The organism is Rhizobium sp. 05N430 (assembly GCF_056396985.1).
On the sequence record NZ_JBFTMO010000002.1, the window covers coordinates 514634 to 570999 of the forward strand.

The 56366-nt window shown below is 61.7% G+C and carries 56 protein-coding genes (2 of these 56 running past the window's edge); 24 read left to right on the plus strand and 32 right to left on the minus strand.

Features of this window, described 5'->3' with window-relative positions; genetic code table 11:
• A protein-coding gene (locus tag AC1DJO_RS06155; protein ID WP_112388529.1) for an ABC transporter substrate-binding protein crosses the window boundary here: on the minus strand, positions 1 to 17 show its 5' portion. It extends 1114 nt beyond the left edge of the window; only the first 17 of its 1131 coding nucleotides appear in the window; it begins with the start codon at positions 15 to 17; its stop codon lies off the left edge, out of view.
• A gap of 112 nt (positions 18 to 129) precedes the next feature.
• On the opposite strand from AC1DJO_RS06155, the gene AC1DJO_RS06160 reads away from it, so the two are divergent.
• Positions 130 to 933 carry a class I SAM-dependent methyltransferase gene (locus tag AC1DJO_RS06160; protein ID WP_112389011.1) on the plus strand — a complete coding sequence of 268 codons (804 nt, stop codon included), beginning with the start codon at positions 130 to 132 and terminating at the stop codon, positions 931 to 933.
• A 12-nt stretch (positions 934 to 945) separates the two neighbouring features.
• Here the strand turns inward: AC1DJO_RS06160 and AC1DJO_RS06165 are convergent, their stop codons facing one another.
• On the minus strand, positions 946 to 1725 hold the full coding sequence (locus AC1DJO_RS06165; RefSeq protein WP_112388528.1) for a pyrroline-5-carboxylate reductase: 780 nt from the start codon (positions 1723 to 1725) through the stop codon (positions 946 to 948).
• 129 nt (positions 1726 to 1854) lie between these two features.
• On the minus strand, positions 1855 to 2100 hold the full coding sequence (locus AC1DJO_RS06170; protein ID WP_477969513.1) for a response regulator transcription factor: 246 nt from the start codon (positions 2098 to 2100) through the stop codon (positions 1855 to 1857).
• A gap of 99 nt (positions 2101 to 2199) precedes the next feature.
• Between AC1DJO_RS06170 and AC1DJO_RS06175 the strand changes: the two genes are divergently transcribed.
• Positions 2200 to 2577: a response regulator gene (locus tag AC1DJO_RS06175; RefSeq protein ID WP_112388527.1), complete on the plus strand. Its 378-nt coding sequence runs from the start codon at positions 2200 to 2202 to the stop codon at positions 2575 to 2577.
• Positions 2578 to 2624: 47 nt separating this feature from the next.
• Here AC1DJO_RS06175 and AC1DJO_RS06180 read toward each other — a convergent pair whose 3' ends face one another.
• Positions 2625 to 3509, minus strand: coding sequence for an SDR family oxidoreductase (locus AC1DJO_RS06180; protein WP_112388526.1), 885 nt, complete (start codon positions 3507 to 3509; stop codon positions 2625 to 2627).
• Positions 3510 to 3611: 102 nt separating this feature from the next.
• Between AC1DJO_RS06180 and AC1DJO_RS06185 the strand changes: the two genes are divergently transcribed.
• The 8 genes from AC1DJO_RS06185 to AC1DJO_RS06220 all read left to right on the plus strand — a co-directional run bounded on the left by AC1DJO_RS06185 (position 3612) and on the right by AC1DJO_RS06220 (position 12236).
• A complete protein-coding gene (locus AC1DJO_RS06185; protein ID WP_162698696.1) occupies positions 3612 to 4436 on the plus strand; it encodes a helix-turn-helix transcriptional regulator in 825 nt (274 codons plus the stop codon).
• A gap of 250 nt (positions 4437 to 4686) precedes the next feature.
• Complete coding sequence (locus tag AC1DJO_RS06190) at positions 4687 to 6327, plus strand: TIGR04028 family ABC transporter substrate-binding protein (RefSeq protein ID WP_112388524.1); 1641 nt, start codon at positions 4687 to 4689, stop codon at positions 6325 to 6327.
• 50 nt (positions 6328 to 6377) lie between these two features.
• Positions 6378 to 7322 (plus strand): ABC transporter permease, encoded by a 945-nt coding sequence (locus AC1DJO_RS06195; protein ID WP_112388523.1) that lies wholly within the window; start codon positions 6378 to 6380, stop codon positions 7320 to 7322.
• On the plus strand, positions 7319 to 8221 hold the full coding sequence (locus tag AC1DJO_RS06200) for an ABC transporter permease (RefSeq protein WP_112388522.1): 903 nt from the start codon (positions 7319 to 7321) through the stop codon (positions 8219 to 8221). Before AC1DJO_RS06195 ends, AC1DJO_RS06200 begins: the two co-directional genes overlap by 4 nt.
• Positions 8218 to 9915, plus strand: coding sequence for a dipeptide ABC transporter ATP-binding protein (locus tag AC1DJO_RS06205; protein WP_112388521.1), 1698 nt, complete (start codon positions 8218 to 8220; stop codon positions 9913 to 9915). The genes AC1DJO_RS06200 and AC1DJO_RS06205 overlap by 4 nt, the downstream gene beginning before the upstream one ends.
• Positions 9912 to 10958 carry a putative FMN-dependent luciferase-like monooxygenase gene (locus AC1DJO_RS06210; protein ID WP_112388520.1) on the plus strand — a complete coding sequence of 349 codons (1047 nt, stop codon included), beginning with the start codon at positions 9912 to 9914 and terminating at the stop codon, positions 10956 to 10958. The genes AC1DJO_RS06205 and AC1DJO_RS06210 overlap by 4 nt, the downstream gene beginning before the upstream one ends.
• A gap of 25 nt (positions 10959 to 10983) precedes the next feature.
• On the plus strand, positions 10984 to 11616 hold the full coding sequence (locus tag AC1DJO_RS06215) for a CMD domain protein (RefSeq protein WP_112388519.1): 633 nt from the start codon (positions 10984 to 10986) through the stop codon (positions 11614 to 11616).
• 11 nt (positions 11617 to 11627) lie between these two features.
• Positions 11628 to 12236 (plus strand): alkylhydroperoxidase domain protein, encoded by a 609-nt coding sequence (locus AC1DJO_RS06220; RefSeq protein ID WP_112388518.1) that lies wholly within the window; start codon positions 11628 to 11630, stop codon positions 12234 to 12236.
• Between the two features lie 37 nt (positions 12237 to 12273).
• Here AC1DJO_RS06220 and AC1DJO_RS06225 read toward each other — a convergent pair whose 3' ends face one another.
• The 8 genes from AC1DJO_RS06225 to AC1DJO_RS06260 all read right to left on the minus strand — a co-directional run bounded on the left by AC1DJO_RS06225 (position 12274) and on the right by AC1DJO_RS06260 (position 18635).
• Entirely contained in the window at positions 12274 to 12948 is a 675-nt protein-coding gene (locus AC1DJO_RS06225) for a dimethylsulfonioproprionate lyase family protein (RefSeq protein WP_112388517.1), read from the minus strand.
• A 175-nt stretch (positions 12949 to 13123) separates the two neighbouring features.
• Positions 13124 to 13456, minus strand: coding sequence for a cupredoxin domain-containing protein (locus tag AC1DJO_RS06230; RefSeq protein WP_310290963.1), 333 nt, complete (start codon positions 13454 to 13456; stop codon positions 13124 to 13126).
• On the minus strand, positions 13453 to 13974 hold the full coding sequence (locus AC1DJO_RS06235) for a DUF4142 domain-containing protein (protein ID WP_112388516.1): 522 nt from the start codon (positions 13972 to 13974) through the stop codon (positions 13453 to 13455). The genes AC1DJO_RS06230 and AC1DJO_RS06235 overlap by 4 nt, the downstream gene beginning before the upstream one ends.
• A gap of 84 nt (positions 13975 to 14058) precedes the next feature.
• A complete protein-coding gene (locus AC1DJO_RS06240; protein ID WP_112388515.1) occupies positions 14059 to 14748 on the minus strand; it encodes an RNA polymerase sigma factor in 690 nt (229 codons plus the stop codon).
• Positions 14749 to 14863: 115 nt separating this feature from the next.
• A complete protein-coding gene (locus AC1DJO_RS06245; protein ID WP_112388514.1) occupies positions 14864 to 15760 on the minus strand; it encodes an N-acetylglucosamine kinase in 897 nt (298 codons plus the stop codon).
• A gap of 2 nt (positions 15761 to 15762) precedes the next feature.
• Positions 15763 to 16761, minus strand: a complete 999-nt coding sequence (locus tag AC1DJO_RS06250) for an SIS domain-containing protein (protein ID WP_112388513.1) — start codon at positions 16759 to 16761, stop codon at positions 15763 to 15765.
• 75 nt (positions 16762 to 16836) lie between these two features.
• Positions 16837 to 17604, minus strand: coding sequence for a GntR family transcriptional regulator (locus tag AC1DJO_RS06255; protein WP_112388512.1), 768 nt, complete (start codon positions 17602 to 17604; stop codon positions 16837 to 16839).
• Complete coding sequence (locus tag AC1DJO_RS06260; protein ID WP_477969516.1) at positions 17604 to 18635, minus strand: Gfo/Idh/MocA family protein; 1032 nt, start codon at positions 18633 to 18635, stop codon at positions 17604 to 17606. Before AC1DJO_RS06260 ends, AC1DJO_RS06255 begins: the two co-directional genes overlap by 1 nt.
• A 198-nt stretch (positions 18636 to 18833) precedes the next feature.
• On the opposite strand from AC1DJO_RS06260, the gene AC1DJO_RS06265 reads away from it, so the two are divergent.
• From AC1DJO_RS06265 to AC1DJO_RS06275, 3 genes are all read left to right on the plus strand, one after another.
• Positions 18834 to 20099, plus strand: a complete 1266-nt coding sequence (locus tag AC1DJO_RS06265) for an ABC transporter substrate-binding protein (protein WP_162698695.1) — start codon at positions 18834 to 18836, stop codon at positions 20097 to 20099.
• Between the two features lie 85 nt (positions 20100 to 20184).
• Positions 20185 to 21072, plus strand: a complete 888-nt coding sequence (locus AC1DJO_RS06270; protein ID WP_112388509.1) for a carbohydrate ABC transporter permease — start codon at positions 20185 to 20187, stop codon at positions 21070 to 21072.
• A 12-nt stretch (positions 21073 to 21084) separates the two neighbouring features.
• Positions 21085 to 21957 (plus strand): carbohydrate ABC transporter permease, encoded by an 873-nt coding sequence (locus AC1DJO_RS06275; protein ID WP_310290981.1) that lies wholly within the window; start codon positions 21085 to 21087, stop codon positions 21955 to 21957.
• Positions 21958 to 22016: 59 nt separating this feature from the next.
• Here AC1DJO_RS06275 and AC1DJO_RS06280 read toward each other — a convergent pair whose 3' ends face one another.
• The 3 genes from AC1DJO_RS06280 to AC1DJO_RS06290 all read right to left on the minus strand — a co-directional run bounded on the left by AC1DJO_RS06280 (position 22017) and on the right by AC1DJO_RS06290 (position 24528).
• On the minus strand, positions 22017 to 22766 hold the full coding sequence (locus AC1DJO_RS06280; RefSeq protein WP_112388508.1) for an SDR family NAD(P)-dependent oxidoreductase: 750 nt from the start codon (positions 22764 to 22766) through the stop codon (positions 22017 to 22019).
• Between the two features lie 118 nt (positions 22767 to 22884).
• On the minus strand, positions 22885 to 23520 hold the full coding sequence (locus AC1DJO_RS06285; protein WP_310290984.1) for a TetR family transcriptional regulator C-terminal domain-containing protein: 636 nt from the start codon (positions 23518 to 23520) through the stop codon (positions 22885 to 22887).
• A 90-nt stretch (positions 23521 to 23610) separates the two neighbouring features.
• Positions 23611 to 24528, minus strand: a complete 918-nt coding sequence (locus AC1DJO_RS06290) for a LysR family transcriptional regulator (RefSeq protein ID WP_112389006.1) — start codon at positions 24526 to 24528, stop codon at positions 23611 to 23613.
• 128 nt (positions 24529 to 24656) lie between these two features.
• Here AC1DJO_RS06290 and AC1DJO_RS06295 point away from each other — a divergent pair, with 128 nt between their 5' ends.
• The 9 genes from AC1DJO_RS06295 to AC1DJO_RS06335 all read left to right on the plus strand — a co-directional run bounded on the left by AC1DJO_RS06295 (position 24657) and on the right by AC1DJO_RS06335 (position 33716).
• Entirely contained in the window at positions 24657 to 25295 is a 639-nt protein-coding gene (locus AC1DJO_RS06295) for a glutathione S-transferase family protein (RefSeq protein ID WP_112388507.1), read from the plus strand.
• Positions 25296 to 25607: 312 nt separating this feature from the next.
• Entirely contained in the window at positions 25608 to 26345 is a 738-nt protein-coding gene (locus tag AC1DJO_RS06300; RefSeq protein ID WP_112388506.1) for an SDR family NAD(P)-dependent oxidoreductase, read from the plus strand.
• A 335-nt stretch (positions 26346 to 26680) separates the two neighbouring features.
• Positions 26681 to 27403, plus strand: a complete 723-nt coding sequence (locus tag AC1DJO_RS06305) for a FadR/GntR family transcriptional regulator (RefSeq protein WP_112388505.1) — start codon at positions 26681 to 26683, stop codon at positions 27401 to 27403.
• A complete protein-coding gene (locus AC1DJO_RS06310) occupies positions 27400 to 28566 on the plus strand; it encodes a PLP-dependent transferase (RefSeq protein ID WP_112388504.1) in 1167 nt (388 codons plus the stop codon). Before AC1DJO_RS06305 ends, AC1DJO_RS06310 begins: the two co-directional genes overlap by 4 nt.
• Positions 28567 to 28610: 44 nt before the next feature.
• Positions 28611 to 29870 (plus strand): ABC transporter substrate-binding protein, encoded by a 1260-nt coding sequence (locus tag AC1DJO_RS06315; protein WP_112388503.1) that lies wholly within the window; start codon positions 28611 to 28613, stop codon positions 29868 to 29870.
• A 207-nt stretch (positions 29871 to 30077) separates the two neighbouring features.
• On the plus strand, positions 30078 to 31010 hold the full coding sequence (locus AC1DJO_RS06320) for a carbohydrate ABC transporter permease (protein WP_112388502.1): 933 nt from the start codon (positions 30078 to 30080) through the stop codon (positions 31008 to 31010).
• Positions 31011 to 31014: 4 nt separating this feature from the next.
• A complete protein-coding gene (locus AC1DJO_RS06325; protein ID WP_112388501.1) occupies positions 31015 to 31845 on the plus strand; it encodes a carbohydrate ABC transporter permease in 831 nt (276 codons plus the stop codon).
• Between the two features lie 4 nt (positions 31846 to 31849).
• Positions 31850 to 32908, plus strand: coding sequence for an ABC transporter ATP-binding protein (locus AC1DJO_RS06330; RefSeq protein WP_112388500.1), 1059 nt, complete (start codon positions 31850 to 31852; stop codon positions 32906 to 32908).
• Between the two features lie 76 nt (positions 32909 to 32984).
• Positions 32985 to 33716 (plus strand): metallophosphoesterase, encoded by a 732-nt coding sequence (locus tag AC1DJO_RS06335; protein WP_112388499.1) that lies wholly within the window; start codon positions 32985 to 32987, stop codon positions 33714 to 33716.
• Here the strand turns inward: AC1DJO_RS06335 and AC1DJO_RS06340 are convergent.
• Entirely contained in the window at positions 33713 to 35335 is a 1623-nt protein-coding gene (locus AC1DJO_RS06340) for an ABC-F family ATP-binding cassette domain-containing protein (RefSeq protein WP_112388498.1), read from the minus strand. The genes AC1DJO_RS06335 and AC1DJO_RS06340 overlap by 4 nt on opposite strands.
• Positions 35336 to 35418: 83 nt before the next feature.
• Entirely contained in the window at positions 35419 to 37023 is a 1605-nt protein-coding gene (locus AC1DJO_RS06345; RefSeq protein ID WP_112388497.1) for an inorganic phosphate transporter, read from the minus strand.
• A 163-nt stretch (positions 37024 to 37186) separates the two neighbouring features.
• Here AC1DJO_RS06345 and ppk2 point away from each other — a divergent pair, with 163 nt between their 5' ends.
• Positions 37187 to 38101 carry a polyphosphate kinase 2 gene (gene ppk2 / locus AC1DJO_RS06350; protein WP_112388496.1) on the plus strand — a complete coding sequence of 305 codons (915 nt, stop codon included), beginning with the start codon at positions 37187 to 37189 and terminating at the stop codon, positions 38099 to 38101.
• Between the two features lie 126 nt (positions 38102 to 38227).
• Here the strand turns inward: ppk2 and AC1DJO_RS06355 are convergent, their stop codons facing one another.
• The 12 genes from AC1DJO_RS06355 to AC1DJO_RS06410 form a co-directional block, all read right to left on the minus strand.
• A complete protein-coding gene (locus AC1DJO_RS06355) occupies positions 38228 to 39271 on the minus strand; it encodes a sulfate/molybdate ABC transporter ATP-binding protein (RefSeq protein ID WP_112388495.1) in 1044 nt (347 codons plus the stop codon).
• A gap of 10 nt (positions 39272 to 39281) precedes the next feature.
• Positions 39282 to 40154 (minus strand): sulfate ABC transporter permease subunit CysW, encoded by an 873-nt coding sequence (gene cysW / locus AC1DJO_RS06360; protein WP_112388494.1) that lies wholly within the window; start codon positions 40152 to 40154, stop codon positions 39282 to 39284.
• Positions 40144 to 41001, minus strand: a complete 858-nt coding sequence (gene cysT, locus AC1DJO_RS06365; RefSeq protein WP_112388493.1) for a sulfate ABC transporter permease subunit CysT — start codon at positions 40999 to 41001, stop codon at positions 40144 to 40146. Before cysT ends, cysW begins: the two co-directional genes overlap by 11 nt.
• Positions 41002 to 41009: 8 nt before the next feature.
• Entirely contained in the window at positions 41010 to 42035 is a 1026-nt protein-coding gene (locus tag AC1DJO_RS06370) for a sulfate ABC transporter substrate-binding protein (protein WP_112388492.1), read from the minus strand.
• A gap of 199 nt (positions 42036 to 42234) precedes the next feature.
• Entirely contained in the window at positions 42235 to 42690 is a 456-nt protein-coding gene (locus tag AC1DJO_RS06375; RefSeq protein ID WP_112388491.1) for a PTS sugar transporter subunit IIA, read from the minus strand.
• Positions 42691 to 42728: 38 nt separating this feature from the next.
• Positions 42729 to 43421 carry a response regulator transcription factor gene (locus AC1DJO_RS06380; protein WP_477969518.1) on the minus strand — a complete coding sequence of 231 codons (693 nt, stop codon included), beginning with the start codon at positions 43419 to 43421 and terminating at the stop codon, positions 42729 to 42731.
• On the minus strand, positions 43418 to 46126 hold the full coding sequence (locus tag AC1DJO_RS06385; protein WP_112388489.1) for a sensor histidine kinase: 2709 nt from the start codon (positions 46124 to 46126) through the stop codon (positions 43418 to 43420). The genes AC1DJO_RS06380 and AC1DJO_RS06385 overlap by 4 nt, the downstream gene beginning before the upstream one ends.
• Before the next feature lie 178 nt (positions 46127 to 46304).
• Entirely contained in the window at positions 46305 to 46874 is a 570-nt protein-coding gene (gene kdpC, locus AC1DJO_RS06390; RefSeq protein ID WP_112388488.1) for a potassium-transporting ATPase subunit KdpC, read from the minus strand.
• A gap of 12 nt (positions 46875 to 46886) precedes the next feature.
• A complete protein-coding gene (gene kdpB / locus AC1DJO_RS06395) occupies positions 46887 to 48974 on the minus strand; it encodes a potassium-transporting ATPase subunit KdpB (RefSeq protein WP_112388487.1) in 2088 nt (695 codons plus the stop codon).
• A 45-nt stretch (positions 48975 to 49019) separates the two neighbouring features.
• Complete coding sequence (locus AC1DJO_RS06400; protein ID WP_310291017.1) at positions 49020 to 49175, minus strand: hypothetical protein; 156 nt, start codon at positions 49173 to 49175, stop codon at positions 49020 to 49022.
• 10 nt (positions 49176 to 49185) lie between these two features.
• Positions 49186 to 50889, minus strand: coding sequence for a potassium-transporting ATPase subunit KdpA (gene kdpA, locus AC1DJO_RS06405; protein WP_112388486.1), 1704 nt, complete (start codon positions 50887 to 50889; stop codon positions 49186 to 49188).
• Between the two features lie 33 nt (positions 50890 to 50922).
• Positions 50923 to 51012, minus strand: a complete 90-nt coding sequence (locus AC1DJO_RS06410) for a K(+)-transporting ATPase subunit F (protein WP_016556800.1) — start codon at positions 51010 to 51012, stop codon at positions 50923 to 50925.
• 421 nt (positions 51013 to 51433) lie between these two features.
• Here AC1DJO_RS06410 and AC1DJO_RS06415 point away from each other — a divergent pair, with 421 nt between their 5' ends.
• Positions 51434 to 52474: an NAD(P)-dependent alcohol dehydrogenase gene (locus AC1DJO_RS06415; RefSeq protein WP_112388485.1), complete on the plus strand. Its 1041-nt coding sequence runs from the start codon at positions 51434 to 51436 to the stop codon at positions 52472 to 52474.
• A 385-nt stretch (positions 52475 to 52859) separates the two neighbouring features.
• On the opposite strand, the gene apnL is transcribed toward AC1DJO_RS06415, so the two are convergent.
• The 3 genes in view from apnL to AC1DJO_RS06430 are tightly spaced (at most 1 nt apart) and all read right to left on the minus strand, a layout consistent with a single transcriptional unit that may run on beyond the window.
• The gene (apnL, locus tag AC1DJO_RS06420; protein WP_112388484.1) at positions 52860 to 54716 is read right to left on the minus strand and encodes a D-apionate lactonase; all 1857 of its coding nucleotides are present in this window, start codon (positions 54714 to 54716) and stop codon (positions 52860 to 52862) included.
• Positions 54713 to 55747, minus strand: coding sequence for a Gfo/Idh/MocA family protein (locus AC1DJO_RS06425; protein WP_112388483.1), 1035 nt, complete (start codon positions 55745 to 55747; stop codon positions 54713 to 54715). Before AC1DJO_RS06425 ends, apnL begins: the two co-directional genes overlap by 4 nt.
• Position 55748: 1 nt before the next feature.
• On the minus strand, positions 55749 to 56366 hold the 3' portion of the coding sequence (locus AC1DJO_RS06430; RefSeq protein WP_112444108.1) for an ABC transporter permease. It continues 447 nt past the right edge of the window; the window shows 618 of its 1065 coding nt (coding positions 448-1065); its start codon lies beyond the right edge, outside the window; the stop codon is at positions 55749 to 55751.

The following is a 56366-nucleotide window of genomic DNA, read 5'->3' on the forward strand; positions in this document are numbered from 1 at the left end:
TTGAATTGAATGTGCATTGAGTGGTCCCCCGTGAAAATCTAGGGGGCTCTATTATTTTATGATTGCAATAGTCAAGTTTTATCTTTTAGAGCAATTCAAGACTGAGAACGGATGAGCGGCAGAACCGGAATGAGCGCAGTGAACGGCACCAACTATCACCTGAAGGAGGAGATCAAGGCCTACTGGTCGGCGCGGGCCGCCACCTTCGATGCCTCTCCAGGGCATGAGATTTTTTCCGAGGACGAGCGCCGCGCCTGGCGCGATCTGATCGCCAAGCATCTCGGTCCCGGCGATGGCCGCGGCGCGCTCGACCTTGCCAGCGGTACCGCGGTGATCTCGCATCTGATGGACGACGCCGGTTACAAGGTAACGGGTCTCGACTGGTCGGAAGCCATGCTGGAGCGGGCGCGCGCCAAGGCCCGGCAGCGCGGCCGCGACATCCGTTTTCGCATCGCCGATGCCGAGCACACGATGGAGCCGGATGCCGCCTATGATGTGGTCATCACGCGCCATCTCGTCTGGACGCTGATCGATCCGGAGAGCTGTTTTCGCGAGTGGCTGCGGGTGCTGAAGCCCGGCGGCCGCCTGCTGATCGTCGATGGCGATTTCGTCAATACGGGACGGGCCGAACGCCTGCTCAAGAAGCTAGCAGGCATATTGGAGAAGGTGGGGCTCTTGCGGACCGACCCGAAGCACGCGCCGCCGGAGCTGACCGGAAAGCACGAAGAGATTCTCCGGCAGGTCTATTTCTCAGGCGGTGCGAGAGCCGATGAGGTCGCGGCCTTGCTCGCGGCCGCCGGCTTTCAGCGTATCGAGATCGACCGGGATCTGCGGCAGGTACACAAGGCGCAGGCCGCCAACTGGAATATCCTGAAAGCGGCCGCACGCGGGCTGCAGCATCGCTATGCCATCTGCTGCGAAAAGCCTTTCTGAGCAGACGTCCGGTTACCGGCCCTCGATACGGGCAAAGACCCGGTCGAGTGCTGCAGTCAAAGCGGTCTTGCCGCCATCGGCGTCGAAGTCGCGGAGAACCTGTTCATTCAATCCACCTCTGGTGGCAAATTCTTCGCTCAAGGCGTTGAAATCGCCGGCATGCGGGCCGTTGGCGCGCCGCGCCAGGCTCTCGAACAGCGGCGCGAGGTAGGCGCGGGCCTTCGTCCGCTCCAGTCCGTTGGTTTCCAGCCATCCGGTGGTGAATTCCATGATGCCGAAATAGGTCGACATCAACGCGCTTGCCGCAGCGAGGAGATCATATTCCTTGCGGGATTCGCACTGGACGGCCTTGCCAAGCGCGTCGAACATGGCAGCGACGGCGGGGTCCGGAGGATAGATGGCGGTCACGCCCTGGCGCTCGGCAACGAAGGGCAGGGGAATGGCCTGCACCAGATGGATATCGGTGCCGATCCATTTCAGCAGGACTTCGCGCTCGGTGGCGGCGATGATGCTGACCACCGACTGCCCCGGCTTGAACGTCAGTTCGCCGATGACGGCTTCGGCAACCTGCGGGCGGATCGCGAGGACCACGAGGTCGCTGCGATCGACGGCGGTCTGATTATCGGGCGCAACGCTGACGGCCGCGAACTCGCTGAACAGCCTTGCGGCAATCTCTGCATTCCGGGGCGAGAGATGGACTTCGGTGGGATAGGCGGGTTCGCTGAGCAGACCTCTGACCATCGCCTCCGTGATCGCGCCGGTACCGACGAAGCCTATGCTTTTCGCTTTCATGTCACACTCCGCAGCCTTTGATAGCGAGATCATAGGGGCAGCGCTTTGATCGCAAAAGGGCCGATGGCGGCCCTGTCCGAGAATAGTCCTCATTTTTCAGATATTTGTGTGAGTGACGTCGAGGCCTCGTCAGTCGATGACGCCCTGCCGCAAAGCGGCGGCCACCAGCGCAGTGTCCTTGTAGACCGCGAAATTCGTCTTCAGCGCCTCGATATGGGTGCGGACGGTGTGCACCGAACATCCGAGGATGAGGGCGATTTCCTGCGCCGTCTTTCCCGCGCACATCAGCGTGAGAATTTCCTTTTCCCGTTTGGTAACCTGAGCCGTCATCCCCTTTACATGGGATTTCGTCTCCCGGATTGCAGCCTTCTGCATCGAAATCCTGATGCATTCGCGATCGGTGAAAAACATCGTGATCCCGCTTGAAAACGTCTTTGGCAGAGCAATTTCTTCGTGACGCGAGGAGATAGATTCATGAACGTCTTGATTGTCGAAGATGAAGGGTTCATCGCCCTGGAACTGGAAAGAATTGCCGTCGAGGCTGGTCATCGCGCGCTTGGCCCGGCCTCGACGATCGAGCAGGCATTGGCTTTCGCGCCTCGGGCTGATGCCGCACTTGTCGATGTCGGGCTGTCGGACGGGACAAGCGGAACGCAACTCGCCCGGCGGCTGATCGACCGTTTCGGGATCAGCGTGATCTTCGTGACCGGCTCTCCGCAGGCGGTCTCGCAGGGTTTCGATGGCGCCTTCGCGGTGGTCGGCAAGCCGTTTACCGACGAGCGGATCCAGTCGGCGTTGCAAGCAGCGGACGATTGGCGGCGCGGGCATGTGATCCGCGCGGCGGCATTGTGATAGAACTGCGGGCGGGCGCCATCAATAGCGTCCGCCCGCTTGTAACATTAGTACTGCATCGCGTTGAGATCGGAGATTAGCGACGGTCCGGTCGGACGCCATCCGAGCACGGCCTGCGTCTTGGCGCTCGATGCCGGGAAGTCGATCGTGGTGAAGATCGACAGCCATCCGAAATGCGCTGCGGCTTCCTCACGGGAGATCGATCTGACCGGCAGCTTGAGGCCCCGGCCGATCGCCTCGGCGATCTCGCGTGCCTCTACGCCCTCTTCGGCGACGGCGTTGTAGCGCGCGCCACTTTCGGCTCGCTCGATCGCCAGACGGTAGAGACGGGCGACATCCGACAGATGCCCGGCCGGCCAGCGATTGCGTCCTTCGCCGACATAGGCCGCGAGGCCCTTCTGGCGGGTGATTTCGATCAGCGGCGTGATGAGCCCCTGCTTGAACGTGTCGTGCACCTGTGGAAGCCGGACGACGGAAAGATTGATGCCTTCATCCAGCAGCGTCTGCCCTGCAAGCTCGGACGCGACACGCGGGTTGGGGTGGCTGGTGTTGAACACGTCCTCGCTTCCCAATTCACCGAACTCGGCATTGCCCATGCCGGTGCCCGAGGTGATGATCAGCGGCCTGTCCGACCCGGCAAGTGCCGCACCCAACGCGGCGATCGCCCGGGCATCCTTCTGGCAATTTTCGGCGAACCGCGAGAAATCGTGGTCGAAGGCGGTGTGGATCACGCCATCTGCTTCCAGCGCGCCCTTGCGAAGGCTTTCGGGATCCTCGAGCGTCCCGCGATAGACCTTAGCGCCTGCGGCTTCGAGCGCGCGCGCGCCTTCGTCCGATCGAGTCATGCCGATGACCTCGTGGCCCGCGCCAATGAGTTCCGGCACCAGCGCCGAGCCGATAAAGCCGGTTGCTCCAGTCAAAAAAATGCGCACAGCAATGTCTCCTTGCGTGTTTTACTCCGAAGAGAATATCGGCTAGAGTTCATCCTGTTAAAGTAGTGACTTTATCCTATTATAATAGCTAACAGGATCACCATGCCGATCAACACGCCGGGCACGCTTGCAGCCTTCCTGAAAGACCGCCGTGTGAAACTCGATCCGTCCGCTTTCGGCCTGTCGGGCCGGCGGCGGACGCCCGGCTTGCGCCGTGAAGAAGTGGCGCAGCGGGCCAATATCAGCCCGACCTGGTACACCTGGCTGGAGCAGGGCCGCGGCGGGGCGCCGTCTGCGGATGTTCTCAACCGGATCGCCAACGGGCTGATGCTGACAGAGCCGGAGCGCGAGCACCTCTTCATGCTCGGGCTGGGGCGGCCTCCCGAAGTGCGCTACAGGCCGGCGGAAGGCGTGACCCCGCGGCTGCAACGTCTGCTGGATTCGCTTGAGGCAAGTCCTGCGCTGATCAAGACCGCGATGTGGGATGTGGTCGCATGGAACCGCGCTGCCGCCGTCGTGCTGACCGACTACGGCACGATTGCGCCGGAGAAACGCAATATCCTCAGACTGATATTCTCCAACCCGGCGATCCGCGCCAAGCAGCATGATTGGGAAACGCTTGCCCGCTTCGTGGTTGCCGCTTTCCGGGCGGATGTCGCGCGGGCCGGCGCCGGGTCTGAAGTCAGCAAGCTGGTCGAGGAACTGAGTGCCGTCAGCCCGGATTTCGAACGGCTCTGGCAGGAAAACGACGTCCGCGTGCATGGCGATGGCGTCAAGCGCCTAAAACATCCGAAATTGGGAACGATCGATCTCGAATATTCCGCCTTTGCCGTCGATGGCAGGCCGGATCTGGGGCTGGTGATTTACAATCCGGTCGATCCTGCGACCGCGGCCGAGATCCGCAAGCTTGCAAGTGAGAAGGAATAGCCGATCCGCTTTCGCCGGTTTTTGAAGCCAACGCCTCGAACAAATCCACGGGCGAGCAGCTTGGCGTCCCGTAATGCCGGGCAGACAGCGCCTTTGCGGTCGAGCCAAAGCTGCTAGAGCAATTTGTAAGTGCTGCCCGCGGCGGGCGCCATAGAATTTCCGGTGTGCGTCCCGAAAATAGAATACTAATTCTATATACTAAATTTATATGCCGCTACCGTTGTCACCATTAGTTATTGAGGGACAACAGATGAGCTTTACGGCAACGATTAAGACCCTGCTTCTTGCGAGCACCCTGTCCGTGTCGTTTACGGCACTGGCGGCTGCGGCAGACGAGGCTGCCAAACCGGTTCAGGGCGGCACGCTGATCTATCTTGAGCAGCAGCCGCATACCAATCTCTATCCGCCGGCCGGCGGCTTCTATCCGAACGGTGGCGTGCTCAATCAGATTACCGACAAGCTCACCTATCAGAATCCGAAGACACTTGAGATCGAGCCATGGATTGCCGAATCCTGGACCGTCAACGCCGAGGCCACCGAATATACGTTCAAGCTTCGCAAGGGCGTAACCTTCTCTGACGGCACGCCGCTCGACGCGGCCGCAGTTGCCAAGAACTACGATACGTTCGGTCTCGGCAACAAGGAGCTGAAGCAGCCGGTCTCGGAAGTCATCAACAATTACGACCGTTCCGAGGTCGTCGATCCTCTGACCGTCAAGTTCTATTTCAAGAAGCCGTCCCCAGGCTTCCTGCAGGGTACGTCGGTGATCGGCTCCGGCCTGGTATCGCTGAAGACGCTGGCGCTGCCTTTCGACCAGCTGGGTGACGCGACGAAGATCGTCGGTTCCGGCCCGTTCGTCGTTGACAGCGAGACACTCGGCAAGGAGCTGAACCTCAAGGTCCGCGGCGACTACGATTGGGGTCCGGCAAAGCAGGAGCATCAGGGCCGCGCCTATCTCGACGGCATCAAGTATATCATCACCGGCGAAGACAGCGTGCGTATCGGTGCGCTGCTCTCTGGCCAGGCGGATTTCATTCGCCAGGTACAGGCCTATGATGAAGAACAGGTCGAGAGCCAAGGCTACAAGATTTATGCAGCACCGACGCGCGGCGTGAACAACAGCGTCGTCTTCCGCCCTGACAATCCACTGGTGTCCGATGTCCGCGTCCGTCAGGCGCTGCTTCACGGTACCAACAGCGCGGAAATCATATCGACGCTGTTCTCGGCCAACTATCCGCAAGCCAAGTCGATCATCGCATCGACGGCGCAGGGCTATCTCGATCTGTCGCCGAAGCTGACCTACGATGCAGCCAAGGCCACCGAGCTGCTGGATCAAGCTGGCTGGAAGGTCGGCGCCAATGGCGTCCGCGAGAAGGATGGAAAGCAGCTGGTGCTGACCGCCTATGAATCTCCGCCGCAGCCGCAGAACAAGGCAACGCTGCAGCTTGTCGCGCAGCAATGGGCAAAGCTCGGCGTTACGCTGAATGTGCTGGCGGGTGATGCCGGCAGCAAGACCGTCGACGATCTCGATCCGGCCAAGACGCCGGTGTCGCCGGCAATGGTTGGCCGGGCCGATCCTGACGTCATCAAGAGCCAGTATTATCCGAAGAACCGCGACGTGCTGCGCCAGAAGGGCGGTCCGAGCGACAAGGTGAAATCCTTCGTCGATGACAAGCTGAACGGTCTTCTCGAGCAGCTTTCCTCGCAGCCCGATCGCGAAAAGCGTCTCGCCATCGCCGGCGAGGTCCAGAACTACGTGATCGATCAGGCCTATGCGATCCCGATCTTCGAGGAGCCGCAGGCCTTTGCCGGTGCGCCTTATGTGCAGGGCGTCGGTTTCGAAGCTGTCGGTCGCCCGAGCTTCTACAACACCTGGCTTGCTGAACACTGAAGGCCATGGCCCGGCGCAAGCCGGGCCACCCGTCACCTGAAAGGATCGGCATGACCCGCTACATCATATCCCGCATAGGACAGGCGCTGCTCGTTCTCTGGGCCGCCTTCACGATCTCCTTCGTGCTGCTGCAGGCGATGCCCGGTGATGCCGTTCTTATCAAATTCCAGAATCCGGAATACGGCCTCAGTCCCGAACAGATCGCTGATATCCGCGCCGCCTATGCGGCCGACGGGAGCGTGGTCAGCCAATATCTGCACACAGCCGGAAAATTCCTGATCGGTGACTTCGGTTATTCGCTGCAGGCAGGCGTTGCCGTCAGTGCGCAGCTCTCTGCCAGCCTGCCGCCGACGATCCGGCTGGCCGGCTTCGGCTTCATCGTCGCGGCGCTGATCGCGGTGCTGCTGGCGATCCTGTCCAACATCCATGGCTTCGGAAGATTGCGTAATGTCGTCCAATCCGTGCCTTCGCTCTTCGTTTCGGTGCCGACCTTCTGGCTCGGCATCATGCTGATCCAGATATTCTCGTTCCGGCTGCGTCTGGTGCCCGTCATCAATCCCGGCCCCTGGGAGGGCCTGATTCTGCCGGTTCTGACTGTAGCCATTCCGATCTCGGCGCCGCTGGCGCAGATCCTGCTGCGCAACATCGATCACGTTCAGACGCGGCCCTTCGTTGCCGTCGCCCGAGCAAAGGGTGCCTCGCATGCATGGGTGCTGTGGCGGCATGTGGCGAAGAACGCATTCCTGCCGGTTCTGACGGTTGCCGGTGTTCTGTTCGGCGAGCTTCTGGCGGGCGCCGTGATCACCGAGACGGTCTTCGGCTTGAACGGGCTCGGCAGTCTTACCGAACAGGCGGTCAATTTTCAGGACGTCGCCGTCCTGCAGGCCATCGTCGTTCTCTCGGCGGCGGCGTTCGTCACCATCAATCTCGCGATCGATCTTCTTTATCCGATCATCGATCCGCGGCTCAAAACAAGGCCGGAGACCGCTCGATGACCAGCCTCGATGTCGCTGAACGCCATCTCGACCTGGAGACGGCAGAGACCAACGATTGGCTGCCGAGCCAAACCGCCGAAGATGCCACGCCGCGCCGAAGCAGCCGGAAGATCGATATCAGCCTTCTGCTGGCAGGCGCGGTGCTGGTCATCGTGCTTCTCTTCGCGGTCGCACCCCAGCTGTTCACCGCCTACGATCCGATCAAGGGTCTGCCAGGGCAGCAGCTGAAACCGCCGAGCGCCGCGCATCTGCTGGGAACCGATTCACTTGGCCGCGATCTTTATGCGCGCCTGGTGTACGGCGCGGTCCACTCTCTGTCGGGCGCGCTTGCAGCCGTCGGTATCGGGCTTTTCGCCGGTACAGCGCTCGGTGTTCTCGCAGGCTCGATCGGCGGGCGCACGGACACGGCCATCATGCGTCTTGCCGACGTTCTGCTGTCGATACCGGCGCTGCTGCTCTCCCTGAGCATCATTATTCTCTTGGGTTTCGGGACGATCAACGCGGCGATCGCCGTTGGTATCACTTCGGTCGCGAGCTTTGCCCGTATCGTGCGTTCCGAAGTCATCACTGTTCGCCGCAGCGAATATGTCGAAGCGGCCTTCGGCAGCGGCGGTACCTTCCTCAGCGTGCTGATCCGCCACGTGCTTCCCAACTCCCTGACCTCGGTCATCGCCTTTGCAGCACTGCAGGTCGGCTGGGCAATCCTGCAGCTCTCGACCCTTGGCTTCCTCGGTTACGGCGCACCGCCGCCGACGCCGGAATGGGGGCTGCTGATCGCCGAGGGCCGCAATTATATCGCAACCGCCTGGTGGCTGACGGCTGCCCCTGGCATCGCCGTGGTTCTGGTGGTGCTCTCCGTCAATCGCATCAGCCAGGCATTTGGAAGGATAGAGAGATGACGATACAGCCTGTCGACCTGCCGAAAGCAGCTGTCCCACCGTCTCCTGTTCTCGCCGTCTCCGGCCTGACTGTCAGCTACAGCGACAGGAACGGCGCGCGCACCGCTGTCCATGGCATCGATTTCCACGTCAACCCGGGAGAAGTCGTCGCGCTGGTGGGCGAATCCGGTTCGGGCAAAAGCTCGACGGCGCAGGCGATCATCGGGCTGCTGCCGGAAAACGGGAAACTTGAGAGCGGCAGCATCCGCCTGAACGATCAGGAGATCGCAGGCTGGCCGCAGCGGCGGCTGGACGGTATTCGCGGTTCGGTGATCAGCCTGATCCCTCAAGACCCCGGCAATTCGCTCAATCCGGTCAAGACGATCGGCAAGCAGGTGGCGGAAATTCTCGCCATTCATGGCGAAGCCTCCGGCCCTGTTGCCTATACGCAGGCGATCGCGCTTCTCGAACGCGTCGGGCTTAGCGAGCCGAAGCTGAGGGCGCAGCAATATCCACACGAACTTTCCGGTGGCATGAAGCAGCGGGTGCTGATCGCCATCGCCATCGCGTTGAAGCCGTCGCTCATCATCGCGGACGAGCCGACAAGCGCGCTTGATGTCACGGTACAGAAGCACATCCTCGACCTGATCGACGAGCTTCGCCGCGAGTATGGCACGGCAGTGCTTCTCGTTACCCACGATCTCGGTGTCGCCACCGATCGTTCCGACCGGCTGATCGTCCTCAAGCATGGCCGCATCCAGGAACAGGGCCGCACCCAGGATGTCATCGGCAATCCTCAGAATGCCTATACGCGCCAGCTGTTGTCGGATGCGCCGTCGCTGAATATCCGGCCGCGTCCGGCCACCGTGGCAAAGGAAACTCCCGCGACGGAAAGCGACGACATCATCGTCGTCGAAAACCTCGTCAAGGACTTCGGCCTTGGCGGCTATTCGCGCTTTTGCGCCGTCGACGATGTTTCCTTTCGCGTCCGGCGCGGGACGACGCATGCGCTGGTCGGCGAATCCGGTTCCGGCAAGACGACGAGCATCCGCATCGTCTCGGCATTCGAAAAGCCGAGCTCGGGCAGGGTCATCGTCGATGGGCTCGACCTTTCTACCTTGCGCGGGGAAACGCTGCGGCTGTTTCGCAGGAAGATTCAGCTCGTCTACCAGAACCCGTTCGGTTCGCTCGATCCGCGCCAGTCGATTGCCAGGATCGTCGAAGAGCCATTGCTGAATTTCGAGCCGGTTCCGCGCGCCGAGCGGACGGAGCGTGTCGCGGCGATCATCGAGAAAGTCGGCCTTCCGCCGGATGTCCTCGGCCGCCGCCCGCATGCCCTGTCGGGCGGGCAAAGACAGCGTGTCGCCATTGCCCGCGCGCTCATTCTGAACCCGCAGATCCTGGTGCTCGATGAGGCCGTGTCGGCGCTCGATGTCACCGTGCAGGCGCAGATTCTGGCGCTTCTCAGCAAACTGCAGCGCGAGCTCGGCCTGACCTATCTCTTCGTATCGCATGATCTGGCTGTCGTGCGGCAGATCGCCGATACCGTCTCGGTCTTGAGCGGCGGCAAGCTCGTGGACAGCGGCGCGGTCGGCGATGTCTTCGGCAACCCGGCGAGCGCCTATACCCGCGAACTCATCGAGGCGATCCCCGGAAAGAAGCACCGGCTGCCAGCAAAGCCATTTCCCCTGATCAGCACAGGAACACAGCAATGACGCCATCAACCGCACCGAAACGCCTGGGTTTCTTCAGCCGTATCCTCGATCAGGCCGATGCTGCGACCCGCTACCGGCTGGCCGCCGAGCAGGTCATTCATGCCGAGAAATTCGGGTTCGATACGGCATGGGTGGCACAGCACCATTTCAATGGAGATGAGGGCGGTCTTCCTGCGCCATTGATCTTTCTGGCGGAACTCTCCGCCCGAACCTCGCGCATCCGGCTTGGAACCGGTGTGATCACATTGCCGATGGAAAGTGCCGTCCGCGTCGCGGAGGACACGGCAGTGCTTGATATACTCTCGAACGGCCGCCTCGAAGTCGGCTTCGGTACTGGCGGAACTCCAGCTGCCTTCCTCCCCTTCGGGCTGGAAACGGGCGATCGCGCCGCCGTCTATGCGAAAAGCCTCGCAACGGTGCGAGATGCTTGGGCCGGGCGGGAGCTGACGGGCGGCAATCATCTTTATCCGGCAGCCCCGCATCTTCTCGAGCGCGTGTGGCAGGCAACGTTCTCGGTTGGCGGCGGAATCCGGGCCGGCCAGGATGGTGACGGATTGATGCTGTCGCGCACCCAGCCCCGGCCGGCAGAGGCGCCGGATGCAACGCTCTGGGAGCTGCAGAATCCGATCATCGACGCCTATCTTAAGGCGCTGCCGAAGGAACGGCAGCCGCGCATTCTCGGTTCGCGCAGCCTGTTCGTTGCCGACGATCGCAAGGAGGCTTTGCATCTGGCGGAAATCGGCCTGCAGCGCAGCGTCGAGCGCTTCATTGCCAGCGGTCATAAGATCGCAAGCACCAGGACAGAGGATCTCATCAGGGCCTTCGACGTGCATGTCGGTACGCCCGACGATGTGATCGCGTCGTTGAAGGCTGACACCGCGTTGGAACGCGTCACTGACCTCGTCTTCCAGGTCCATTCGGTCGATCCGCCACACGCCTACATCCTGCGCTCGCTGGAATTGATAGCCAGCGAGGTCGCTCCCGCGCTCGGCTGGGTTCGACGCGGACCCGCCGCCCACGAGCGGCGCCTCGCTACAGCATAATCACCGCCAGAAAAGGTATGAATCCATGAGTTCTTCCACACCCGATATCATTGATCTGCTAGCCGGTATCAAGCCGGGGTCTTTTCTCGACCGTCTCCGTGCCGAACGTCCGGAGACGCGGCTGAATGCGCAGAAAAGCTATCTCGCGCTCTTCGAGCCGGTGTCCGACGATCACGTAACGCGTGCCGAGCGGCTCGCGATCGCCGCATTCGTCAGCGGCCTGCACCGCTCCGGGACGGCGTCGGCCTTCTACGCCGGCGGTTTGTCCGAGCTGCAGGGCGGCGCGTCGCTCGCAGCTGCGATCCAGACGGAGATTGAAAAAGGCGCGGCAGATGGCCCTTACGGCCGCTATCCGGCCGGTCCGCTGTCGGCGGAAGATGCTCCAGGCCTGACCTATGCCGTCTCGGATTTCAGCCGCGCCGTGATCGGCGCCAAGCTGTCGGCGGCTCTCGAACACACGCATCTGCTGGTCTTCCGTCCGCGCGAAGCAAGCCCGGATGCGCTGCAGAAGCTGATTGATGCAGGCTGGACCACGACCGGTATCGTCACCCTGTCGCAGATCGTCGCGTTCCTGTCGTTTCAGATTCGCGTTGCTGCCGGCCTTTCCGCGCTCGGCGCGGCGGGCGAGGGCAGCGTCACGCGTGCGGCAGCGGAATAAGGAGAAACGTCATGACCGATACCGTCAATCATCCTGAGATCGACAATCGCCCCAACGCATTTACCCAATCCGAGATTGGCTGGACACCGTGGCTGACGCCGCTGGAAGAAAGCGAACTCACCGAGCGGCACTGGGCGGGTCTCGTCGATGCCTCGCGCTCCAAGTCTCCCTATTTCATGCTGCTGGCCCGCGATCCGGAAATTCTCGAAGCGAGGACGAAGACCGATAAGGATATCTTCTACAATACGCGCGCCGGCTTGCCGCGGGCCGATCGGGAGCTTTCGGCCGCCGCCGCATCCCGCAGCAACGGCTGCATCTTCTGCGCCTCGGTGCATTCGCGGTTCGCGTCCCATCATTCGAAACGCACGGCCGACGTTCAGCGACTGCTCGACGAAGGCGTCGAGGCCGAGCTCGGCAGCCGCCGCTGGAACGCCGTCGCCGAGGTTTCGGCGGCCTTGACGGCCACGCCTTCGCGCTTTGGCCCGGCGGAGATTGCCCGCCTGCGTGAAGAGGGCTTCGATGATCTGGAGATTGCCGACGCCATTCACGGCACCGCCTTTTTCAACTGGGCGAACCGCCTGATGCTGTCGCTCGGCGAGCCGACCCCGGCGGCTGCATAAACTGCGCCGGACCCGGCCGGGTAAGCCTGGCCGGGCTCTACCGCTCCATCTGGCACCAGGCGGCCAGCAGGGGCCGCGAGGTGCAGCGCATCGCCACGGTGTGTCCGGCCTCGTTGTAGAAGGCCGACCCCGGCGAAGCCTGCTGCCAGCCTTTTTCGTCGCAGAGGAATTCGCAGTCCGACAGCGCCAGGAAAACCCGGGCACGGTATTGGACATGATCGGGGAAGCGGCTGTAGGGCTCCATGATCGTCAGCCCGAGCGTGACATCGTCGCGCTCTTCGAGGCCCGCCGCTCCGGCGATGACGGCATGGGCGTGTGCCTTTTCGATATTCATGCTGGCGAAGGGACCGGTCGAGCTCGACGACCAATCGAGGCTCTTGGCCAGATCGTTGATCGCGGCGGCAACTTCCGCGAAAGCCCGGCCTTTCTGCGTCAGCTGGCGCAGGGCGAACTGCAGCTGCGGCCCAAGCCGCAGATGTGAGGCGGGCCGGCTGGAAACGGCGCCGGGATACTGCAGCTGATGAAAGATCTTGCCGGCAACGAATTTCTCCATCATCGGCGTATCGCCCGAAAGCATCAGATTGCCGATCGCACCGATGAGACGCTGAACCTCGACCGGCCTGCGGGAGCGGCTGACCGGGTAGGCGCCTTCGACCCGCGAACCACGATGCAGCAGGAGGTCGGCGTCCCGCCTCAGATTGGATTTCGACATGCGAGAAGTGTCCCCACGCGGCGCGGCTCTTTTCGGCCCGGTCCGTTCGCTCGGCTCAGATATTCGAACCCTTGCATCAACACGAATGCCGGCTATCGGTCAAGCGCGCGCTACGGCGATGGTCACTCGCCGAAGGCTACGCCGCCAGAGGCGTCCCTGGCGGCGTGTTTTTTCTCTAGGACACGACCTTGATGTGCCCCTTCATGTTGGGATGGAAGCGGCAGAAATATTCCACCGTGTCACCGGCGGTGACCAGGTGCGTCGCTTTCTGGCCGGCGGGGATGGTCACCTCCCAGCCGCCGTTGACGGTGGCGGTATGATCGAACGGATCCTTATTCTTCCATTCGATGGTCTCGCCGACTTTCGCCTCGGTGTCTGCAGGCGAGAAGCCGAGATTTTCGACCGTCACATGTATCTTGCCGTTATGGGCGCGCGCCAGCGATGCGCCGGCCGCAACGACTACTCCCGTCAGCAGGAAGCTTCTGCACTTCATCGGCACTGAGATCATTTCAGCTCCATGGCAACATGCTCGGCATGCTGCTCATGCCCCTGGAACAGCTTCAGCCCGGTTTCGAGCAGGCTTTTGAGGTCCTTGTTCTCTGCCGATGGGATAAGGACGGTTTCCAGCGCGCCGTTGACCTGCTTGTGATAGGCAACCTCGTTGTCGATGTAGGCCTTGTCGAAGGCGGCGCCGTCCAGCTTGCTGAGTTCGGTCTGCTTTTCCTTGGCGGCCTTTGCAAGCGCCTGGCTCGTCGGGTTGTCTTCAGGCGTGACCTTCAGCTTTTTGACGAGCGCGAGCGCCTTTTCGTTGACCGCTTCATGGTCCTTTTTCATCGATTGCGCGAATGCCTCGACGTCCTTGTTCTTGGTCTTCGAAAGGGCAAGCTTGGCGGCGTCCACGTCGATCGCGCCTGCCGTATAGGCGATATGGGCGATCTGCGGATCGGTCGGCTTGTCGGCTGCGAGCGATTGGCCGGCGGCGAGGAGAAGGCAGCTCGTAGCGATGGCGGAAATGAAGGTTTTAATCGGGATCTCCTTGGCGCGGCGGGATCGCCGGCGCCTGTTTCAACGTACGCAGCATTGGATGCCGCGCCGCCGGAGAGGTTCCCGTCAGTTCTTCAGCCCGAGTTTGGCGATCACGGCTTCGGTCAACCGCTCGCAGCGCCTGCCGGCGAAGGGGAAGGCGTCCATCAGGATCGGCCCGATCTGCTCTTCCAGCTGCTTGCGAATGAGTTTGCGGGCGCGGTGAAGCCGCGTCTTGACCGTTGCCGCGGGAATATCGAGCAGCGTGGCCGTCTCTCCGATATCCAGCCCCTCGATGACGCGGGCAACGAACACGATGCGAAAGTCCTCCGGAAGGGCATCGGTTGCCTGCTCTACGAGCTGAAGAAGCTGTCGCTGCGCCATGCCGCGCTCCGGGTCGATGGTGGATGATGAAGGGTGGAGCGCGATGATCTCGGCTTGCGGCTGGCCAGACGGAGGGATCGAGCGTTTGAGCCGCTTTTCGGCGCGCAACCGCATGAAGGCAGTATTCAGTGCGATACGCGAAAGCCAGGTCGAGAGCGACGCCGCGCCGTCGAAATCGGAAAGCTTTGAAAAGGCCTGGAGATAGGTGTCCTGCAGCGCTTCCTCTGCTTCCGCATTGCTGTGAAGAACCGCCCGGACAAGCCGGTAGAGCCGCTGATTGTGAAACCGGATGATCTCGCGGATCGCCTGCGCGTCGCCTGTGGACGCCCGGCGGACAAGTATTGCTTCGTCGGTGGCGAAGGATAGTCGCGGTGAATTCTCGAACGCCTGCATCTGGCTTCTCGTTGTGGAAGCTTATTTGATGCTGGGCCGCGTGCAAGGTTTCCGCGAGTGCCGATTTTACAAGGCGACGCCTCTGTCGCCTCATGGACCGGCTCCCAATCTCCGATTATCCAATCGCCGCGCGGGCCAGAAAGACTGCACCCTCGACCGGTGAGACGTCGAGCACATGCACAGCAAGCCGCGGATGCTGCTTGCCGAGTGCGCGCTTGAACGCGTCGAGCAGACGCGCCTGTTTAACGATCACGCTGCCCGCCACGACGACGTCATCGCCTGTCGCCCCCCGATTTTTGAGCTGGGCGACAAGCGCCGCAAGATAGCCGGCGCCCTCCGAGATGACGTTCACCGCCAGTTGCGATCCGCCGTCTGCGGCATCGAAAATGGCAGTGCAATGCGGTGCCCAGTTCTCGGCCGTCGGGTCGTCGTTGACCTTGCGGGTCAGCCGCTCGGCATCCTCGACGCCGAAATCGGCAATCAATGCCGAGAGCAATCCGTCATCTGGCTTGCCTTCGTCATTTGCTCTCAGCGCAGCCCGGGCTGCCTCGCGCACCAATGCGGCCGCACCACCTTCGTCGCCAATCACGCATCCCCATCCGCCCGCCGAAATCGGTTGCCCCGAGCCATCCGTTCCAACGGCGATGGCGCCGGTACCCGCTATGACGCCGATACCCTGACGGAGCCCGGCAGCAGGCACGATGAGTGCCGCATCGTTGACTGCTCGAACGCGATATCCCCGATCGAGCAACGCCGCTTCAAGATCCCGCCCGATCGAGGGATTGTTGATTCCCTGCGCACCGAAGGCAATGGAGGCGATCGAAAGACCAGCGGGCAGGGTGGCGCGCAGGCGCGAAGCCAGCCAATCGGCGCCGTGAGACGCGGGCTCCGCGTCCCAATCCTGACTGGAGATGACCGTGTCCAGAATACGCGCACCGGCCAGCGTTTCCACGACCAGATGCGTCTTCGTCCCACCGACATCAAGCGCCACAAGACATTCACTGCTATCCATCGTCAGGCTACCTTGGTGTCGTTGTGGTGGAAGACGAAGGCATCGGGATCGAGCCCGCGGGCAAGCGCGGTTTCAACCGCAATGGTCTGCATGATGACGGCCTCGAGGATTGGCCGCTGGGTGATGCTGACGCGCGGTAGCGGTATATAGGTCAGCCAATCGCTGGCTGCGGCTTGCACGGGGCCGGCAAGGATCGTGTGATGACCGGCTTTTGCCAGGGTCGATGCCAATTCCGCCTCCCGCTCGTCGCCAAAGAGAATATGCACGCCCTTGCCGGCCGATTCCATCGCGCCATGCAGATATTGCCTGGTCGACATGCCGGTCGAAGGGATGCGGGCGATCTCGCGTAGCAGCAGCGCGCCGACTTCAGCCGAACCGGCTGAAGGGGCAATCCCGGCGCAATCGACATATACCGCGTCCGTCATGCGTGCGAGAATCTCGCCGGTCTGCGTCTTGAGCTTCTGCTCGACGGTGCGGAAGGCAGTGGGGAGATCAGACCAGGACGTATCGATTGCGCCGCCATCCCAGGCCTCGGCGATCATGCCAAGAGCTGCGATCGTTGCCGTATAGCCAATCGTCGATGCGTAGCTGTCTGGGATTGCGCCGAGCGAAATATTGGCCGACGAGGCGGCCGCGACGGGGGAATCCTTGGCGTTGACCACCGATATGCGCAGGCTGCGCTCGATCGAGTTCAGCACGGCAAGCGTCTCGGTGCTCTTGCCGCTTTGCGAGACGGCGATCACCGGATGGCTGGATGCGGGGAAGGGGATCGGATATTCGCCGCCATTGAGGCGCCACGAATGCACACCGCGGGACCGCAAGGCCCAGACGGCAGCCGAACTCGCTGCAAAGCTTGCGCCGATACCCATGAAGATCGGGCCCGCGCCTTTCAGCGCGCTGGAAGCATTGCGAACTTCGCTGCCAATTGCAGCAATCGCGGTTTCCAGCGCATTGGCCTGGGAGGCGCGCGCGTCAGCCAGCGAAATATAACCTTTGACCATTGCGGTCTTCTCCTTGGTCCTGAAATGATGTGCGGCCGCGGCTTTGGCCAGCGCGTGCCGGATGGACGGACGGCGTCACCCGCCGGTCTTCGCAGTGCGTGAAAAAGATGTCCGCAGGCGGTAGCGGTCGCCTGCGTAGCGGATCGTCGATGCCATGACCGGCCGCCCGCTGCTGTCTTCGACAAGCTGGCGCATGGCGAGGATCGGCATGCCCTGCTCGATGCCGAGATGGCGGGCAAGCGTCTTGTCTGCGGCGTGCGCCTCGATCGTCGATTCGGCGCGCGCCAGGTCAAAGCCGGCACCGGTCAGCAGCTTGAAAAGCGAAGCCGTCTTGAAATCGACACCCGACATATCGAGCCCGCGGATCATCGGGAAGAACGACGTATCGACGGCAACCGGCACGCCATCCAGCCGACGTATGCGGTCGAGATGAAAGACCGGCGCGCCGGGCGCAATGCCGAGCTCTTCTGCCTCATCGAGGCTTGCGGGCGCCCCTTCGGCACGCAGCACGTCCGAGGATGGCGCGAGGCCGAGGCGGGCAGCGGTTTCGCTGAAGGATTCAAGCGTCTGGGGAAATTCCTGATGCGCTTCCGTTGCCACGTACCAGCCACGGCCGTGCGAAGACACCAGCACGCCGTCAGTCACCAGGCTCTGCAGCGCGCGGCGCAGCGTTACGCGACTGATCGATAGCCGGGTCAGCAAATCGCGTTCCGGCGGCAGACGGTTTCCCGACGCCAGCTTGCCGGCTGCAATCTCTTTCATGATCGCCTTTGCGGCCTGCTGCCACAGGGGCTCGGGAGAATCCGACTGCAAAGGTCCCGGCTGGCCTTCATTTCCGATCATCAGTTCACCGCTACCTTTTCCCACTGCCTGGTTTTCATGGACCGGTAGCATGCATCGATGATCCTGTTGACGATAACCCCGTCTTCGTAGGTTTCGGACGGAGCCTTGCCGGCTGCGAAGCAATCGACGAAATGGCGCATCTGCTGCGAGAAGCCATAGGCGCGCGTCTCTTCCGGTACGGGATACACCCAGCCGGTCTCGGCATCCGCCTTCTCGACAGTATAGCCGACAGGCTTGCCGACGAAGCCCCAGACGGGACCGACAGAACTGTCGGTGACGATGCGCCCCTCGGAGCCGACGAGCTCATGACGCAGCTGCATGCCGCCCTTTTCGATCCAGGAAGATTCGATGGTCGCCAGCTCGCCACCGGCAAATTTCAGAAGTGCGATCGCGGCATCCTCACCGGTCGTCTTGTCGCCATGCACCATCGTCGAACCCCAGGCCATCACCTCGGTCACGGGATTGTCCTTTCCGAAGAAATGCCGTGCTGATTCTACGGTGTGGCAGCCCATGTCAAGCAAAGCGCCCCCGCCCGCCGTCTCCGCATCCCAGAAGTGCGGCGCATGCGGACCCGAATGGGCCTCGCGAGCACGCATCGTCAGCAGCTTGCCGATGCCGCCGGCCTTCAGCATTTCGTAAGCCTTGGCTGTGTTCGGGGAGAAGACCGAACTCTCTGCATATCCGTGCCAGACGCCTGCCTCGGTTACCAGCTTGAGCATCTCTGCGGCCTTGGCTTCGGTGCGGGCAAGCGGCTTGGTGCAGACCACGGCCTTCTTGTGTTTTGCGGCAATTCTTGTCGCCTCGAGATGCACCTCGTTCGGGAGGGCGATGATGACAAGATCAACGGAAGGGTCGGCGCAAAGGGCATCCATCGTGGCATGGGTCTTGATCCGCCACTTGGCCGCAAATTCCTCGGCCCGCTTGCCGCTGCGAGAATAGCAGCTGCGCAACTCCGCATTGCGGACGTCAAGCAGTGCATCGGCATAGCATTCGCCAATGAAACCCGATCCCAGCAACCCGACGCCGATCATTTCCACCCCTCCAAGCTCTGTGGCAACAGTCCTTATTCCTTTCAATCGAATACCACATAAGACAAAAATGGGAAACAAAAAAAATATAACTTGTCACAACTGGTATTGAGAGGTATCGTCGCCTCAACAATCGCCGGACTGAGATTAAAAGAACCGGCATGGGAGCAGTTTTGAGTCACAAGAATGGGAGATTATGAAATGCTTTCAAAGCACGCATTGCTGAACGGTGCCGTTGTCTCACTGGTTGCGATGGTCGCTGCCGGCAGCGCTTTCGCCGAAGATGTCACCATCAAGCTCGGAAGCTGGCGGACCGAAGATATCGCAGTGTGGCAGGACAAGATCATTCCGGCCTTCGAAGCCAAGAATCCCGGCATCAAGGTGGAGTTCTCTCCGGTCAATACCAATGAGTATAATGCAGCGATGCAATCCCAAATTGAAGCTGGCGCGGGACCTGATCTCCTGACCTGCCGCCCCTTCGACGTCAATCGCGAGTGGATCAGCCGCAAGTATTTTGACTCCCTGGCGGACTTTGGCGCCATCAAGAATTTCGACGACACGTCGAAGGCCGCCTGGACCGACGCCAAAGGCACGCCCTATTGCTTGCCGATCGCCGCCGTGCTCGCTGGCTTCTATTACAATGTCGATATCTTCAAGGAGCTCGGGCTCGAAGTTCCGAAGACTGCTGACGAGTTCGTCAAGGTACTGCAAAAGATCAAGGATAGCGGCAAATACGAGCCGCTTGCCTATGGGTCGGCAGAATCCTGGCAGCTCGCCTATAACGGTCTTTACAACATCGGTCCGTCCTACTGGAACGGCGAAGAGGGCCGCCAGGGCCTGATCGACGGCACCAAGAAGCTCACGGATCCGGAATTCGTCGAGGCCTTCAAAGCCTTCGCAGCCTGGAAGCCGTTCCTGCCTAATGGGCAGGCAAGCCTGCAATATGCCGACATGACCCAGCTTTTCACCATCGGCCGCGCGGCAATCCTGCCGGACGGTTCCTGGGATATCAATCAGGTGACCTCAACGGGTCTCAACGTCGGTGTCTTCGGTCCGCCGGCTGCCAAGGAGGGCGGTCAGCGCTACCTGCAGGAAATGCCTGACATGGCGATCGGCATCAATGCCGCAAGCAGGAACAAGGATGCCGCAAAGACCTTCCTCACCTGGCTGGCATCTCCGGAATTCCAGGAACTTTACGTCAATGCCGCCCCAGGCTTCTTCGCCATGAGCAGCACGCCGGTAACCTATAACAACGCGCTGGCGCAGAAATTCGCCGACCTGAAGAAGGACGCCAAACTGACGCCGCGCCTGGCGCTGGACCGGCTGAGCGCCGGCAATCCGCCGCTCGACGACGAAATCTGGCGCGTGCTGCAGACGATGATGATCGGAGACGATGTCACCCCTGAAAAGGCGACTGCAGAACTCCAGGCCGGTCTTGCATCCTGGTACGCACCGCAGAAAAAGTAACAAGAGCGCCCCGCGCACCACACCGGTGCGCGAGGCTCCCGATGCCCGCCGGCATCAGCTGGCGACCAGACTACGGAGATACCGGGTGACACGTCCTGCGACGGCTCGCTGGAGCCTTTTCCTTTTTGTGCTGCCAGCGCTCGCAATCTATCTCGCTTTCGCCGTCCTGCCGCTCATCGCCTCGATCGTCATGAGCTTCTTCGATACGGATGGTCAGGCCGGGCGCGTCTTCGTCGGGCTGGAAAACTATTATTACCTCTTCACCCATCCGGTCACGAGCGCGCGTTTCTGGAACGCGCTGCTGAACAATTTCGAATATTTCATCATCCATCTGGTGGTCGAAGTGCCGATCGGCCTTTTGATGGCGGGTTTGCTCACCTCCGGTCTGCTGAACCGTTCCGAAGGCGTCTACCGCACGCTGCTCTTTATCCCCGCGACGCTCTCCGTCGTCATCGTCGGCTTCATCTGGCGCCTGATCATCAATCCGCTTTGGGGACTGGTCGGCTTTCCGCTACTCGGCAACGAACTGACGGCACTGCCGACGATCTCTCTGATGTCGGTCTGGCAATATGTCGGCATTCCGATGCTGTTCCTCTACAGCGCGCTGCTTGCTGTTCCGGAGGATGTCGTCGAGGCGGCGCGGATCGATGGTGCCGGAAACTGGCGAATCTTCTGGGCGATCAAGTTCCCGCTGATTGCGCCGCAATTCGGTCTGATCGTCATCCTCACCTATATCTGGACTTTCAACGGCTTTGATCTGGTCTTCGCGCTGAATGGCGCAGCACCAGGCCCGAACTACAGCACGGATATTCTCGGGACGCTGTTCTACCGCACCTTTTTCGGGTCCAGTGGCCAGGTGGCCGATCTGGATCTCGGAGCGACCGTCGCAACGGTGATCTTCGTCATCATTCTTCTCGTCACTGCCGCCTATTTCTGGCTGGTCCAGCGACGGCTGCAAGCGCACCAAGTCTGAGGAACAGCAGAGATGTCATCGTCAGCCAAACTCAGTGCCAGCTTCTACGGCTCCAGCCGCCAGCGCATGGTGCTCGATCGCATCGTCGTCCACGGATTGCTGATCTTCTTCGTGCTCCTGGCCCTCGGCCCGATCTTCATCGTCATCCTGAATTCCTTCAAGACGACACCGGCGATCTTTGGCGGCCCCTTCGATCTGCCGACCGTCAAGACTTTCAGCGTCGACGGCTATATCCGGGTCTTCACCCGCGGCAATTTTTTCTTGAACTACCGTAACAGCCTTGTCGTCACCGTCTCGACGATCGTACTGACGGTGGTTTTTTCGGCGCTGGCTGCCTACGGCCTGGTGGAATACCGCCTGAAGATCACGCCCGTGATCGCCGGGCTTTTCGTGGTCGGCATCATGCTGCCGATCCGCCTCGGCACCGTTCCGATCCTCGAGATCATGATCGCATGGCGGCTGGTCGATACGCTGACGGCACTGGTCCTGGTCTATACCGCAATGAGCGTGCCGATCGCGGTGACGCTGATGATGGCGTATTTCCGCACGGTGCCGACCGAGATAAAGGAAGCGGCACGCATGGACGGGGCAGGGGAATTCCGGACATTCCTGATCGTCCTGCCGGTGGTGAAGCCCGGCCTTGCAGCTGTTGCCACGCTGACGATGCTGCCCGTCTGGAACGACCTCTGGTTCCCGCTGATCCTGTCGCCCGGCCGCAGCAACCAGACAGTGACGCTTGGCGTCCAGCAGTTCGTCGGGCAATTTCTCAGCGACTATCCGGCACTGCTTGCTGCACTCACACTCGGGATTCTGCCTCTCGTCGTTCTCTACGTAGTGTTCTCACGACAATTCGTCCGTGGCCTGAGCCAAGGGGTCGGCAAGTGACGAGAAGAGCGGCGAGGATGCTGCCGCCCTTCTCCAGCTACTGAAGAGCGCGCTGAGCATCAGCCCGCAAGCTTGCCGCCATCGACGGCAAGCGAGTGGCCGGTCAGGAAAGAGGCCTGCGGCGACGCCAGGAAGACAATCGCCGCCGCCACTTCTTCCGAATGGCCGAGACGGCGCATCGGCACATATGACTTCAGGTAATCGAGACGGTCATCCGATCCGCCCGTCAAGCGGTCAAGGAAGCCGGTCTGGATAGGGCCGGGTGCCACGGCATTGACGCGAATGGCCGTGGTTGCGACCTCGAGGGCCGCCGATTTCGTCAGCCCTTCCACCGCGTGCTTGCTGGCGACATAGACGGATCCGTTCGGTGTTCCAACCTTGCCCAGCACAGAGGACACGTTGATGATGCTGCCGGTTCCCTGCTCCTTCATCACACGCAACTCATGCTTCATGCTGAGCAGGGTGCCCAGCACATTGGTGTCGAAGGTCGCCGCGTAAGTTTCGGCAGTCTGCGCCGTTACCGGCCCGAACGCACCTTCGGTGCCGGCATTGTTGACGGCGACGTCGAGACGGCCGAAGCGGGCCACTGTCTGGTCGATGAGCGACTCGACTTCTTGGTCATGGCGGACATCGGCACGAACAAATTCGGCCTCGGCGCCCATGGCGCGGAGTTGCTCGACAAGCTCGCGGCCCAGTTCGTCGCGGCGGCCGGAAACCACAAGGCGGGCGCCATCGCGGCCAAAAGCAATCGCCGTCGCGCGGCCTATACCGGTAAGCGCACCGGTGATCAAAACAACAGGAGCAGACATTGGAAAACCCTTTCAAGCCTCGGCGGAAATCGCGCAAGGTGAATAATATGTACGTACGTACATTTATGGGTGTCAACAAAAATGTACGATCGTACACTATGCTTCTGTGCGGAGATGGTCAGTGGAGCGGGCGCAGCACGATCGAGAAGAGCACCGTTTCAAGCCGTTCGATCGGCTCCGGGCTGCGCTGAGATTTGCTAAGCAGCACCGCTCCCTGATGCGAGGAGACGATGAACCCGGCGACCTGCCGGCAATCGATATCCGGGGCCACTTCTCCGGCCTTGACGGCCGCCTCGATGCAATAGGCGACTGCATCGGTGAGGCCAGCGACGATCTCGTTGACGCGCTGACGTATGGCATCGCCAGCCACGCCGGTTTCGGCAATGAAGTTGCCGAGCAGGCCCCCGAGAGGGCCGCCGCAGCTTCCCTTCGAACGGCTGCCGGCAATGTATTCCCGAAGCCGCATCAATGGCGGCTTCGCATCGTTGCGCAGCGTATCGAGCACGACATTCTGGCTGTTGGCGAAATAGAGCTCGACGATCTCGAGCCCGAACGCTTCCTTGGAAACGAAATGATTGGTGAAGGAGCCCAGGGGCACGCCAGCTGCGCTGACAATGCTGCGCACCGAGGCGGACGAGAAGCCGACCTCGTCGACGACCTTAAGGCCTTCCCTCAGAATTTTTTCGCGGTTCGACAGCTTCGCCATCGCTGCAATATGATGAGACCGGCGCAGCTCGTCAATGAGCGGCGGCAAGGGCTGCGCTGGGAGCCATTGGGTCTCGCGCCTCAATGACGGCAATGCGCCTTGGCCTAGGCTACCGCATGGAGCTCGGCGCAGGCATCGTCAATCCGCTCCGCCGTCGTCATCGGTGCTGAATTCGGAAGCGAGTTCGCTCCTGATAAAGTCGGCGAAGGTTCTCGCTTTGCTACTCGCCGTGCGTCCGCTCGGGAAGACCGCCCAGAGATCGATGGGCGGAAGATCCCAGTCCTGGAGGACGCGCCGGACCTTGCCGGAGGCCAGTTCGGGCGCGAACATCCATTCAGAGGCGACGGCCAGTCCCATTCCGGCAAAGACCGCTTCGCGAACACCCTCGGCTGCGGTCAACCGGATGCGCTCCTTGATGGTCACGGCGCTTTGAACCGGCCCCTGGCTGAAGTTCCAGACAGTGCCGCCGCTGCGCAGATCGTAGACGACGGCTTGATGTGCCCCCAGTTCCGCAGGAGAGGTGGGCTCACCGTGGCTTTCAAAATACTCCGGTGAGGCGACCACGACGCGCGGGCTCTGTCCGACCTTGCGGGCGGTCAGCGATGAATCCTGCAGATCTCCCATTCGCAGAGCGATGTCGATACCGGCTTCGACAAGATCGACGTTGCGATCGTCCATGAATACTTCGATATCGAGATCGGGGTGCATGGCCAGGAATTTTGGCAAGTGGGGAACCACGTGGAGCCGCATGAATGTCACCGCGCCGCTGATCCGCAGCCGGCCGTTGAGAGCGGCACCTGAGCCCCGCGCCTTGGCCTCGGCCTCGTCGGCCTCTTCGACAGCGCGCTTGGCGTGTTCATAAAAATTCTCGCCCGCCTCCGTGGGCATCAGGCCTTGCGTCGTCCGCAACAGCAGCCTGGTGCCGACGCGTTCTTCCAGTTGAGCGATCATTTTGGAAATTGCCGGCTGCCCGACACGCAACTGCCGCGCGGCACCGGTGAATGATCCGGTATCGACGACGCGCACAAAGGCGTCCATGGCAGCGAGCCGGTTCATGGGCCATTCCTCCTTGGAATGATGCATATGTCTCCATCGCGGCTTCCCCCGTCAAGTCCACGCGCGCAAATAATGCGCGGTGCTCGATGCGGCAGCATCCCCATCAATTCTCCAGAGTGGAAACCACGATGATCGAAGTCTATGCCTTTGCGACGCCCAACAGTGTTCGCGTGCCTATCGCCCTTGAAGAGCTCGGGCTTGCTTATGAGCTCAAGCCTATCAACGTCCGCAAGGGCGAGCAGAAACTGCCGGACTACCTGGCCATCAACCCCAATGGCAAGGTTCCTCTGTTGATCGATAGCGATGGCCCCGATGGGGAGCCCATCACCGTCAGTGAATCCGGGGCGATCCTCGTCTATCTTGCTGAAAAGACGGGAAGGCTGCTTCCGGGCGATGGCGCAGGCCGCGCCCGTGTCTTCGAACAGATTTTCTTTCATCTGACCGGAATTGGCCCAGCCTTTGGGCAACTCGGCTTCTTCAAGCGGCAAGCCGCCGAGCAGATCCCATTGGCGATCGCAAGGTTCCAGACAGAGGCTGAACGCGTCCTCGCCGTGCTCGAAGGCGTGCTTCACGAGCGCAAATTTGTTGCCGGAGACCAGTTCACGATCGCCGACATCGTGCATTTCGGATGGCTATGGCGCCGCGAATTTGCAGGCATTGACTTCGAGAGGACACCAAACATCGCGCGCTGGTACGGCGAGATTGATGCCCGTCCTGCGGTCAAACGCGCGATCGAGAAAGTCACGGCATTGGTTCCTGCGACATGATTGCTTCGAAAGCAGATCGGGCCGGTCTTTCCTAGTCAGGATCGTCCTTGACTGACGGTTTGCAATCAAAGAACACAAGGCGCGTGCCCGGCGACGGCGCGCGCCTTTTGGCGTATTGAGAGATCGTCCTGCGAAGGTGCAGAGAGTTCAGGCGCATTCCATTATGGAATAATCTATAGTCGAGTTTGGCGTCTACAACGCAGCTTTTGCTGAATTTATCTGATTGGCAGGCACCCGCCGGGTGCCATCCCGCGTGAAAGACTGAACAGTCGGCAAGCGCGGGTCCAGCAGATCAATTCGAAGGATAATTCCATGAGCAAGAAGTTGGATGGCAAGGTTGCCGTTGTGACCGGCGGCAGCGCCGGCATCGGGCTGGGCATCGCAAAGCAGTTCGCTGCGGAAGGTGCACTTGTCTACATCACCGGCCGCCGTCAAAGCGAACTGGACAAGGCTGTCGCGGTGATTGGCCACGGCGCCATCGCGGTGCAAGCCGACGCGTCGAAGCTCGGCGATCTCGATAAGCTCTACGAGATCGTGAAGAAGAATAGCGGCCAGATCGACACTCTCGTCCTCAATGCCGGCTTCTACGAGTTCATGAAGTTCGGCGACATCACCGAAGAGCATTTCGACAAGACCTACAATACCAACGTGCGCGGTCTTCTCTTCGCTTTCCAGAAGGCCTTGCCGGTCTTGCGCGACGGTGCGTCCGTAATCCTGACGGGATCCATTGCGGCATCGAAGGGCATCCCGAACATGTCGGTCTATTCTTCGACCAAGGCGGCCATCCGCAGTCTCGTTCGCGGCTGGATCATCGACACGAAGGAGCGCGGTTTCCGCATCAACGTCTTGAGCCCGGGTCATACCGTGACGCCTGGTCTTTCGGGGTTGATCCCGGCCGAGGCTTACGAGGGAATCACCGCGACGATCCCGCTCGGTCGCATGGGCACGCCCGACGATATGGGCAAGACGGCCGTGTTCCTCGCATCCGACGACAGCGCGTTCATCACCGGCGTCCAACTCGACGTCGATGGCGGTGTCGCCCAGTACTAAGCATGATGCGGGCGGGCCAATGGTCCGCCCGCTTTTCTGGCGCTTCCGATCTATGAGGTCTCGGTTTTGAGGCGCTCACAAGCGGCGCAGTTGCCCGGCAACCTGCCTCGCTCGCAAGCCGATGCCATCCCCTGTGGAAAAGTTCATCGGAAAAAATCAAATAAAATCATTTGCATAATTTGCTTCTGGCTATGCGGTGGATTTCCGGCTGCGGTCAATTTCTCAACAGACATCATGGCGAACAGCTTCTGCCCTTGACGGCGAAAGTTTCTTGGGAAATGCTAAGATGTCAGACCAATTTAAGGTCGACTGCCTGACAAGAAAAATGGGGAACCATGAAGGCAAATGTGAGCGACAGGCCGGTGATCCGGCCGCTTCCGGCGATCGACCGTGCGCGTCAGGTGACTGAGGCGCTGGCGCATTATGTCGAGGATGCGAAGCTGAAGGCGGGCGACCGCCTGCCGGCCGAGCGCGAGCTTATGTCTGCCCTGGCCGTTGGCCGTTCCACCATCCGCGAAGCCATCCGCCACTTCCAGGCGCTCGGCGTCATCGAAACCCGCAAGGGCAGCGGTACCTACCTGCTGAAACCGGTTTCGAAGGCGACCATTCATGTTCCGCTCTCCTTCGAGGGCGCCAATCTGCGCGATGCGCTGCTGCAGACGCTGGAGGTTCGCCGCGGCATCGAATGCGAGGCGGCGATGGTGGCGGCCCGCAAGCGCACGGCCAGTGACCTCGTGAATATCGAAGAGAAACTGAACGAGATGGAGCGCGTCCATATCGCCAAGGGCACGTCGGGTCCGGAGGATCTGGCATTCCACATGGCGGTCTATGACGCGACGCATAATCCGATGTTCGGCCAGCTTCTGGAGCAGATGCGCGAGACCTTCGTCCGTTTCTGGACCCATCCATTCGACCGGCAGGACTTCGCCCGCCGGTCCTTTCCGTTCCACCGCACGCTTTTCAACGCGATCGCCGCACAGGACCCCCAGGCGGCGCGCGAGGAAACACTGAAGATTCTCGACGTTGTCGAGGAAGACATCAAGGAAATGTCCAAATGAGCAACTCGCTCGATCCGATCGAACTCGCTTCGCTGATCACCGCCCATGACGACGGCAATTTTGCCGAAGCAGTGGTGCCGCCGATTTTTCAGACATCGCTTTTCACCTTCTCCGATTACGACGACATGATCGCCTCCTATCGCGGCGAGAAGGTGCGGCCGATCTATACGCGCGGCTTGAACCCGACAGTGCGCATGTTCGAGGAGATGCTGGCAAAGCTCGAGGGCGCAGAAGATGCGCTCGGTTTTGCAAGCGGCATGGCGGCGATCTCGTCGGCGGTGCTCTCCTTCGTCGAGCCGGGCGACCGCATCGTCGCCGTCAAGCATGTCTATCCCGATGCCTTCCGCCTGTTCGGCACCATCTTGAAGCGGATGAAGGTCGAGGTGACCTATGTCGATGGCCGCGACGAGGAAGAAGTCGCCAAGGCGCTCCCGGGCGCCAAGGTCTTCTACATGGAAAGCCCGACCAGCTGGGTGATGGAAGCCCATGATGTCGGCGCGCTGGCGGCGCTTGCGAAAAAGCACGGCGTCGTCACCATGATCGACAACAGCTGGGCAAGCCCGATCTTCCAGCGGCCGATCACCCTGGGTGTCGATCTCGTCATCCATTCGGCCTCGAAATATCTCGGCGGTCACAGCGACGTGGTCGCCGGTGTCGTCGCGGGCTCCAAGGACATGATCGCCCGCATCAAGGCTGAGGCCTATCCCTATCTCGGCGGCAAGCTGTCGCCCTTCGATGCCTGGCTGTTGATCCGCGGGTTGCGCACGCTGCCGATCCGCATGAAAGCGCACGAGACTGCGGCGATGACCATTGCTCAGCGGCTGCAGGCGCTCGACGTTGTCGAGCAGGTCTGCCATCCGGGCCTCGCGAACCGCCTGCCGGCTGGCCTCAACGGCACGTCGGGCCTGTTCTCCTTCATCTTCCGCGAAGGCGTCGATATCCGCGCCTTCGCCGATCACCTCAAGCTCTTCAAACTGGGCGTGAGCTGGGGTGGACACGAAAGCCTGATCGTACCGGGCGAGGTGGTGCTTCAGCAGAAAGCGCAACCGAACTCCGCGCATACCTTTGGCATTCATGCGCGGTCCGTACGTCTCCATGTCGGCCTCGAAGGGACCGAGGCGCTGTGGAGAGACATCGAAGAGGCGCTCGCCGCCGCTTCGTGACGACAATAGTGAGAGAAACACCTTCAACAAAAGGGGAACTGAGCATGAAAAGACTGATAACCGCAACGCTCTTCGCCACCATGATGGCAGGAACGGCCTTCGCCGACACGACGCTGAAACTCGTCGAGGTCATCACCAGCCCGGAACGTACCGAAACGCTGAAGTCGATCGTCGGCAAGTTCGAAGCCGCCAATCCGGGCACCAAGGTCGAGATCATCTCGCTGCCCTGGAACGAAGCCTTCCAGAAATTCGCGACTATGGTATCGGCAGGCGATACGCCTGACGTCATGGAAATGCCGGATACCTGGCTGTCGCTCTATGGCAATAACGGCATGCTCGAAAGCCTCGAGCCCTATCTCGCCAAGTGGGAGCACACAAAGGACCTGACCCCGCGCGCGCTCGAGCTCGGCCGCGACGTCAAGAAGACCGCATACATGCTGCCCTACGGCTTCTATCTGCGCGCCATGTTCTATAACAAGAAGCTGCTTGCCGAAGCTGGTGTGAAAGAACCGCCGAAGACGATGGAGGAGTTCACCAAGGCTTCCGAAGCCGTCTCCAAGATTTCGGGCAAGTACGGCTACTGCATGCGCGGCGGCCCGGGCGGTCTGAACGGCTGGATGATCTTCGCCGCTTCGATGGCCGGATCCAACAAGTATTTCAACGACGACGGCACCTCGACCATGAACAGCGAAGGCTGGGCAAAGGGTCTGGAATGGATGGTCGATCTCTACAAGAAGGGCTACGCGCCGAAGGATAGCGTCAACTGGGGCTTCAACGAAGTCGTCGCCGGCTTCTACTCCGGCACCTGCGCATTCCTCGATCAGGATCCGGACGCTCTGATCGCCATTGCCGAGCGCATGAAGGCCGAAGACTTCGGCGTCATGCCGCTGCCGAAGGGCCCCGATGGCAAGTCGTTCCCGACCATCGGCTATGCCGGCTGGTCGATGTTCACGACGAGCCAGAACAAGGACCTTTCCTGGAAGCTGATCGAAACTCTCGAAAGCCCTGACGGCAACATCGAGTGGAACAAGAAGATCGGCGCTCTGCCGGCCTATACGGCAGCCGAAAAGGATCCGTTCTACGCCGGTGATCAGTTCAAGGGCTGGTTCCAGGAACTCGCCGACAAGGATACTGTCCCGACGGTGATGCCGACTTACCTCGAAGAATTCGCCTTCTTCAAGGATTCGCTGGCGATCAAGACCTCGCAGCAGGCCCTCCTCGGCGATATCTCGCCGAAGGATCTGGCTGACCAGTGGGCTGATTACCTGACCAAGGCTCAGCAGAAGTTCCTGGCGAAGAAGTAAGTAAAGGCGGGCTCCTTACCCGGAGCCCCTCATCCGCCTGCCGGCACCTTCTCCCCGCTGGGGAGAAGGGAAGTATGCGGTGACCTCTCGTTCCCTTCTCCCTCCTGAGTTTATCGAAGGGGGGGAGAAGGTGGCCCATTCGGGCCGGATGAGGGGGCCGCGCATGCCGCAGGTCAATGGTATAAACACACGGAAAGCCGACCACCGATGACCATGACCGCCGATACGCACAGGCGCCGCGACCGCAGGCCGTGGCTGAAGCGTCTCGCCGATGCCTCCGAGCCATATCTTTACAGCGCGCCTTCGCTGATCCTCATTATCGGGGTCATGATGGTGCCGCTCGTGATCGGCATCTCCTATGCGTTTCGCGATATCCAGCTGCTGAACCCGTTCTCGGGCGGCTTCATCGGCATCGAGCATTTCCGCGAACTCTCCAAGGATGCCGCCTTCTACGGCGCGCTGAAGAATACCCTGTGGTGGACCGGGGCTTCCGTCATCCTGCAATTTGCCTTCGGCCTCATCCTGGCGCTGCTGCTCGACAAACCGTTCTGGGGCAGGGGCATCGTCCAGGCGCTGGTCTTCCTGCCCTGGGCAGTGCCGTCCTTCCTAGCCGGCCTCAACTGGGCGTGGCTCTTCAATCCTGTCATCGGCCCGATCCCGCATTGGCTTTACGCAATGGGTCTTATGAGCGAGCCGGGCAATATCCTCTCCGATCCGCAATATGCGATGTGGGGCCCGATCATCGCCAATGTCTGGTGGGGCATTCCGTTCTTTGCGATCACGCTGCTTGCTGCCCTGCAGGCGATCCCGCGCGATCTTTACGAGGCGGCTTCCATCGACGGAGCCGGCTGGTTCCAGCGCTTCGGCTCGATCACCCTGCCGTTCCTGGCGCCGACCATCGCCATTACCGTGCTTCTCCGCACAGTCTGGATCTCCAATTTCGCCGATCTGATCGTCGTCATGACCGGCGGCGGCCCGGCCGATCGCACGCAGATCGTCGCCAGCTACATCTTCACCCAGGCCTTCAAGCGACTGGATTTCGGCTATGCCTCGGCGATCGCGCTGGTGCTGCTGGCCCTGCTGCTTGCCTATTCTATGCTGATCATCCTGCTGCGGCAGACGCTGCTGAACAAGGATTGAGACCATGAAGCGATCCATCATCCCCACCGTCGCGCATCGTCTGGCGATCCTCTGCTACATCGCCTTCGCGCTGTTCCCGCTCTACTGGCTGCTGAAGGTCTCTGTCACGCCGAACGATCTTCTCTATTCGGAAGGCGTGCGCATGTGGCCATCGCGCACGACCTGGGAGCACTATTCCTTCGTGTTGCAGCACAGTGCCTTCCCGACCTTCTTCAAGAACAGCCTGATCGTCTCGGGTTCGACGGCGATCACCGTGACGATCTGCGCCTCGCTGTCGGGCTATGCCCTATCGCGCTTCAATTTCCGCGCCAAATACTGGATCGTGGCGCTGATGCTTTTGACCCAGATGTTCCCGCTCGTCATGCTGGTCGCACCGATCTTCAAGATCCTGACGCCGCTGCATCTGACCAACAGCCTGACGGGTCTCGTCATCGTCTACACCGCCTTCAACGTGCCCTTCGCCACCTTCCTGATGCAGTCCTTCTTCGACGGCATTCCGAAGGATCTCGAAGAAGCGGCGATGATCGACGGCGCCACCCAGTTCACGGCGTTCCGGCAGATCATCCTGCCGCTGACGCTGCCGGGGATCGCGGCGACGCTCGGCTTCGTCTTCACCGCGGCCTGGAGCGAGCTGCTCTTCGCGCTGATGCTGATCAACGGCAACGACGCGGCGACCTTCCCGGTCGGGCTTCTCACCTTCGTCTCGAAATTCTCCGTGGATTTCGGGCAGATGATGGCGGCGGGCGTTATGGCGCTCATTCCGGCCGGCCTCTTCTTCCTGCTCATCCAACGTTATCTCGTGCAGGGCCTGACGGCCGGCGCGGTCAAGGGTTAGGCACATGGCATCGATCGATATCAAGAACGTCAAGAAAGCTTACGGCCATGTGCAGGTGCTGCACGACGTCGACCTCGAGATCAAGGACGGCGAATTCGTCGTCCTCGTCGGCCCGTCCGGCTGCGGCAAGTCCACGCTGTTGCGCATGATCGCCGGCCTGGAAGAGGTTACCGGCGGCGAGATCCGCATTGCCGGAAACCGCGTCAACGAGCTGCATCCGAAGGACCGCGACATCGCCATGGTGTTCCAGTCCTACGCGCTCTATCCGCACATGAATGTCGCGGGCAACATGAGCTACAGCCTGAAGCTCAGGAAGACGGCCAAGGAAAAGATTGCCAGCGCCGTCGGCTCCGCCGCCTCGAAGCTCGGCCTCGACCCGCTGCTGGAACGCCGCCCGAAGGCTCTCTCTGGCGGCCAGCGCCAGCGCGTCGCCATGGGCCGCGCCATCGTCCGCCAGCCGAAGGCCTTCCTGTTCGACGAGCCGCTGTCGAACCTCGACGCCCGCCTCCGCGAACAGATGCGCGCTGAAATCAAGAAACTGCACGGTGATCTGAAGGCGACCTCGATCTACGTCACCCATGACCAGATCGAAGCAATGACGCTCGCCGACCGCATCGTCGCCATGCATGGCGGCGTCGTCCAGCAGGTCGGCAGCCCGCTCGAACTCTACGATCGCCCGGCCAATCTCTTCGTCGCCGGCTTCATCGGCTCGCCCGGCATGAATTTCCTGGAGGCAAGCTACGAGAATGGTGGCGCAAAGCTGAAGGATGGCACGGTCGTCCCGCTGCTTTCGCCGCTGTCGCTTGCCAATGGCTCGAAGATCACCCTCGGCATCCGCCCGGAACACGTCGTCATGTCCTCAGGCGGCGCCGGCATGAGCGCCGATGTCGAACTCATCGAACCCACAGGCTTCGGTATCATCCTGCACCTGTCGCTGCACGGCCTGCCATTCAAGGTCTTCACGCTCAACCGCGAAGCGCTGACTGCAGGACCGAAGGTCAACGTGACCTTCCCGGCAGAGCATCTGCATATCTTCGATGAGGCAGGCAACCGGGCGAGCTGAGGCCGCTCGCTGCTCTTGCAGTTGCAGCTCCGAGACGCATGTTGCACTCTCCGATTTTGAGTAATCGGAGAGTTCGATGCTTTTGGCGCAGATATCCGACATCCATGCGACTCCGGGTTCTGAAGGCCTCGACCGGCTGGCCAAGGTTGCCGAGTGGCTCCACGGTCTGCGACCAGATCTCCTCGTCATCACGGGGGATCTCGTCGATGATGATTGGCAGGAGGGCTACAAGACGATCGGCGCTATTTTGCGGACCATGAGTTGCCCCGTGCATGTCATCCCCGGAAACAGCGATTGCCGGGACATGATGCATCAAGAATTGGTGGAGTTCTGTGCCGCCAGCCAGCCGATGCATTTTAGCCGTGATCTGGCAGGTCTGACATGCCTGGGGCTCGATGTCACCGTGCCCGGGGCTAGCCACGGAGACGCAGCTCCGCACTGCGATTGGCTGCAGCGCGCGCTGGAGCCAGGGCGTCCGTCCGTCATCTTCATGCATCAACCACCCATCGAGACGGGTATCGTGCCGTTGGACGCGGTGATGTGCCGAAATTCGGATGCGTTTGCAGAGGTTCTCGAAAACGCGGGCTCGGGTGTGCTGGCGGTAGTCTGCGGCCACGTCCATCGGCCGATTTCTGGCAGAATTGGCAGAACACCGGTCTATATCTGTGGTTCTCTTTGCGAGCCCAATCCGCTTGTGCTTGGCAGCCGGTCAGCGCCTCTGCTGACCGACGCCCCTTCTTTCGCGGTTTGCGAGATCGATCGGGGACATTTTCGCCACCATACGATCTCGCTCAGCGTCCGGACTTAGCTCCGCAGCCCCGGCGCTTCCTGGCCGGTGCGCTCGACATATTCGGTATAGCCGCCGCTATACTGGTGGATGCCGTCCGGCGTCAGTTCCAGCACCCGATTGGAGAGTGCTGCCAGGAAATGGCGGTCGTGCGAGACGAAGAGCATGGTGCCTTCGTAATCGGCGAGCGCCTTGATCAGCATTTCCTTGGTGTCGAGGTCGAGGTGGTTGGTCGGCTCGTCGAGAACCAAGAGGTTCGGCGGGTCGAACAGCATCTTGGCCATGACCAGACGCGCTTTTTCGCCGCCGGAGAGAACGCGGCACTTCTTCTCGACATCGTCGCCCGAGAAACCGAAGCAGCCGGCGAGCGCGCGCAGCGGCGCCTGGCCCGCGAGCGGGAAGGAATCTTCAAGCCATTCGAGAACCGTGCGCTCGCCGTCGAGGATATCCATGGCGTGCTGGGCGAAATAGCCGAGTTTGACGCTGGCGCCGAGCGCCACGCTGCCCTGATCCGGTTCGGTTGAGCCGGTGACCAGCTTCAGCAGCGTTGATTTTCCGGCGCCGTTGACGCCCATGATGCACCAGCGCTCCTTGCGGCGGACCATGAAGTCCAGGCCTTCATAGATGCTGCGGCTGCCGTATTTCTTGTGCACGTTCTTGATGTTGATGACATCTTCGCCCGAGCGCGGCGCCGGCAGGAATTCGAAGGCGACGGTCTGGCGGCGGCGCGGCGGCTCGACGCGTTCGATCTTGTCGAGCTTCTTCACGCGGCTCTGCACCTGTGCGGCATGCGAGGCGCGGGCCTTGAAGCGCTCGATGAACTTGATTTCCTTGGCAAGCATCGCCTGCTGGCGTTCGAACTGCGCCAGCTGCTGCTTTTCGTTCTGCGCCCGCTGGTTCTCGTAGAAACCGTAGTCGCCGGAATAGGTGTTCAGCGAACCGGCGTCGATCTCGATGATCTTAGTGACGATGCGGTTGAGGAATTCGCGGTCGTGCGAGGTCATCAGCAGCGCGCCGTCATAATTCTTCAGGAAGTCCTCGAGCCAGATCAGGCTTTCGAGATCGAGATGGTTCGACGGTTCGTCGAGCAGCATCACGTCGGGGCGCATCAAGAGGATGCGGCCGAGCGCCACGCGCATCTTCCAGCCGCCCGAAAGCGCGCCGACATCGCCGTCCATCATTTCCTGCGTGAAGCTCAGGCCATCGAGCACTTCGCGAGCACGGCCTTCAAGCGCGTAGCCGTCAAGCTCCTCGTAGCGAGCCTGCACTTCGCCATAACGCTCGATGATGGCATCCATCTCGTCCATGCGGTCGGGGTCGGACATCGCCGCCTCGAGATCGCGCAGCTCGGCAGCGACTTCGCTGACCGGGCCGGCACCTTCCATAACTTCGGCAACGGCGCTGCGGCCGGACATCTCGCCGACATCCTGGTTGAAATAACCAACGGTCATGCCCTTTTCGACAGAGATCTGCCCTTCGTCGGGGATTTCCTCGCCGGTGATCATCCGGAACAGCGTCGTCTTGCCGGCGCCGTTCGGGCCGACGAGACCGATCTTCTCGCCCTTGTTCAGGGCGGCTGACGCCTCGATGTAGAGAATGCGGTGGCTGTTCTGCTTGCTGATATTTTCGATGCGGATCATGGAGGAGCGGGTACCTGAAAAGTTGTTGCGGCGCGCTTATCATGCGCCGCAGCATTTGTCGCGATTTTCCTTCCGCCAAGGTCTCAGAAGACCTGACGGAGGATGACGAAGAGCACGAAGGCGATGGCGATCGAGGCGGGCAGGGTGAGCACCCAGGCCATCAGCATGTTGCGCACGGTCGACCACTGAAGGCCCGAGCCGTTCGCCGCCATGGTTCCGGCAACGCCCGACGACAGAACGTGTGTCGTCGAGACCGGCAGACCGAAATGATCGGCCGCGCCGATCGTCACCATGGCGACGACTTCGGCAGCGGCACCCTGTCCATAGGTCAGGTGCGTCTTGCCGATCTTCTCGCCGACGGTGACGACGATGCGCTTCCAGCCGACCATGGTGCCGAGCCCGAGTGCGATGGCGACCGCGATCTTCACCCAGAGCGGGATGAACTTCGTCGCATTGTCGACGGCCTTGTGATAGCCGGTCACCGCCTGCAGGTCGGCATCATCCATCGGCAGCAGCTTCTGTTTGTCGATCAGCTTCAGCGCTTCACCGATCAGATAAATGTCGTTGCGCACGTTGCCGACGAGATTGGTCGGAACCGCTTCCAGCGTCGGGAAGGCGGCGACTTCGGCGCTTGTCTGGTGGATATATTGCTGCAGGGCAGGGGTCGTCGCATCCGTCCAGGTCTTGGTCTTCACGGCATTGCTGACCTCGGCCTTGTAGTCGGTGACGATGACGCCGGGCTTCACATATTTGCCGAGCGCCGTTTCCACCTGTGCGGAGGCCTGCTTGTAGGCTTCCAGGTAGTTGACATCAGGCGTGCGGTTCAGCGCGAAGGCCGTCGGCACCAGGCCGATCAGGATCAGCATGATGAGACCCATGCCCTTCTGACCGTCGTTCGACCCGTGGGCGAAGCTGACGCCGGTGCAGGTGAAGATCAGGATGGCGCGGATCCAGAGCGGCGGCGGCCGGTTGCCCTTCGGCTCCTCGTAAAGCTCTTTCTTGCGAACGAGAAACTTCATGACGACGAGCAGGATCGCCGAGAGGCCGAAGCCGATCAGCGGCGAGATCAGCAGCGACAGGCCGATATTGGTCGCCTGCGACCAGTCGACACCGCTGGTGGCGCTGCCTGCCGGGGCCAGGAACTGGTTGGCAAGGCCGACGCCGATGATCGAGCCGACAAGCGTGTGCGAGCTTGAGGACGGCAGGCCGAGATACCAGGTGCCGAGGTTCCAGACGATGGCGGCGATCAGCAGGGCGAAGACCATCGCCAGACCGGAGCCGGAGCCGACCTGCAGGATGAGCTCGACCGGCAGAAGCGCCAGGATACCGAAGGCAACAGCGCCCGACGAAGTCAGCACGCCGAGGAAGTTGAAGAAGCCGGACCAGATGACCGCCAGTTCGGCGGGCATCGAACGGGTGTAGATCACGGTCGCCACGGCATTTGCCGTGTCGTGGAAGCCGTTGACGAACTCGAAACCGAGCGCGATCAGCAGCGCCAGTCCGAGCAGGATCCACGGAACGGCGGCGGCGGCTTCCGTCAGGTCGCGGCCGAGCGCATAGGCCACGTATCCGAGGCCGACGAGAAGAATGAGCAGAAAGACCGGTATGAACCATTTGCCCGCACTCGACGAGTGCAGCGGATGGCTACCGGACTGAGGCATTGGGTGATCGGGGGCGATATCAGCCATGTCCTTGTCCTTTCATGGAAAAGCAGCCAAGGCTACGTCCCGCCCATGAAGCTTGCATGACACAACTTTTCGGTAACGCGGCCCTGCGGCCTCGCGCATCTGCGATTGTCACATTACTGTCGTCAAACCCTGTTGATGTGGCGCCGATCAAAGGGACAGGACCATGACTCAGGAAGAAATCGACCAGCTCCGCCGCATCAAGGACGAGATTGCAGACAGTTTCGACGAGGAACTGGAAATGCAGATGGAGGAAGACCGGCTTGACGACCTCGTTGCCGAGAACCTTCCAGGCGGCATCGAAGACGTGTTGGAGCGGAAAACCTATTTCCGCGAACTCTTCCGCCTCCAGCATGAGCTGGTGAAGCTGCAGGACTGGGTGCAGCACAAGAAGCTCAAGGTCGTCGTGCTGTTCGAAGGCCGCGATTCCGCCGGCAAGGGCGGGGCGATCAAGCGCGTCACGCAGCGCCTCAATCCGCGCGTCTGCCGCGTCGTCGCTCTTCCTGCGCCGACCGAGCGCGAGCGGAACCAGTGGTATTTCCAGCGCTATACGCCGCATCTTCCGTCAGCCGGCGAAATGGTGCTGTTCGACCGCAGCTGGTATAACCGTGCCGGCGTCGAGCGCGTCATGGGCTTCTGCACCAAGGACGAGCTGGAAGAATTCTTCCGCTCGGTACCGGAATTCGAGCGCATGCTTGTTCGCTCAGGGATCATTCTCGTCAAATACTGGTTCTCGATCACCGACGAGGAGCAGGAATTCCGCTTCCGCATGCGTATCCAGGATCCGCTGAAGCAGTGGAAGCTGTCGCCGATGGATCTCGAAAGCCGCGTGCACTGGGAAGAATACACCAAGGCCAAGGAGGAGATGCTCGACCGGACCCATATTCCGGAAGCGCCATGGTGGGTGGTCCAGGCCGTCGACAAGAAGCGGGCGCGCCTCAACATGATCGCCCATCTTCTGCAGCATATCCCCTACGCGGATGTGCCGAAGGACAATATCGTCCTGCCGCCGCGCGTGCGCCACGACGACTATTCGCGCATACCGGTTCCGCCTGAGATGTACGTGCCGGAAATCTATTGAATGTGCCTGAGCGGGCGGTCGCACCGCCCGCAGCCGTCATCCTCGGCGCTGTGCCGAGGATCCAACGATCCCCTACGTCAGCCGTTGCAGATGCTCGGGACAAGCCCGAGCATGACGAAGTGAGGGTCAGCCCTTCCTGAACAGTTTCCAGCGCGTCGGCCGGAAGGCGATGTGCTTGCTGTCGAGGACTTCGGTCTGCGACGGCGGAACTTCCAGCTCGATATGCTGGTGCCCCTTGCCGATATCGATTTCGATATGCCTTGTTCCCGCAACGCGGCGGCTGGAGGCGAGCGTGCCGGGGATTCCGCCGCGGTTCGCGTCCAGCAGTTCGATATCGTGCGGGCGGAAATAAAGCTGCGCCTCGCCATCCGGCTCGCCATCTGCCTTCAGGCCGAGCGTCCGGCCCTCGAACAGGATGTCGCCGCCGACGATCTTGACGTTCAAACAGTTCGACTGGCCGACGAAACCGAAGACGAAGGGCGAATTCGGACGGTCGTAGACCTCATCCGGCGTGCCGACCTGCTCGATCGCACCCTGGCTCATGACGACGACGCGGTCTGCCAGCTCCATCGCTTCGTCCTGATCGTGGGTGACGAAGACGGTGGTGTGGCCAGTGCGGTCGTGGATTTCCCGCAGCCACTTGCGCAGATCCTTGCGCACCTGGGCGTCGAGCGCGCCGAACGGCTCGTCGAGCAAAAGCACGTTCGGTTCGACCGCCATGGCGCGGGCGAGCGCCACGCGCTGACGCTGGCCGCCGGAAAGTTGGGCCGGATAGCGCTTTTCGAGGCCTGAGAGCTGCACGAGATCCAGCAATTCGAGCGCCCTCTTGCGGATTTCGGCCTTCGGCGGACGGCGGGCGCCGTCACGCACCTTGAGGCCGAAGGCGACGTTGTCGAGCACCGTCATGTGGCGGAACAAGGCATAGTGCTGGAACACGAAACCGATATTGCGTTCCTGCACCGTCTTCTTCGAAGCATCCTCGTCGCCGAAGAAAACCTTCCCCTCGGTCGGGCTTTCGAGGCCGGCGATCAGGCGAAGGAGTGTCGTCTTGCCGGAACCGGAAGGGCCGAGCAGCGCGATCAGTTCGCCCGAGCGGATATCGAGCGAAACGTCGTGCAGGGCCGGGAACCGGTCGAATTCCTTGCGTATGTTTTGAACGCGTACTTCCATTCTCAATCCTTCAGTGCCGCCGGCTGGCAGCGATTTCCGCGCTGTATCGCATTTCGAGCAGCGTTTTCAAAACAAGAGTCACAAGGGCAAGCAGTGCAAGCAGTGTCGCGACGGCAAAGGCGCCGGTGAAATTATACTCGTTGTAGAGAATTTCCACCTGCAGCGGCATCGTGTTTGTCTGGCCGCGGATATGGCCGGAGACAACGGAGACGGCGCCGAATTCACCCATGGCGCGGGCGTTGCAGAGCAGCACGCCGTAGAGCAGGCCCCACTTGATGTTCGGCAACGTCACGTACCAGAAGGTCTGCCAGCCGCTGGCGCCGAGCGACAGTGCCGCTTCTTCATCGGCCGTTCCCTGTTCCTGCATCAGCGGGATCAGTTCGCGGGCGACGAAGGGGAAGGTAACGAACATCGTGGCCAGGATCAGGCCCGGCACGGCAAACAGGATCTTGATGCTATGCGCATCGAGCCATTTCCCAAGATAGGTGTTGGCCCCAAACAGAAGCACGAAGACAAGACCCGAGATCACCGGCGACACCGAGAAGGGCAGGTCGATCAGCGTCGTCAGAAACGCCTTGCCCTTGAACTCGAACTTGGCGATCGCCCAGGCAGCGGCAACGCCGAAGACGACGTTCAGCGGCACGCTGATGCCGGCGACGATCAGGGTGAGGCGGATCGCCGAGAAGGTTTCTGCATCCTGCAGCGCCTGGAAGAACGGCGGGACGCCCTTGCGGAAGGCTTCGACAAAGACGGCAGCCAGCGGCAGGAACAGGATCAGCAGCAGGAAGACCAGCGACAGCAGGATCAGCGCCCAGCGCGCCAGCCTGCTTTCCGTCACGACGGAGGCAACCTTCGGAGAGGCGGAGACAGTATCAAGCGCCATGTCCGTACCTCCGTCTGCGCCAGCTCTGAATGAGATTGATGACCAGCAGCATGATGAACGAGATGATGAGCATGACGGCCGCAATGCCGGTGGCGGCGGCGTAATTATACTCTTCGAGCTTGATGACGATCAGCAGCGGCGCGATCTCCGATTTGAACGGCAGGTTGCCGGCAATGAAGATGACCGATCCGTATTCGCCGACGCCGCGGGCGAAGGCGAGCGCAAAGCCCGTCAGTACGGCAGGCGCAAGGCCCGGCAGCAGGACGCGGGTGATCGTCTGGAAGCGGTTGGCGCCGAGCGTCGCCGCGGCCTCTTCCACTTCCTTGTCGATCTCCTCCATCACCGGCTGAACCGTACGCACCACGAAGGGCAGGCCCACGAAGATCAGGGCGACGACGATACCGGCCGGTGTGAAGGCGATCTTGATGCCGAGTGGCGCCAGAAACTGGCCGACCCAGCCGTTCGGCGCGTAGAGCGTCGTCAGCGCAATACCGGCAACGGCTGTAGGCAGTGCGAAGGGGAGATCGACCATGGCGTCGATGATGCGCTTGCCGGGGAAGCGGTAGCGCACCAGCACCCAGGCGAGGATGACACCGAAGACGGCATTGATGCAGGCGGCAATGAAGGCGCCGCCGAAGCTGATGCGCAGGGCATTCACAGTGCGCGGATCGAGCGCAATCGACAGGAACTTCTCCCAGCCGAGTTCGCTCGAACGCCATGCGAGCCCCGACAAGGGGATCAGGATCAGAAGGGTGAGCCAGGTCAAGGTTAAGCCGAGCGCCAATCCGAAACCCGGAATGACACTCGGCCGCTTCAACCGCCACCGTGAGGGGCTATGTGCGTTCATGAACTCTATTATTGGGCCGGCTTGTAGATCTGGTCAAATACCCCGCCGTCGCCGAAGAATTTCGGCTGGGCTTCCTTCCATCCACCGAAATCATCGATGGTGGCAAGCGTCAACTTCGGGAAGCGGGCGATATCTGCCGGATCGGCAGCTTCAGGCTTGATCGGGCGGTAGAAGTGCTTGGCAGCGATCTTCTGGCCTTCGTCCGAATAGAGGTAGTTCAGATAGGCTTCGGCAACCTTGCGGGTGCCCTTCTTGTCGACATTGCCGTCGACGATCGCAACCGGCGGGTCGGCACGGATGGAGAAGGCCGGGGTCACGATCTCGAACTGGTCGGGGCCGAGTTCTTCAAGCGAGAGATAGGCTTCGTTTTCCCAGGCGAGCAGAACGTCGCCGAGACCGCGCTGGACGAAGGTGGTGGTCGCTCCGCGTGCGCCGGTATCGAGAACCGGAACGTGCTGCAGAAGCTTGGTCACATAGTCCTGCGCCTTGGCTTCGTCGCCGCCATTTGCCTGCTTGGCCCATGCCCAGGCTGCCAGGAAGTTCCAGCGGGCGCCGCCCGAGGTCTTCGGGTTTGGGGTGATGACCTGGACGTCATCCTTGACGAGATCGGCCCAGTCCTTGATGCCCTTCGGGTTGCCCTTGCGGACTAGGAAGACGATCGTGGAGGTGTAGGGGGTTGAGTTATTCGGGAACTTAGTTTTCCAGTCGGTCGGGATCTTGCCGGTCGCCTTGGCGATCGCATCGATGTCGCCTTCCAGCGCCAGCGTCACGACGTCAGCTTCGAGACCATCGATGACCGAGCGGGCCTGCGCGCCGGAGCCACCATGGGAGGCCTGGATCGTGACCGCTTCACCGGTATCCTTCTGCCACTTGGCAGCGAAGGCGGCATTGAAGTCCTTATACAATTCGCGCGTCGGGTCGTAGGACACGTTGAGAAGCTGCTGATCGGCAAAAGCCGGAGCAACGGCGCCGATGGCAACGCTACCGGCGAAGACCGCAGCGGCGAGAAGCCTTGTGATCCGAGTTGACTGCATGAAAAACCTCCTTCGTTTCTGCAGTAAACTCTATCAACTTGGTCGTATAATGAAACGAACGTTCTTCCGGTTGGAACGTCGCTTTCTGGAATGTCATTTCATTTGCAAGAGGTTTCTGAAACGGACTTACCGGACAAGCCTTTGAACCACTGCCAATTCAATTGCAGAATAGATCGCAGGAATGGTTGTTCAAGGCCTGTCAGCTCCGGGAGTCGGCGATGAAATCGGAATAGAGCTCGTCGGCGCTGCGCGCCTTCCGCATCGATGCCAGCACCCCCTCGGACTGCAGGCGCCTCGCGATCGCCGCCAGCACGTTCAGATATTCGCCGCGATTGTTCTCGCCGAAGAGAAGCATGAAGGCGATATCGGTGGGCACATCGTCGATCGCCTCGAAATCGAGCGGTTGGGCGAAGCGGACCAGAAGGCCACGGGGGCTGGTCATGCCGGGGATCGATGCATGCGGAACGGCGATGCCGTTGCCGATGCCTGTCGAACCCAGGTTTTCGCGGGTTTCGAGCGCCCGGATGATCGCCTGCTCCTCGACGCCGAAGGCCTTTCCGGCCTTTTCCGCCATATTCTGGAGCGCGCGCCATTTCGTCGAGACCGAAACGCCGATAAAGGTGTGTTCCGGCAAGATGATGTCTGCAAGATTCATGTGATTTCCATTTGTCTTCGAAGAAGGCCTGCGGCCGCTCAGTCGGGCTCGCGAAGACGGTAACCGACCCCGGTCTCCGTGGTTATATAGTGCGGCTGATCGGGAACCTGCTCGACCTTTTGACGCAGCTGTCGGACATAGACCCTGAGATACTGCACATCGGCCGCCGGCCCCCAGACCTGTTTCAGCAGGAACTGGTGGGTGAGCACCTTTCCGGCGTGCTGGGCGAGCACGCGCAGGATGTCGTATTCCTTCGGCGACAGCTTGATCTCCCTGCCGTCAACCTTGACGATCCGCTTGACGATGTCGATCGACAGACCGCCGGTCTGGAAGATCGCCTTCTCGCCCTGCTGCTGCAGGCGATGTCGGAGTGCCACGCGGATGCGGGCGCCGAGTTCGGCAATGCCGAACGGCTTGGTGACATAATCATCGGCGCCGGTCTCCAGCGCCTTGACGATACCGGCCTCGTCGGTGCGGCTGGAGAGGATGACGACAGGCATGGTCAGCCCGTCGTCCCGCCACTCTTGCAGCAGGTCGTGCCCCGGCGTATCCGGGAGGCCGAGATCGAGAACGACGAGATCGGGCAGATCATCGACCACCGATTGCCGGRCGGCCAGCGCATTGGCGGCCTCGTGGACTTCGTAGCCCTGTGCTGTCAGTCCGACGCGCAGCAGCTTGCGGATAGGGGGCTCGTCATCGACGACGAGAATTTTGACGGGCGAACCGCTCATTTGAGTTCATCCAGTTTGAGAGTGTCATTGGGTCTGGGAAGCCGGATGGTGAAGACCGCGCCTGGGCGATCCTTCCGGTTTCCTGCCGTGATGGTGCCGCCCATGGCCTCGATGAAGCCGCGGCAGATGGAAAGCCCGAGCCCGGTGCCGGCGCGAACCTGATCGCCCTTGCGGACACGGTAGAAGGTGTCGAAGATGCGGTCGAGATCACCCTCGGGAATGCCGGGGCCTTCATCGGAGACCTCGAGCGCAACGCTGAAAGCGTCGGAGAAGCCGCGGATGCGGATCGTCGATGCTTCCGGCGCGTATTTGGCGGCATTGTCGAGCAGGTTGAACAGCACCTGCTCGAAAAGCACCGGATCGACCTTCACCATCGGCAGGTCTTCGGGAATGCTCATTTCCGTCCTGTGCCCGTCGAGGATCTTGGCGGCGCGGCGCAGTGCGCTTCCGGCAATGTCGCCTGCATAATGCAGCGCATAGTTCGGCTCCATGGCGCCGGATTCGATCTTGGTCATGTCGAGCAGGTTAGCGATGAAGCGGTTGAGACGCTCGGATTCATCGACGACGGTCGACAGGAGATCGTTGCGATCCTCCTCGGTCATCGAGCTCAGATAGTCGCGGAGCGTTCCCGCCGCACCAAGGATCGCCGCGAGCGGGGTTTTCAAGTCATGCGAGATCGAGGTGAGCAGCGCCGAGCGCAGGCGATCGGCTTCCGCCGCGAGCTTGGCGCGGTCGACATCGGCGACGAGCTGGACGCGTTCGATCGCAAGGGCCGCCTGATCCGCCAGCGCATCGAGCAGTCGCTGCTGCTCCGGTGTCAGCAACGGTCCGTCGCGCCGGTCGCTATCGAGGCCGATGACGCCGACGGCGGTGCGGCCGGTGCGTAGCGGCACATAGAGGCGCTTTGCGCCGGGCAACGTATCGGCGCCGCGGCCGGCGGCATGATTGTGCTCCCAGGCCCAGCGGGCGGCGGCGATATCGGCATCATCCAGCGTGTCATCGGGCGGATAACCGGCCTTCACGGCAATGCCCCCATCCTCGGGAAGCAGCAGCACGACGCGGACCTTCAGCATCGAGGCGATCTGGAACGCCGTCGCCCAGAGCACGTCATCCAGCGTGCCGGTTCCGGCGAGCTTCTTGGAGAAGAGGTAGAGATCTTCTGTCGTTCTGGCGCGCTGCCGTGCGGCCGCGGCCTGCCGCTGCACCGTTGCCGTCAGGTTGGAGGCGATGATCGCTACGCCGAGGAAGAAGAAAAGTGCGAGGACGCTCTCGGGGTCGCTGATCGTCAGCGTGTAGCGCGGCGGCAGGAAGAAGAAGTTGAAGGTCAGGGCACTGATGATGCAGGTATAGAGCGCTGGGCGCAGGCCGTGGATGACGGCCGAGGTCAGCACCGCCATCAGAAACACCAGTGCCAGATTGCGGACATCGAGCACCTGATCGAGCACGATGCCTGCGGCAAGCGCCACGACCACATAGCCCGTCGCCAGAATATAGGCGCGGATATCGAAGGCCGTGGCGGCGGAAGCAGCCTTCACACCGCTCTTGGCCGCCGTGTCCTTCTCGCTTCCCGAGATGACGTGGACGCTGATATCGCCAGCCCGGCGGATCAATTGGTCCGTCGCCGAAGGCTGCAGCCATTCCCGCCATGTCGGCTTCTTCGGCGAGCCGATGACGATATGGGTGACGTTGTTGGCGCCGGCATGGCGCAGCAGCTCTTCCGAGACCTCGCGGCCCGGCAGCGTCAACGCCTCGCCGCCGAGCTGTTCGGCCAGCCGCAGCGTCGCGGCAATCGTGTCGCGCTCGCCTTCCGTCAAATTGATCGAGCGATTGGTCTCGATATAGACGGCCGACCAGGGTGCGCGAAGCCGTGCTGCCATCCGCGAGGCGTAGCGGACCAGTGAGGCCGAGCGCGCGTGGTGATCGACGGAAACGAGCACGCGTTCGCCTGCCGCCCAGGGGCCGGAAATGGCGTGTGCCTGCATATGGGTCAGCAGCTGGTCGTCGACGCGCTGGGCAGTCTTTCGCAGTGCCAGTTCGCGCAGCGCCGTCAGGTTGCCGGGCGTGAAATAGTTGGTCAGCGCCCGCTCGGCCGTGCGCGCCACATAGACCTTGCCGTCATGCAGCCGCTTGATCAGGTCGTCGGGCGTCAGGTCGATGATCTCGATGTCGTCGGCAACGTCGATGACCGAGTCCGGCACCGTCTCGCGTACTCGGATGCGGGTGATCTGCGAGACGACATCGTTGAGGCTTTCGACATGCTGGATATTGAGCGTCGTATAGACATCGATGCCGCGATCGAGCAGTTCCCGGACGTCGAGATAGCGCTTCGGATGACGGCTGCCCTGAGCATTGGTATGGGCAAGCTCATCGACCAGCACCAGATCGGGCCTGCGGGCGAGGATCCCGTCGAGGTCCATTTCCTCGAGCGAATGGCCTTTGTAGGCGACCGCGACGCGCGGGATGATCTCGAAACCGGCCAGCAGCGCCTCGGTTTCCTTGCGCCCGTGGGTCTCGACCACGCCGATCACCACATCCAGTCCATCGGCAATTTTGGCACGGCCGGACACCAGCATCTCGTAGGTCTTGCCGACGCCGGGCGCGGCGCCGAGAAAGATCTTCAGACGGCCGCGTGTTTCACGCTCGGCGCGCTCAAGAAGGGCGTCGGGGGATGGCCGTGGATCGGTATCGCGACTGCTATCGGGCATGCGTGGTGGTCTTTCTCTGCGGTCCGCGCAAGCAGCCCTCTCATCCGACCCTTCGGGCCACCTTCTCCCCGAGGGGGAGAAGGTGAAGTGCCGCGTCGTTGCCACTCCTCCTCTCCCCTTGGGGAGAGGGTGGCCGAGCGCAGCGGAGGCCGGGTGAGGGGGCTATTCGCGCTGACATTCAACGCGTCATAGGTGCATCAAGTGCCATGTTCAACGCAAGCACATTGACCACAGGCTCACCCAGGAACCCAAGCTCACGCGCCTCGACGGCGGCATCCACCAGCGCCTTGACCTTCGCCTCGTCGAGACCACGGGCCTTGGCGACGCGGGCGACCTGGAAATAGGCGGCATCGGGGGTGATGTGGGGATCAAGCCCGCTGCCCGAGGCGGTGACGAGGTCGATCGGTACGTCGGCGCCAGGGTTGGTGGCCTTGGCCGCCTCGTAGTCGGTTTTGACGCGGTCGATCAGCTTCTGGCTGGTCGGGCCGAGGTTCGAGCCAGAGGACGAGGCGGCGTTGTAGCCGTCGCCCGCGGCCGACGGGCGGCCGTGGAAATACTTGTCGCTGGTGAAGGCCTGGCCGATCAGCGTCGAGCCGATGACGGTTCCGTCCTTCTCGATCAGGCTGCCGTTCGCCTGCTTGGGGAAGAGGGCCTGGGCCGCACCGGTCATCGCGATGGGGTAGAGCAGGCCGGTGATGGCGGTGGTGGCAACGATCATGACGATTGCCGGACGAAGTTCTTTCAACATTGCATGTGCTCCTTAGGCGAGACCGAGGGCCGTGATGGCCATATCGATCGCCTTGATGCCGATGAACGGGACGACGATGCCGCCGAGACCGTAGATGACGAGGTTGCGGGACAGCAGAGCGCCGGCGCCGATGGCGCGGTATTTCACGCCCTTGAGCGACAGCGGGATCAGCGCCACGATGATCAGCGCATTGAAGATGATCGCCGACATGATGGCGCTCTGCGGCGTGGCGAGGCCCATGATATTCAGCACGCCGAGCTGCGGGTAGAAGGTCAGGAACATCGCCGGGATGATGGCGAAATACTTGGCGATGTCGTTGGCGATCGAGAAGGTCGTCAGCGCGCCGCGGGTCATCAGCAGCTGCTTGCCGATCTCGACGATCTCGATCAGCTTCGTCGGGTCGCTGTCGAGGTCCACCATGTTGCCGGCCTCGCGGGCGGCCACCGTCCCGGTGTTCATGGCGACGCCGACATCGGCCTGGGCAAGCGCCGGGGCGTCGTTAGTGCCGTCGCCGCACATGGCGACGAGCTTGCCCTTGGCCTGTTCCTCGCGGATCAGCGACAGCTTGTTTTCAGGGGTCGCCTGGGCCAGGAAGTCATCGACCCCGGCTTCGGCGGCGATCGCGGCTGCGGTCATCGGGTTGTCGCCGGTGATCATCACGGTGCGGATGCCCATGCGGCGCAGTTCGGAGAAGCGCTCGCGGATGCCGCCTTTGACGATGTCCTTCAGTTGGATGACGCCGAGCAGCTTGCCGTCGCGGGCAACCGCAAGCGGCGTGCCGCCGGCCTTGGCGATCTCGTCGGCAATAGCCTGGAGTTCGCGCACGACATCGGTCTCGGGACGGAGAGCGATCGCAGCATTGCCGTTGGACGGCGCATTGTTGGCGCCGACATAGGTCAGCACGGCTTCGACCGCACCCTTGCGGATCGAAGAGCCGCCGATATCGACACCGCTCATGCGGGTCTGGGCGGTGAAGGGAACGAAGGTCGCCTGCAGGCTGGCCATATCGCGGCCGCGGATCGCATATTTCTCCTTTGCCAGTACGACAATGGAACGGCCTTCAGGTGTCTCGTCGGCGAGCGAAGCGAGCTGCGCCGCATCGGCCAGTTCCTGTTCGGTGACGCCGCGGACCGGGCGGAAGCTCGTGGCCTGACGGTTGCCGAGCGTGATCGTGCCGGTCTTGTCGAGCAGCAGCGTATCGACGTCACCAGCGGCTTCGACGGCGCGGCCGGACATGGCCAGCACGTTGAAGCGGACGAGACGGTCCATGCCGGCAATGCCGATGGCCGAAAGCAGCGCGCCGATCGTGGTCGGGATCAGCGTCACGAAGAGCGCAACCAGCGTGATGATCGGGATCGAGCCGCCGGCATAGGCGGCAAAGCTCGGGATCGTCGCGGTGGCGAGGACGAAAATCAGAGTCATGCCTGCGAGCAGGATATTGAGCGCGATTTCGTTCGGGGTCTTCTGGCGCTCCGCGCCTTCGACGAGCGAGATCATCCGGTCGAGGAAGGTCGAGCCGGCGGCTGCTGTGATGCGGACACGGATGACGTCCGACAGAACCTGCGTGCCGCCTGTGACGGCCGAGCGGTCGCCGCCGGACTCACGGATGACAGGGGCGGATTCACCGGTGATCGCTGCTTCGTTGACCGAGGCGACGCCCTCGACGACTTCGCCGTCGGACGGGATGATGTCGCCGGCCTCGACCAGAACGAGATCGCCGACCTTGAGGCTCGTGCCCGGCACCATGCGGTAGCCGGAGCCGTTATTGGCGGTCAGAAGCTTGGCCTGCGTTTCGGTGCGCGCCTTGCGCAGCGAATCCGCCTGTGCCTTGCCGCGGCCCTCGGCAACGGCTTCGGCGAAGTTGGCAAATAGCACGGTGAACCAGAGCCAGAGATTGATCTGGAACGAGAAACCGAGATTGCCGCCGCCGGTGGCGATATCGCGGATGAAGAGGATGGTGGTCAGCGCCGAGACCGTTGCCACGACGAACATGACCGGATTGCGGGCCAGCGTGCGCGGGTTGAGCTTTTTGAAAGCGGCGCCGACAGCCGGAATGAGGATGCGACTATTCAGGATACTCGCGGATTTTGCCTGGCTCATAAGAGACTCCAGCTTGAAAGAGTGAGGCGGAACCGGCCGGGCCGGTCAGCCATGAAAAAGTCTGAGAACGGCGGCCGCGACGAGCAGGCCAGCCAGCATCAGCAGGATTGCGTCGGTCCCGCGCAGGCCGGGCCTTGCCCCACGCCCCGGCGAACCGTGGCGTGGGTGGATCGATTTGCGGAATGCGTGACGGATGATCATCGGCGTCACCTCAGAACGTCTGCCCTGCGATCATCACCAGGTGCTCGACGACAGGGCCGAGGGCCAGCGCCGGGAAGAAGGTGAGGCCGCCGACGATCAGGATCGTGCCGACGAGCAGGCCGACGAAGAGCGGGCCGTCGGTCGGGAACGTGCCTGCGGAGGCCGGTACCGTCTTCTTGCTGATCAGCGAGCCAGCGATCGCAAGCGCCGGCACGATGACCAGGAAGCGGCCCATCAGCATGCCGATGCCGAGCGTGATGTTGTACCAGGGCGTATTGGCCGTCAGGCCGCCAAAGGCGGAACCATTGTTGGCCGCAGCCGAGGTATAGGCATAGAGGATTTCCGAGAAGCCGTGCGGACCAGCCGTGCCGACCGAGGCGACGGCAGACGGCAGGACGCTGGCGATTGCCGTAAAGACCAGCATGGCGAGTGGCAGGCAGAGGATAGCGAGAACGGCCATCTTCATTTCCTTCGCCTCGATCTTCTTGCCGAGATACTCAGGCGTACGGCCAACCATCAGGCCGGCTACGAAGACGGCGACGATGATGAACAGCACGATGCCGTAGAAGCCCGCGCCGACGCCACCGACGATGACTTCGCCAAGCTGCATGTTGATGAGCGGGATCAGGCCGCCGAGTGCGGTGAACGAGCCGTGCATAGCATTGACCGCGCCGCAGGAGGCCGCCGTGGTGATGACAGCGAAGAGCGAGGACATGGCGACGCCGAAGCGGACTTCCTTGCCTTCCATGTTGCCGCCTGCAAGCCCGAGCTGATGCATCAGCGGGTTGCCCGCGGCTTCCGCCCAATAGGTGATGCCAACGCCCGCGAGGAACAGGATGCCCATCGAGGCGAGGATCGCCCAGCCCTGACGCTGGTTTCCGACCATGCGGCCGAAGACGTTGGTGAAGGCCGCGCCGATCGCGAAGATCGACAGCATCTGGATCATGTTCGAGATGTTGTCGGGGTTTTCGAACGGATGGGCCGAGTTGGCGTTGAAGAAGCCGCCGCCGTTGGTGCCGAGCATCTTGATGGCAAGCTGCGAAGCAACAGGGCCGAGCGCGATCGTCTGCTTGGCGCCTTCGAGCGTCGTCGCATCGACATAGGGGCCGAGCGTCTGCGGCACACCGAGCCAGACATAGACAAGCGTCAGCACGATGCAGGCAGGCAGGAGCACGTAGAGCGTGGCGCGGATCATATCGACCCAGAAATTGCCGATCGCCTTGCCCGAGGCGCGCGAGAAGGCGCGGATCAGGCCGATGGCGATCGCCATGCCGGTTGCGGCAGAAACAAAGTTCTGCACGGTCAGGCCGGCCATCTGCGACAGATAGGACATGGTGCTTTCGCCGCCATAGCTCTGCCAGTTGGTGTTGGCGACGAAGCTGGTGGCGGTGTTGAAGGAGAGCTCCGGCCCGACCGCGGTCATCCCGGCCGGGTTATAGGGCAGGATGTCCTGGAAGCGCAGCAGCAGATAGAGGACCAGCGTGCCGAGCAGGTTGAACATCAGCAGCGAGAACGCATAGGAGGTCCAATGCTGCTCCTCGCGGTCGCTGGTGCCGGCAAGCGCATAAAGTCCCCGTTCCACCGGAACGAGGACGGGGGAGAGCAGCGTGCGCTCTCCGCTGAAGACGCGCGTCATGTAACCGCCGAGCGGTTTGACGAGCGCAATGAGGATCCCGCAGAAGACGAGGATCTGTAGCCATCCGTTGAGGGTCATGGGAGGAAACTTTCGGGTATCCGGCCGGCGCTATCAGAAGCGCTCGGGGCGGATGAGGGCGTAGGTGAGGTAAACGGTGAGGAAAACGGTCACGGCGCCGCTCAGGATATAATCGAGGGTCATCGTCGCTCTCCTTCAGAGCCTGTCGCAGGCGCGGGTATAGGCAAAGCAAAGTCCGAAAAAGACTATCGCGGTGCCCAGTAGAATGATATCCATCATGATCTTGACTCCTGGTGTTCTTGTTGGAGTCAGACAAGACAAGGGCGCCGTTCCCTTGGGATCGGCACCTTTATGCTTTCTGGCGTGGAGATAATCGGTTTGATCTCTCGGGCATTAATATGCGGCCGAAGCGCATTAAGGTTCGAGACGCGCCAGGTGGCGCCAATATAAAAATCTTATAAATGCCTTTATGCACCAAGGTGAGCATTTCGTCGCGCTGTGAGCAAAAGCTGAAATACCGCGATTGAATTTCGCCTGCGGGCGGTTCTATAGTCTGGACCAACGGCGCAGTTGAATCGTAAGCGCCACAGGGAAGGAAACCGCCATGACCAAAGTCCGTGCTCTCGTTCTGGAGCGTCAGCATGAGCTCGCGCTTCGCGACATCGATCTGCCGATGGATACGGGCCCCGGCCAAGTGAAGATCAAGATCCATACGGTCGGCGTCTGCGGTTCGGATGTGCATTATTACACCCACGGCAAGATCGGCCCCTTCGTCGTCAACGAGCCGATGGTGCTCGGCCACGAGGCAGCGGGAACGGTGATCGAGGTCGGCGAGGGCGTCACGCATCTGAAGATCGGCGACCGCGTCTGCATGGAGCCCGGCATTCCCGATCCGAATTCCAAGGCGAGCCGCCTCGGCATGTACAATGTCGATCCGGCCGTGACCTTCTGGGCGACACCGCCCATTCATGGCGTTCTGACAGCCGAGGTCGTTCATCCCGCCAATTACACGTTCAAGCTGCCTGACAATGTCAGCTTTGCCGAGGGCGCGATGGTCGAGCCCTTTGCCGTTGGCATGCAGGCGGCGTCGAAGGCGAAGATTGCGCCTGGCGATACCGCCGTGGTGCTCGGCGCCGGTCCGATCGGCACGATGGTCGCGATCGCTGCCCTTGCCGGCGGCTGCTCGCGTGCCATCGTCGCCGATCTGGCGCAGCCGAAGCTCGATATCGCCGCCCAGTATCAGGGCGTCATTCCGGTCAATATCCGTGAGAAGAGCCTTGCCGAAGAGGTATCGCGGCTGACGGATGGATGGGGCGCCGACGTGATCTTCGAATGCTCCGGTTCGCCGAAGGCATGGGAGACGATCATGCAGCTGCCGCGTCCGGGCGGCGTCATCGTCGCTGTCGGTCTGCCGGTCAATCCGGTTGGTTTCGACGTCTCGACTGCCTCGACCAAGGAAATCCGTATCGAGACCGTGTTCCGCTACGCGCATCAATACGAGCGGTCGATCGCGCTCCTCGGTTCCGGGCGTGTCGATCTCAAGCCACTGATTTCCGAGACCTTTGCCTTCGAGGATTCGATCAAGGCTTTCGATCGCGCCGTTGAAGCGCGCCCGGATGATGTGAAGCTACAGATTGTCCTGTGATCGTACAAATCTCGTATAGGCTGCTTTAGATTAGAAAGATCTAATGCACGTGAGAACAACCAAAGAACGAATCCTGTACGTTTCCGTCAACTATCCCTATTATTAGGGATGGTTCACAAGGCGTATGGCTACGAGTATGAATTCCTCACGTTAGGTTGTTGGATGCCATTGGTAATGCCCGCGCAAGATTCATTAGCAATTATTGATATATGTATCTGAGCGGGGAAATTCATGATGCGCAATTCTCATCTTGCCGACCATCTCGACATCGCCATCAAACTTACCAGGGCCGAGGGTTCAGAGCTCCTGGCCTATCTTCTGCAGATGGCCAAGGAAGAAATCCGCGTCAAACGCAGCATGCCGTCGCATGCGCGAATGGGTACCATCAGGGCAGGCCGACGCGCTCCACGGAATAGGGCGCAAGTCTGATCAGACCCTGTCCACCGCCTGCGGGATAGAAGCTTCCGAGAGCGGCTTCCTGAACACGCGACGTGATGTTGACGAGGCACAGCGACTGCACGCTAGCGTCCTGCACCAGCAATGCCAGAACATCTGACGGCACTGCCGACCGGCATTCGCGCCAGCTGTAGCCGGCCATGCCGGCCAAGGCTTTGACCGTGTTGAAGAGTGGTCGCGGCGAACCGGGTGGTGACGGCTCGCCGTCTCCGGCAATCAGACCGAAAGGTCCCGTCAGCGCCGAAAGCGTCAGACATTCCAGGCCAGCATCGGCCACCTGAATCCCGTAGGCAAAAGCGAAGGCTTCGGCGAAACGGCCATTCTGGCGCGGATCGCTGTTGGCCATCGGAATGCGGGCATGGCCTGGGTTGTCCATCGTCCGGCTGCCATAGGGGTTCTGGCGCATGGGAATGGTGGAAGGGCCGATCCGGTACGGCTTGCTGCCATAGATCGCCCGCACCGAGCGGGTGATGAAAGGCAATGCCTCCAACGTCTGCATGACGCTCAGGTCGTCCGCCGCATGCACGATCGGGTTGGTGCAATGGGTGACGAAATCCAGGTGCCAGGCCGGCACGCGTTTGCGGTTGAGCTCGGTGAAATAGCTGAGCATGCCGCCGCCGAGGCTCACCTCGCCGAATGCGGCACGTGCCGCCGCATAGACTTCTTCCAGCGGCGGGCATTCCGGCCACTTGCTGCCCGGCGGCGTCGATTGGCGATCGACGGAGGGGGAGACGACGATCGCGTCGGGTGAGAAATGTGCCGCCTTCATCAGCGCCGCGATGTCGCGTGCTTCTTCCGCCGGTGACCTGACGCAGGGCAAGGCGATTTCGATCGTCGCCGAGCCCCGATGGCCTCTCGCGATTGCCGCGAAGTCGTCGAGCACCGCGCGTCCATGCCCGGCAAGCGGATCGAAATGAAAGAGCAGGTGCTGCGGCGCGATCTCGTCCAGCATCTCTTTCGCCGCCAATGTGGCGCGCGCTTCCTCGGGTGTCACGACGATGCCGATCGGCGGCATCGTGCCTGACCGGTCGCCCTTCCTGATCTCGACCACACGCTGCGCCGTTTTCGCCGATGCAAAGCCCTTGCGGCGGTCGTCGATCGACAGCACGATGCGCTGGCGCACCGGTTCGCCGGCGCCGATCCTGTAAGGCCAGGGAAGCGCCAGCGGGCGCACGTAGGTCTTATAGGAAGCGTCGGACCAGTTGCGCTGGTCCTCCATTTCGAACGTGTCGCCCTCCATCAGGCATTTTGCCAGGATGCCTTCGGCAACGGCATGCGTGATGGATCGCATATCCTTGAAGGGCTGCCAGGGATCGATCAGGTCGGGGAAGACCGTGTCGGCCACGTGGCCATCGACATCCTCGACCCTGACTGGAGCTCCGGCCACGCCGACGATCGGATGCAGGATGCAGAAGCCGCAACGGTTGGTTTCGAAGCCGGTCGCCGAAAGCGCATCGGCCTCGAATGTCAGTTCGGTTTCCGTGGCGGCAATTCGCACGGCGATGGCGAGCGTGCTTCCATCAGGGCCGACGCAATGGGCGGTATACCGAACGGCAAAGCGGCCATCGCCCTGTTCTACGGTCAGATCGTCGATGCGCGGGCTGTAGGTACCCCAGTCGCGATCGCGCACGAGATAGGAAACGGCCCGCAGCACCTCGATACCATTGTATCTGATCGTTCGCAGATTGCCGTTGGCGAGATCGGCGGAAAGCCGCCCGGCAGAAAGCGTCACCGGCTGCTCTTCGGCCTCGTGCGTACCATAGAGGGCGAAGGTTTCCGATGTCATCCGAGCATCGCCTCGATATCGACAGTCTTGCCGGAGGCCGCACTTTCATAGGCCGCTTCGACAAGCGCGAAAGTCTTCAGGTTATCGGCGCCGGAGGTGGCGGGCTCGCCGCCGTTCCTGAGACGCTCGACCCAGTGTTCCTGGATCGCATAGACGCTTTCCTGGATATTGTGCCAAGGGCGCGACGCCCAGGAGAGCAGCTGCGGCGAAGCATCGGAGACGACGGTGCCAGCCGCGTTGGTGACTTCGAGGCGGTACCCGGATGACAGGCGGATGGTGCCATCGGTGCCGTCGAGTTCGATCAGGGTCTCCGGGAAATTCTCGGTACCGAGCTTCGTTGCATAGCTGACATCGACGACCGAGGTCGCGCCACTTTCGTGATCGAGCAGGATCGTCGCGACGTCCTCGCCCTTGATGTCAGGGTTGACCCGCTTGGTGCGCGCCGTCAGCGTCTTGACGTCGCCGAGAATGAAGCGGGCGATATCGAGCGTGTGGATGCCGAGATCTTCGATGATGAAACGCTCGCCTTCGGCCAGATAGGGCTGGCCCGAGAAGACGTCGTAGCCCGAGCGGAAGGAGAAGCGGCCCCAGAAGGGCGTGCCGATCGCCTTGGCGTCGAGCAGCCGGCGCACCGCCTGGATCGGCGTCTGCCAGCGGAAATTCTCATGCACCATCAGCGGAATGCCGGCCTCGCGGCAGGCCGTCACCATTGCCTTGGCATCCGCCAGCGACAGCGCGAATGGCTTCTGGCAGATGACCGGAACCTTATGCCTGGCCGCCATCTCGACCAGCGGTCGGTGGCTCGGAACGGTCGTTGCGATATCGACGAAATCGAAGCCGCCAGCAGCGAAGAGTTCGGCCGCATCCGCGTAGCGCCGTTCGATGCCGAACTGGTCGCCGACAGCCTTCAGGCGGGCCGGATCGCGGTCGCAGATCGCCACGATCTCAGCGCCCTCGACGTCGCGCCAGGCATGCATCTGGTTGACCGCGAAGAAGCCGCAACCGATCAGAGCACCTTTCAATTCCGTCATTTCAACCTGCCTTTGCCATCTGCATGAGGGTAACGCGCTGCTGCAGGCGGCGCTGTGCCTGGTCGACGACGACGGCGATGATGATGACGAGGCCCTTGATGACCATTTGCCAGAAGGACGATACGCCCATCATCACCAGTCCGTCCGACAGAATGCCGATGACGAACGCGCCGATGATCGTGCCGCCGATCGTGCCGCGGCCGCCCGACATCGAGGTGCCGCCGAGAACGGCTGCCGCAATCGCGTTCAGTTCGAAGCTTTCGCCGGTTGCCGGATGCGCTGCCATCAGTTCGGAGGAGATGACGACCCCGACGATCGCGGCGCACAGACCGGAGAACATGTAGACGAAGATCTTGACTAGATCGACCCGGATGCCGGACATGCGCGCCGCCCGCTCATTGCCGCCGACGGCGAAGATGTGGCGGCCGATCGGCGTGGAGCGCGCCACATAGGCGGCAACGAGCGCCAGCACGATCAGGATCCAGATCGACACCGGCAGGCCGAGGATGCGGCCGGCACCGAAGAAGTCGAAGCCGGTCGTCGCGTATTCCGGGCGGCCGACGAGGTTCGGGAAGGTCTGGCCGTCGGAGGAGAGCAGCGCCAGGCCGCGGGCGATATA

Coding starts and splice junctions, on each gene's coding strand:
- AC1DJO_RS06170 (WP_477969513.1), bottom strand. CDS start 2,100: ATGCAGAAGGCTGCAATCCGGGAGACGAAATCCCATGTAAAGGGGATG.
- AC1DJO_RS06160 (WP_112389011.1), top strand. CDS start 130: ATGAGCGCAGTGAACGGCACCAACTATCACCTGAAGGAGGAGATCAAG.
- AC1DJO_RS06425 (WP_112388483.1), bottom strand. CDS start 55,747: ATGACGGAATTGAAAGGTGCTCTGATCGGTTGCGGCTTCTTCGCGGTC.
- AC1DJO_RS06185 (WP_162698696.1), top strand. CDS start 3,612: ATGCCGATCAACACGCCGGGCACGCTTGCAGCCTTCCTGAAAGACCGC.
- AC1DJO_RS06400 (WP_310291017.1), bottom strand. CDS start 49,175: ATGATCATCCGTCACGCATTCCGCAAATCGATCCACCCACGCCACGGT.
- kdpC (WP_112388488.1), bottom strand. CDS start 46,874: ATGTTGAAAGAACTTCGTCCGGCAATCGTCATGATCGTTGCCACCACC.
- AC1DJO_RS06255 (WP_112388512.1), bottom strand. CDS start 17,604: ATGATCGGAAATGAAGGCCAGCCGGGACCTTTGCAGTCGGATTCTCCC.
- AC1DJO_RS06320 (WP_112388502.1), top strand. CDS start 30,078: ATGACCATGACCGCCGATACGCACAGGCGCCGCGACCGCAGGCCGTGG.
- AC1DJO_RS06200 (WP_112388522.1), top strand. CDS start 7,319: ATGACCAGCCTCGATGTCGCTGAACGCCATCTCGACCTGGAGACGGCA.
- ppk2 (WP_112388496.1), top strand. CDS start 37,187: ATGACTCAGGAAGAAATCGACCAGCTCCGCCGCATCAAGGACGAGATT.
- AC1DJO_RS06240 (WP_112388515.1), bottom strand. CDS start 14,748: ATGCAGGCGTTCGAGAATTCACCGCGACTATCCTTCGCCACCGACGAA.
- AC1DJO_RS06305 (WP_112388505.1), top strand. CDS start 26,681: ATGAAGGCAAATGTGAGCGACAGGCCGGTGATCCGGCCGCTTCCGGCG.
- AC1DJO_RS06415 (WP_112388485.1), top strand. CDS start 51,434: ATGACCAAAGTCCGTGCTCTCGTTCTGGAGCGTCAGCATGAGCTCGCG.
- AC1DJO_RS06295 (WP_112388507.1), top strand. CDS start 24,657: ATGATCGAAGTCTATGCCTTTGCGACGCCCAACAGTGTTCGCGTGCCT.
- AC1DJO_RS06190 (WP_112388524.1), top strand. CDS start 4,687: ATGAGCTTTACGGCAACGATTAAGACCCTGCTTCTTGCGAGCACCCTG.
- AC1DJO_RS06205 (WP_112388521.1), top strand. CDS start 8,218: ATGACGATACAGCCTGTCGACCTGCCGAAAGCAGCTGTCCCACCGTCT.
- AC1DJO_RS06410 (WP_016556800.1), bottom strand. CDS start 51,012: ATGACCCTCGATTATATCCTGAGCGGCGCCGTGACCGTTTTCCTCACC.
- AC1DJO_RS06225 (WP_112388517.1), bottom strand. CDS start 12,948: ATGTCGAAATCCAATCTGAGGCGGGACGCCGACCTCCTGCTGCATCGT.
- AC1DJO_RS06370 (WP_112388492.1), bottom strand. CDS start 42,035: ATGCAGTCAACTCGGATCACAAGGCTTCTCGCCGCTGCGGTCTTCGCC.
- AC1DJO_RS06210 (WP_112388520.1), top strand. CDS start 9,912: ATGACGCCATCAACCGCACCGAAACGCCTGGGTTTCTTCAGCCGTATC.
- AC1DJO_RS06265 (WP_162698695.1), top strand. CDS start 18,834: ATGCTTTCAAAGCACGCATTGCTGAACGGTGCCGTTGTCTCACTGGTT.
- AC1DJO_RS06340 (WP_112388498.1), bottom strand. CDS start 35,335: ATGATCCGCATCGAAAATATCAGCAAGCAGAACAGCCACCGCATTCTC.
- AC1DJO_RS06220 (WP_112388518.1), top strand. CDS start 11,628: ATGACCGATACCGTCAATCATCCTGAGATCGACAATCGCCCCAACGCA.
- AC1DJO_RS06275 (WP_310290981.1), top strand. CDS start 21,085: ATGTCATCGTCAGCCAAACTCAGTGCCAGCTTCTACGGCTCCAGCCGC.
- AC1DJO_RS06330 (WP_112388500.1), top strand. CDS start 31,850: ATGGCATCGATCGATATCAAGAACGTCAAGAAAGCTTACGGCCATGTG.
- AC1DJO_RS06165 (WP_112388528.1), bottom strand. CDS start 1,725: ATGAAAGCGAAAAGCATAGGCTTCGTCGGTACCGGCGCGATCACGGAG.
- AC1DJO_RS06215 (WP_112388519.1), top strand. CDS start 10,984: ATGAGTTCTTCCACACCCGATATCATTGATCTGCTAGCCGGTATCAAG.
- AC1DJO_RS06230 (WP_310290963.1), bottom strand. CDS start 13,456: ATGATCTCAGTGCCGATGAAGTGCAGAAGCTTCCTGCTGACGGGAGTA.
- AC1DJO_RS06325 (WP_112388501.1), top strand. CDS start 31,015: ATGAAGCGATCCATCATCCCCACCGTCGCGCATCGTCTGGCGATCCTC.
- cysW (WP_112388494.1), bottom strand. CDS start 40,154: ATGGCGCTTGATACTGTCTCCGCCTCTCCGAAGGTTGCCTCCGTCGTG.
- AC1DJO_RS06280 (WP_112388508.1), bottom strand. CDS start 22,766: ATGTCTGCTCCTGTTGTTTTGATCACCGGTGCGCTTACCGGTATAGGC.
- AC1DJO_RS06335 (WP_112388499.1), top strand. CDS start 32,985: ATGCTTTTGGCGCAGATATCCGACATCCATGCGACTCCGGGTTCTGAA.
- kdpA (WP_112388486.1), bottom strand. CDS start 50,889: ATGACCCTCAACGGATGGCTACAGATCCTCGTCTTCTGCGGGATCCTC.
- AC1DJO_RS06245 (WP_112388514.1), bottom strand. CDS start 15,760: ATGGATAGCAGTGAATGTCTTGTGGCGCTTGATGTCGGTGGGACGAAG.
- AC1DJO_RS06250 (WP_112388513.1), bottom strand. CDS start 16,761: ATGGTCAAAGGTTATATTTCGCTGGCTGACGCGCGCGCCTCCCAGGCC.
- cysT (WP_112388493.1), bottom strand. CDS start 41,001: ATGAACGCACATAGCCCCTCACGGTGGCGGTTGAAGCGGCCGAGTGTC.
- AC1DJO_RS06260 (WP_477969516.1), bottom strand. CDS start 18,635: ATGATCGGCGTCGGGTTGCTGGGATCGGGTTTCATTGGCGAATGCTAT.
- AC1DJO_RS06375 (WP_112388491.1), bottom strand. CDS start 42,690: ATGAATCTTGCAGACATCATCTTGCCGGAACACACCTTTATCGGCGTT.
- AC1DJO_RS06345 (WP_112388497.1), bottom strand. CDS start 37,023: ATGGCTGATATCGCCCCCGATCACCCAATGCCTCAGTCCGGTAGCCAT.
- AC1DJO_RS06355 (WP_112388495.1), bottom strand. CDS start 39,271: ATGGAAGTACGCGTTCAAAACATACGCAAGGAATTCGACCGGTTCCCG.
- AC1DJO_RS06385 (WP_112388489.1), bottom strand. CDS start 46,126: ATGCCCGATAGCAGTCGCGATACCGATCCACGGCCATCCCCCGACGCC.
- AC1DJO_RS06290 (WP_112389006.1), bottom strand. CDS start 24,528: ATGAACCGGCTCGCTGCCATGGACGCCTTTGTGCGCGTCGTCGATACC.
- AC1DJO_RS06315 (WP_112388503.1), top strand. CDS start 28,611: ATGAAAAGACTGATAACCGCAACGCTCTTCGCCACCATGATGGCAGGA.
- AC1DJO_RS06310 (WP_112388504.1), top strand. CDS start 27,400: ATGAGCAACTCGCTCGATCCGATCGAACTCGCTTCGCTGATCACCGCC.
- kdpB (WP_112388487.1), bottom strand. CDS start 48,974: ATGAGCCAGGCAAAATCCGCGAGTATCCTGAATAGTCGCATCCTCATT.
- AC1DJO_RS06195 (WP_112388523.1), top strand. CDS start 6,378: ATGACCCGCTACATCATATCCCGCATAGGACAGGCGCTGCTCGTTCTC.
- AC1DJO_RS06175 (WP_112388527.1), top strand. CDS start 2,200: ATGAACGTCTTGATTGTCGAAGATGAAGGGTTCATCGCCCTGGAACTG.
- AC1DJO_RS06300 (WP_112388506.1), top strand. CDS start 25,608: ATGAGCAAGAAGTTGGATGGCAAGGTTGCCGTTGTGACCGGCGGCAGC.
- apnL (WP_112388484.1), bottom strand. CDS start 54,716: ATGACATCGGAAACCTTCGCCCTCTATGGTACGCACGAGGCCGAAGAG.